The 57,169-nt window shown below is 64.0% G+C and carries 48 protein-coding genes and 1 pseudogene (1 of these 49 cut by a window edge); 11 read left to right on the top strand and 38 right to left on the bottom strand.

All coding sequences use genetic code 11. The features are described 5' to 3' along the window. Positions 1–1,018, bottom strand: a protein-coding gene (gene prfB, locus ACW5W4_RS12905) for a peptide chain release factor 2 (RefSeq protein WP_427261429.1) whose coding sequence is annotated in 2 segments (ribosomal slippage) — positions 1–942 and positions 944–1,018 — 1,098 coding nt in all (it extends 81 nt beyond the left edge of the window). Because the reading frame shifts where the segments join, the coding sequence is not laid out codon by codon here. 261 nt (positions 1,019–1,279) lie between these two features. Between prfB and ACW5W4_RS12900 the strand changes: the two genes are divergently transcribed. Continuing rightward, positions 1,280–3,151 (top strand): methyl-accepting chemotaxis protein, encoded by a 1,872-nt coding sequence (locus ACW5W4_RS12900; RefSeq protein WP_427261430.1) that lies wholly within the window; start codon positions 1,280–1,282, stop codon positions 3,149–3,151. Positions 3,152–3,734: 583 nt separating this feature from the next. Here the strand turns inward: ACW5W4_RS12900 and ACW5W4_RS12895 are convergent. Continuing rightward, positions 3,735–4,589 (bottom strand): Tim44 domain-containing protein, encoded by an 855-nt coding sequence (locus tag ACW5W4_RS12895; RefSeq protein ID WP_427261431.1) that lies wholly within the window; start codon positions 4,587–4,589, stop codon positions 3,735–3,737. 289 nt (positions 4,590–4,878) lie between these two features. On the opposite strand from ACW5W4_RS12895, the gene dnaB reads away from it, so the two are divergent. Together dnaB and alr are read left to right on the top strand one after the other, a co-directional pair. Then, a complete protein-coding gene (dnaB, locus tag ACW5W4_RS12890) occupies positions 4,879–6,273 on the top strand; it encodes a replicative DNA helicase (protein ID WP_427261432.1) in 1,395 nt (464 codons plus the stop codon). A 200-nt stretch (positions 6,274–6,473) separates the two neighbouring features. Then, positions 6,474–7,547, top strand: a complete 1,074-nt coding sequence (alr, locus tag ACW5W4_RS12885; protein ID WP_456689642.1) for an alanine racemase — start codon at positions 6,474–6,476, stop codon at positions 7,545–7,547. A gap of 184 nt (positions 7,548–7,731) precedes the next feature. Here alr and putA read toward each other — a convergent pair whose 3' ends face one another. After that, on the bottom strand, positions 7,732–11,700 hold the full coding sequence (putA, locus tag ACW5W4_RS12880; RefSeq protein ID WP_456689641.1) for a trifunctional transcriptional regulator/proline dehydrogenase/L-glutamate gamma-semialdehyde dehydrogenase: 3,969 nt from the start codon (positions 11,698–11,700) through the stop codon (positions 7,732–7,734). 400 nt (positions 11,701–12,100) lie between these two features. On the opposite strand from putA, the gene ACW5W4_RS12875 reads away from it, so the two are divergent. Then, positions 12,101–12,538 carry a VOC family protein gene (locus ACW5W4_RS12875; RefSeq protein WP_456689640.1) on the top strand — a complete coding sequence of 146 codons (438 nt, stop codon included), beginning with the start codon at positions 12,101–12,103 and terminating at the stop codon, positions 12,536–12,538. A 118-nt stretch (positions 12,539–12,656) separates the two neighbouring features. On the opposite strand, the gene fumC is transcribed toward ACW5W4_RS12875, so the two are convergent. Both fumC and ACW5W4_RS12865 read right to left on the bottom strand, forming a co-directional pair. Beyond that, entirely contained in the window at positions 12,657–14,048 is a 1,392-nt protein-coding gene (fumC, locus tag ACW5W4_RS12870; RefSeq protein ID WP_456689639.1) for a class II fumarate hydratase, read from the bottom strand. 33 nt (positions 14,049–14,081) lie between these two features. Beyond that, positions 14,082–15,413 carry an endonuclease/exonuclease/phosphatase family protein gene (locus tag ACW5W4_RS12865; RefSeq protein WP_456689638.1) on the bottom strand — a complete coding sequence of 444 codons (1,332 nt, stop codon included), beginning with the start codon at positions 15,411–15,413 and terminating at the stop codon, positions 14,082–14,084. 360 nt (positions 15,414–15,773) lie between these two features. Between ACW5W4_RS12865 and ACW5W4_RS12860 the strand changes: the two genes are divergently transcribed. After that, positions 15,774–16,712, top strand: coding sequence for a L,D-transpeptidase family protein (locus tag ACW5W4_RS12860; protein WP_456689637.1), 939 nt, complete (start codon positions 15,774–15,776; stop codon positions 16,710–16,712). Positions 16,713–16,781: 69 nt separating this feature from the next. Here the strand turns inward: ACW5W4_RS12860 and ACW5W4_RS12855 are convergent, their stop codons facing one another. The 4 genes from ACW5W4_RS12855 to fldB all read right to left on the bottom strand — a co-directional run bounded on the left by ACW5W4_RS12855 (position 16,782) and on the right by fldB (position 20,958). After that, complete coding sequence (locus ACW5W4_RS12855) at positions 16,782–17,156, bottom strand: VOC family protein (RefSeq protein ID WP_427261439.1); 375 nt, start codon at positions 17,154–17,156, stop codon at positions 16,782–16,784. Positions 17,157–17,305: 149 nt separating this feature from the next. Beyond that, positions 17,306–18,646 carry a TldD/PmbA family protein gene (locus ACW5W4_RS12850; protein WP_456689636.1) on the bottom strand — a complete coding sequence of 447 codons (1,341 nt, stop codon included), beginning with the start codon at positions 18,644–18,646 and terminating at the stop codon, positions 17,306–17,308. 58 nt (positions 18,647–18,704) lie between these two features. Next, the gene (locus ACW5W4_RS12845; RefSeq protein WP_456689635.1) at positions 18,705–20,105 is read right to left on the bottom strand and encodes a TldD/PmbA family protein; all 1,401 of its coding nucleotides are present in this window, start codon (positions 20,103–20,105) and stop codon (positions 18,705–18,707) included. Positions 20,106–20,439: 334 nt separating this feature from the next. Further along, positions 20,440–20,958 carry a flavodoxin FldB gene (gene fldB / locus ACW5W4_RS12840; protein ID WP_427261442.1) on the bottom strand — a complete coding sequence of 173 codons (519 nt, stop codon included), beginning with the start codon at positions 20,956–20,958 and terminating at the stop codon, positions 20,440–20,442. A 155-nt stretch (positions 20,959–21,113) separates the two neighbouring features. Between fldB and xerD the strand changes: the two genes are divergently transcribed. Continuing rightward, complete coding sequence (gene xerD / locus ACW5W4_RS12835; RefSeq protein WP_456689634.1) at positions 21,114–22,031, top strand: site-specific tyrosine recombinase XerD; 918 nt, start codon at positions 21,114–21,116, stop codon at positions 22,029–22,031. A 70-nt stretch (positions 22,032–22,101) separates the two neighbouring features. Here xerD and mscL read toward each other — a convergent pair whose 3' ends face one another. Beyond that, positions 22,102–22,512, bottom strand: coding sequence for a large-conductance mechanosensitive channel protein MscL (gene mscL, locus ACW5W4_RS12830; protein ID WP_427261444.1), 411 nt, complete (start codon positions 22,510–22,512; stop codon positions 22,102–22,104). Between the two features lie 308 nt (positions 22,513–22,820). Between mscL and recJ the strand changes: the two genes are divergently transcribed. Further along, a complete protein-coding gene (gene recJ / locus ACW5W4_RS12825) occupies positions 22,821–24,551 on the top strand; it encodes a single-stranded-DNA-specific exonuclease RecJ (protein ID WP_456689633.1) in 1,731 nt (576 codons plus the stop codon). Between the two features lie 126 nt (positions 24,552–24,677). Here recJ and ACW5W4_RS12820 read toward each other — a convergent pair whose 3' ends face one another. The 18 genes and pseudogenes from ACW5W4_RS12820 to leuS form a co-directional block, all read right to left on the bottom strand. Continuing rightward, a complete protein-coding gene (locus ACW5W4_RS12820) occupies positions 24,678–25,277 on the bottom strand; it encodes an RBBP9/YdeN family alpha/beta hydrolase (RefSeq protein WP_456689632.1) in 600 nt (199 codons plus the stop codon). Positions 25,278–25,557: 280 nt separating this feature from the next. Beyond that, complete coding sequence (lipA, locus tag ACW5W4_RS12815; protein WP_456689631.1) at positions 25,558–26,523, bottom strand: lipoyl synthase; 966 nt, start codon at positions 26,521–26,523, stop codon at positions 25,558–25,560. Positions 26,524–26,609: 86 nt separating this feature from the next. Continuing rightward, positions 26,610–27,269: pseudogene (gene lipB / locus ACW5W4_RS12810) on the bottom strand (lipoyl(octanoyl) transferase LipB); the annotation flags it as partial. 65 nt (positions 27,270–27,334) lie between these two features. After that, positions 27,335–27,598: a DUF493 family protein YbeD gene (gene ybeD / locus ACW5W4_RS12805; RefSeq protein WP_427261448.1), complete on the bottom strand. Its 264-nt coding sequence runs from the start codon at positions 27,596–27,598 to the stop codon at positions 27,335–27,337. A gap of 265 nt (positions 27,599–27,863) precedes the next feature. Next, positions 27,864–29,066 (bottom strand): serine hydrolase, encoded by a 1,203-nt coding sequence (locus tag ACW5W4_RS12800; protein WP_456689630.1) that lies wholly within the window; start codon positions 29,064–29,066, stop codon positions 27,864–27,866. 183 nt (positions 29,067–29,249) lie between these two features. Beyond that, positions 29,250–30,176 carry a septal ring lytic transglycosylase RlpA family protein gene (locus tag ACW5W4_RS12795; protein WP_456689629.1) on the bottom strand — a complete coding sequence of 309 codons (927 nt, stop codon included), beginning with the start codon at positions 30,174–30,176 and terminating at the stop codon, positions 29,250–29,252. Beyond that, positions 30,115–31,119, bottom strand: coding sequence for a lytic murein transglycosylase B (gene mltB, locus ACW5W4_RS12790; RefSeq protein ID WP_456689669.1), 1,005 nt, complete (start codon positions 31,117–31,119; stop codon positions 30,115–30,117). Before mltB ends, ACW5W4_RS12795 begins: the two co-directional genes overlap by 62 nt. A 2-nt stretch (positions 31,120–31,121) precedes the next feature. Beyond that, positions 31,122–31,256 (bottom strand): FtsW/RodA/SpoVE family cell cycle protein, encoded by a 135-nt coding sequence (locus ACW5W4_RS12785; RefSeq protein WP_456689628.1) that lies wholly within the window; start codon positions 31,254–31,256, stop codon positions 31,122–31,124. Next, the gene (rodA, locus tag ACW5W4_RS12780; RefSeq protein WP_041992913.1) at positions 31,256–32,359 is read right to left on the bottom strand and encodes a rod shape-determining protein RodA; all 1,104 of its coding nucleotides are present in this window, start codon (positions 32,357–32,359) and stop codon (positions 31,256–31,258) included. The genes ACW5W4_RS12785 and rodA overlap by 1 nt, the downstream gene beginning before the upstream one ends. Next, positions 32,352–34,259 (bottom strand): penicillin-binding protein 2, encoded by a 1,908-nt coding sequence (mrdA, locus tag ACW5W4_RS12775; RefSeq protein ID WP_456689627.1) that lies wholly within the window; start codon positions 34,257–34,259, stop codon positions 32,352–32,354. The genes rodA and mrdA overlap by 8 nt, the downstream gene beginning before the upstream one ends. Positions 34,260–34,300: 41 nt before the next feature. Continuing rightward, entirely contained in the window at positions 34,301–34,768 is a 468-nt protein-coding gene (rlmH, locus tag ACW5W4_RS12770) for a 23S rRNA (pseudouridine(1915)-N(3))-methyltransferase RlmH (protein ID WP_456689626.1), read from the bottom strand. A 6-nt stretch (positions 34,769–34,774) separates the two neighbouring features. Continuing rightward, complete coding sequence (gene rsfS / locus ACW5W4_RS12765; protein WP_041992921.1) at positions 34,775–35,110, bottom strand: ribosome silencing factor; 336 nt, start codon at positions 35,108–35,110, stop codon at positions 34,775–34,777. 57 nt (positions 35,111–35,167) lie between these two features. Continuing rightward, on the bottom strand, positions 35,168–35,866 hold the full coding sequence (gene nadD, locus ACW5W4_RS12760; protein WP_456689668.1) for a nicotinate-nucleotide adenylyltransferase: 699 nt from the start codon (positions 35,864–35,866) through the stop codon (positions 35,168–35,170). Continuing rightward, positions 35,866–35,952: a hypothetical protein gene (locus tag ACW5W4_RS12755; RefSeq protein WP_456689667.1), complete on the bottom strand. Its 87-nt coding sequence runs from the start codon at positions 35,950–35,952 to the stop codon at positions 35,866–35,868. The genes nadD and ACW5W4_RS12755 overlap by 1 nt, the downstream gene beginning before the upstream one ends. Before the next feature lie 79 nt (positions 35,953–36,031). After that, the gene (gene holA, locus ACW5W4_RS12750; RefSeq protein ID WP_456689625.1) at positions 36,032–37,066 is read right to left on the bottom strand and encodes a DNA polymerase III subunit delta; all 1,035 of its coding nucleotides are present in this window, start codon (positions 37,064–37,066) and stop codon (positions 36,032–36,034) included. Then, a complete protein-coding gene (locus ACW5W4_RS12745; protein ID WP_456689624.1) occupies positions 37,066–37,209 on the bottom strand; it encodes a DNA polymerase III subunit delta in 144 nt (47 codons plus the stop codon). Before ACW5W4_RS12745 ends, holA begins: the two co-directional genes overlap by 1 nt. A 13-nt stretch (positions 37,210–37,222) precedes the next feature. Then, the gene (locus tag ACW5W4_RS12740; RefSeq protein ID WP_427261455.1) at positions 37,223–37,705 is read right to left on the bottom strand and encodes an LPS-assembly lipoprotein LptE; all 483 of its coding nucleotides are present in this window, start codon (positions 37,703–37,705) and stop codon (positions 37,223–37,225) included. Between the two features lie 121 nt (positions 37,706–37,826). Next, the gene (gene leuS / locus ACW5W4_RS12735; protein ID WP_456689623.1) at positions 37,827–40,403 is read right to left on the bottom strand and encodes a leucine--tRNA ligase; all 2,577 of its coding nucleotides are present in this window, start codon (positions 40,401–40,403) and stop codon (positions 37,827–37,829) included. A 147-nt stretch (positions 40,404–40,550) separates the two neighbouring features. On the opposite strand from leuS, the gene ACW5W4_RS12730 reads away from it, so the two are divergent. Next, positions 40,551–41,033: a zinc ribbon-containing protein gene (locus ACW5W4_RS12730; RefSeq protein ID WP_408792768.1), complete on the top strand. Its 483-nt coding sequence runs from the start codon at positions 40,551–40,553 to the stop codon at positions 41,031–41,033. Positions 41,034–41,261: 228 nt separating this feature from the next. Here the strand turns inward: ACW5W4_RS12730 and lnt are convergent, their stop codons facing one another. The 5 genes from lnt to miaB form a co-directional block, all read right to left on the bottom strand. After that, on the bottom strand, positions 41,262–42,791 hold the full coding sequence (lnt, locus tag ACW5W4_RS12725; protein ID WP_456689622.1) for an apolipoprotein N-acyltransferase: 1,530 nt from the start codon (positions 42,789–42,791) through the stop codon (positions 41,262–41,264). A 163-nt stretch (positions 42,792–42,954) separates the two neighbouring features. Next, positions 42,955–43,839 (bottom strand): CNNM family magnesium/cobalt transport protein CorC, encoded by an 885-nt coding sequence (gene corC / locus ACW5W4_RS12720; RefSeq protein ID WP_408792762.1) that lies wholly within the window; start codon positions 43,837–43,839, stop codon positions 42,955–42,957. A gap of 101 nt (positions 43,840–43,940) precedes the next feature. Beyond that, entirely contained in the window at positions 43,941–44,405 is a 465-nt protein-coding gene (ybeY, locus tag ACW5W4_RS12715) for an rRNA maturation RNase YbeY (protein ID WP_456689621.1), read from the bottom strand. Beyond that, complete coding sequence (locus ACW5W4_RS12710) at positions 44,402–45,439, bottom strand: PhoH family protein (protein ID WP_408792756.1); 1,038 nt, start codon at positions 45,437–45,439, stop codon at positions 44,402–44,404. Before ACW5W4_RS12710 ends, ybeY begins: the two co-directional genes overlap by 4 nt. A 50-nt stretch (positions 45,440–45,489) precedes the next feature. Continuing rightward, positions 45,490–46,923, bottom strand: a complete 1,434-nt coding sequence (gene miaB, locus ACW5W4_RS12705) for a tRNA (N6-isopentenyl adenosine(37)-C2)-methylthiotransferase MiaB (protein ID WP_392443993.1) — start codon at positions 46,921–46,923, stop codon at positions 45,490–45,492. 274 nt (positions 46,924–47,197) lie between these two features. Here miaB and ACW5W4_RS12700 point away from each other — a divergent pair, with 274 nt between their 5' ends. Beyond that, a complete protein-coding gene (locus ACW5W4_RS12700; protein ID WP_456689666.1) occupies positions 47,198–48,385 on the top strand; it encodes an FAD-dependent oxidoreductase in 1,188 nt (395 codons plus the stop codon). Positions 48,386–48,468: 83 nt separating this feature from the next. Here ACW5W4_RS12700 and ACW5W4_RS12695 read toward each other — a convergent pair whose 3' ends face one another. Then, positions 48,469–48,690, bottom strand: coding sequence for a putative hemolysin (locus ACW5W4_RS12695; RefSeq protein WP_456689620.1), 222 nt, complete (start codon positions 48,688–48,690; stop codon positions 48,469–48,471). Positions 48,691–49,128: 438 nt separating this feature from the next. Then, positions 49,129–49,731: a nitroreductase family protein gene (locus tag ACW5W4_RS12690; protein ID WP_456689619.1), complete on the bottom strand. Its 603-nt coding sequence runs from the start codon at positions 49,729–49,731 to the stop codon at positions 49,129–49,131. A 239-nt stretch (positions 49,732–49,970) separates the two neighbouring features. Between ACW5W4_RS12690 and ACW5W4_RS12685 the strand changes: the two genes are divergently transcribed. Further along, complete coding sequence (locus ACW5W4_RS12685; protein ID WP_456689618.1) at positions 49,971–51,512, top strand: diguanylate cyclase domain-containing protein; 1,542 nt, start codon at positions 49,971–49,973, stop codon at positions 51,510–51,512. A 252-nt stretch (positions 51,513–51,764) separates the two neighbouring features. Next, positions 51,765–52,280, top strand: a complete 516-nt coding sequence (locus ACW5W4_RS12680; protein ID WP_427261463.1) for a hypothetical protein — start codon at positions 51,765–51,767, stop codon at positions 52,278–52,280. Between the two features lie 206 nt (positions 52,281–52,486). Here the strand turns inward: ACW5W4_RS12680 and ACW5W4_RS12675 are convergent, their stop codons facing one another. The 3 genes from ACW5W4_RS12675 to ACW5W4_RS12665 all read right to left on the bottom strand — a co-directional run bounded on the left by ACW5W4_RS12675 (position 52,487) and on the right by ACW5W4_RS12665 (position 57,145). Further along, complete coding sequence (locus ACW5W4_RS12675; RefSeq protein ID WP_456689617.1) at positions 52,487–53,443, bottom strand: D-2-hydroxyacid dehydrogenase; 957 nt, start codon at positions 53,441–53,443, stop codon at positions 52,487–52,489. A gap of 97 nt (positions 53,444–53,540) precedes the next feature. After that, the gene (locus tag ACW5W4_RS12670; RefSeq protein WP_456689616.1) at positions 53,541–54,299 is read right to left on the bottom strand and encodes a DUF3530 family protein; all 759 of its coding nucleotides are present in this window, start codon (positions 54,297–54,299) and stop codon (positions 53,541–53,543) included. A 392-nt stretch (positions 54,300–54,691) separates the two neighbouring features. After that, positions 54,692–57,145: a type I secretion C-terminal target domain-containing protein gene (locus ACW5W4_RS12665; protein WP_456689615.1), complete on the bottom strand. Its 2,454-nt coding sequence runs from the start codon at positions 57,143–57,145 to the stop codon at positions 54,692–54,694. Positions 57,146–57,169: the final 24 nt, after the last annotated feature.

Below are 57,169 nucleotides of genomic sequence, written 5' to 3'. Positions count from 1 at the left end.
GCCGGTGCGCAGATCCTTGATACGGGCGTCATCGAGCACGTAGGAGCGGATCTGGCTGCCCCAGCCGATGTCGGACTTGGTCTCTTCCAGGGCTTGTTTCTCGGCATTCTGCTTCTGAATTTCCAGCTCGTAGAGCTTGGCCTTCAGCTGCTTCATACACTGATCTTTGTTCTTGTGCTGGGAACGGTCGTTCTGGCACTGCACCACCACCCCGGTCGGGATGTGGGTGATACGCACAGCGGACTCGGTCCGGTTGACGTGCTGACCACCGGCACCGGAGGCGCGGTAGACGTCGATGCGCAGATCCGCCGGGTTGATCTCGATGTCGATGTCGTCATCGATCTCGGGATAGACGAACACGGAGCAGAACGAGGTGTGACGACGGCCACCGGAATCGAACGGCGATTTCCGTACCAGACGGTGTACGCCGGTCTCGGTGCGCAGCCAGCCGAACGCATACTCGCCGGTGAACTTGATGGTGGCGGACTTGATGCCGGCCACGTCCCCTTCGGAGCATTCGATGAGCTCGGGCTTGTAGCCGTGGGCATCGCCCCAGCGCAGGTACATGCGCAGCACCATGTTGGCCCAGTCCTGGGCCTCGGTGCCGCCGGAGCCTGACTGGATGTCGATGTAGCAGTCGGAGGCGTCGTGCTGACCGGAGAACATGCGGCGGAACTCGAGATCCACCAGCTTGGCCTCCAGCCCGTCGGCTTCGGCCACGGCTTCGTTGAAGGTGTCCTCGTCCTCGCCCTCCACGGCCAGCTCAACCAGCATGGCCACGTCGTCGGCGCCCTGGGTCAAGACGTCTATGGTGCCGACCACGTTCTCCAGCGCGACGCGCTCCTTGCCCAGGGCCTGGGCGCGCTCGGGTTCATTCCAGACGTCCGGCTGTTCCAGCTCGGCGTTGACCTCTTCTAGACGCTCTTTCTTGGCGTCATAGTCAAAGGTACCCCCTAAGCAGCTCGGTCCTCTCAGACAGCTCCTTAAGCTTGTTTAATACAGGATTGACTTCAAACATCGTGAAAACTCTCGGGGTCGATGTGATTTAAAAACGGGATATTCTAGCCAATTGCGGAAGGAATAAACAGGGTTGCCCCGCCCTTGTCGTCTTCGACGGGGCAATTAGTGGCGCATTCTTGGCCATGGCGGCGAAAATTTTGCCGGTTCGGCCAGATTGGGGTTCAGGTTTTCTGCCACCGGCCGTTATTCATTGCTGCAAGACTAAGATGCCGATGGCATCGGTGGGCACACCCTCTTCCTGACATAAGAAGCACACATGATGAAAAACCTCTCACTCAAGCAGAAGATACTGATGTCTGTGGTGATCGCGCTCTCGCTGGTGATCCTGCTGCTCTCCTGGCAGAGCTACTCCAGCCAGAAAAACCAGCTGTTGCAAGGCAGTCAGGAACAGGTGCTGCGTCTGGGCGGCCAACAGGCACAGAGTGTCAGTGACTGGCTGAGCGCCCGCCGGGACGTGATCCAGGCCCTGGGCAACAAGGCCAGTGCCCAGCCCCTCGATGCTTTGCAACAGGCTCAGGTCTCCGGTCGCTTCCAGCTCACCTACTTCGGTGAGGGCAGTGGCAAGATGCATGACTCGGACCCCTCCATCAACCGCGATGGCTATGATCCCCGCACCCGTGGCTGGTATCAGGAGGCCATGGCCAAGGGGGGCATGATAGTGACCAAGCCCTATCTGGACGTGGCCTACAACGTCATGGTGGTCACCCTGGCCCAGCCGGCCCAGGGCGGTGTGGTCGGCGGCGATCTCTCCATCGCCTCTCTGGTGGAAGACATCACCAAGATGAAGCTGCCCGCCGACGGCTTCGCCATCATGATGCACAAGGACGGCACCGTCATCGCCTACAAGGATGCCGCCAAGGCGATGAAGCCGGCCACCGAGATCGACAGCGATCTCACCAATGCCCTGATCGAGCAGAGCAAGGCGAGCCAGAGCCTGGTGCCAGCCTATTTTGACGGCGAGGGTCGCGACAAGCTGCTGCTGGCGGTCGATGTGCCGGGCACCGACTGGGAGCTGGTGCTGGTACTGGACAAGGCGACCCTGGAGGCGCCGCTTTCCTCCCTGCTGATGACCCAGCTCGCCATGGCCCTGGTGGTGCTGGTGGGCAGCATACTCGCCATCTCCTGGCTGGTCAGCCTGCTGCTCGGCCCCCTGGTCAAGGTCTCCCAGGCCCTGGCCCGCATCGCCGACGGTAACGGCGATCTGACCCAGCGCATCAAGATAGATGCCAACGACGAGGTGGGTCAGCTGGCGGACAGCTTCAACCGCTTCGTCGGCAGCCAGCATCAGCTGATTGGTCACATTCGCAACCTGGCCAATGAGCTGGATGCGGACGCGGAGCGCAGCCTGGTGACCAACCAGGCCGCGGTGGAAGAGCTGCAGCGCCAGCAGCAGGAAGTGACCATGGTCGCCACCGCCGTCACCGAGATGGCCAGCGCCACCATGGAGATCGCAGGCAACGCCGAGAACACGGCGGCGGCGGCCCAGCAGTCGACCCAGAGCAGCGAGCAGGGCAAGCAGCTGGTGAACCAGACCCGGCAATCCATCAACAGCCTGGCCAACGAAGTGGGGCAGGCGACCGAGGTGATCGGCGAGCTGAGCCGCCACGCCCAGGCCATCTCCGGCATCCTCTCCACCATCCAGGGGATCGCCGAGCAGACCAACCTGCTGGCGCTCAACGCCGCCATCGAGGCGGCCCGGGCCGGCGAACAGGGCCGCGGGTTCGCCGTGGTGGCCGACGAGGTGCGGGTGCTGTCGCGCCGCACCCAGGACTCCACCCAGGAGATCCAGTCCACCATAGAGACGCTGCAACAGACCACGGCCCGTGCGGTCAGCCTGATGCAGACCAGCCAGGGGTTGGCGGACAACAGCGTGCAGGATGCCGATGCCGCCGCCGCCGCCCTCGAAGAGATCACCCAGGCGGTCTCCCTTATCTCCGACATGGCGGGTCAGATAGCGACCGCCGCCGAGGAGCAGACCCAGGTGACCGGCGAGATCACCCAGAACACCACGGCGATCAAGGACGTGACCGACGAGATCACCGCCTCCGCCATGCGCGATCTGGATCAGGCCCACAGCCTCAAGGGCCGGGCCACGGATCTGAGCAAGCAGGTGTCGACCTTTATCCTCTAAGGCACCGGATCCGCGTCATGAGAAAGAGCCCGGGAGGGCTCTTTTTTTATGGCCGGGACCGAGGGAGAGGGGAGGCCCGACGACGCCGGCTGGCCTCGATGCCGCCCTGGGAGCAGGGAGCGGCACAGTGTCGCCTTGCCCAGGCGCCGACATCTGGTTATTTCCAAGGAGCCATGGGGAGAGGGCCAGTGTCCGTTTAGTGGCTTGGCGCGTGGCCCCTGGTAGCGGAGCCGACGGTGTCGCCATGGGAGAGCCGCTGGGGTGGCTCAGGGAATGAGTCAGGGAATGGGTCAGGGAGTGAGCCAGCCTTGCCGGCATCTGCCTTGGTATCGGGGCGGCCGAGCGTGAGCGCCGCCGATGGTGTACCGGGTTGCATGGCATGGGCGGAGGAGGCGAGGCGCGCCAGCTAAGGTGGGCACGGCTGCGGACACAGGCTTGATTCGCAAGGCCCAGGGAGGGGGGATGCAGGTGGGCGGGGTGCATGCCCGGACAGGAGAGGAGGAGAGGGGCTGGCTGAGCCCCGGGCCCGCCAATGACAAAGGCGACCGCAAGGTCGCCTTTTTTCATCCTGCAGAGCGCGGGATCAGAGCTGCTCGATACCCACGATATGCCAGGGAGCGCCGGCCTTGGCCAGGTTGCGCTCCAGGTGCCACACCTCTTTGATATCTTCCTCGACCTGCTCCTGGCGGTCCATGTAGCGGCCACTGAAGCGCACGCTCACCTGGGCCCAGTCGCTGCCGTGGTCGGCGCGAACCAGCTGGGTGTCCACGTACATGACTTCGGTATGCTGCTCGCCGGAGAGCTCGGCGCGCTCGGCCTTGAGCTGCTCGAACAGCTCGGGGCTCACGTACTCGCGCACCTTCTCCAGGTCGTTCTGGTTCCAGGCTTCTTGCAGGGTGCGGTAGTGATCCCGGGCACCGGACAGGAAACCATTCATGTCAAAGCCCGGCGGCAGGCGGAAGGGCACGTCGCTGTCGGCGAAACCGGTCGCCTGCGGCGCGCTGGTGCTCTGCTCGAACTGCTGGGGTGCCTGAGGCTGGTAGCCGGCATAGGCCGTTCGCTGCTGGGGTGACATCTGGGCCGCCTTGCTGCGGCGCAGGGTGCGGATCAGGAAGAAGACACCGAGGGCCAGGGCGGCGATCAGCAGCATGTCCATGCCCTGCAGGCCTTCGAAGGCGCCGCTGCCCAGCAGGTAGGCGAACAGACCACCGGCCAGCAGGCCACCCAGCAGACCGCCCATCATGCCGCTCTTCTTGGGCGCCCCTTGGGCACCCACAGTCGGGTTCTTGGTGTCGACAGGCTTGGCCGCCGGTTGGGCCGGCGCCGTCTTGTAGCTCTTGCCAAAGGATTTGCCGCCGCCAAATTTCTTGGCTTCGGCGATGGGGGCCCCCAGGCCAATGGCCAGGATCAGGGCAAACAGGGTCAGCATTTTTTTCATTTTGACGCGTTTCACTCTCAGCTATGGGTGGGGCATGTCCCGCTAGTGGCAAGGCGCATGGCAGGCTGCCAGTCCCGCTATGTGGCGCAGCTTGGCGCTAGGAGTAACACCCCAGGCATGAATTATTCATGAACGAAGTAAGGAGGCGACAGCCTGCCCGAGTGGCGACCCCCTGGCAAGGGCGGCGCGGGCGCGCGGGGCGATCCGGCCTCTGGCCAGATTAGCGCTCGCGGTGGCGGGCTTTCTTTTGTAAAATTCCCGTCCCCTTCCCGCTGCGGTTTTTAGGTGTATGGCAGAGCAAGTGACGGCGAAAAAAGACGCCAAGACACAACAGCTGAAAGTTCCCCCCCACTCCTTCGAGGCAGAGCAGTCCGTACTGGGCGGCCTGATGCTGGACAACGAGGCTTGGGATCGGGTGGCCGAGCGGGTGATCGACAAGGACTTCTACAGCCGGCCTCACAGGCTCATCTTCCAGGCCATGGACAGGCTCTCCAACGCCGGCAACCCCATCGACCTCATCACCCTGCAGGAGGAGCTGGAGCGCTCCGAGCAGCTGGAGGAGGCCGGTGGCTTCGCCTATCTGGTGGAGATCGCCAAGAACACCCCAAGTGCCGCCAACATCAGTGCCTACGCCGAAATCGTGCGCGAGCGCGCCGTGGTGCGGGAGATGATCTCGGTCGCCAACGAGATAGTCGAGGCGGGCTACGAGCCTCAGGGGCGTACCTCCGGCGATCTGCTGGATCTCGCCGAGAGCAAGGTGTTCAAGATCGCCGAGCAGCGCACCAGCGCCAACGAGGGCCCCCAGCCCCTCAAGCTCATCCTCGAGCAGACGGTCGACAAGATTGAGGAGCTGTTCAAGACCCCCCACAACGGGGTGACAGGGGTTTCAAGCGGTTATGGCGATCTCGACAAGATGACCGCCGGCCTGCAGCGCTCGGATCTGGTCATCGTCGCCGCCCGTCCTTCCATGGGCAAGACCACCTTCGCCATGAACCTGTGCGAGCACGCGGCCCTCACCGCCGACAAGCCGGTGCTCATCTTCTCTCTCGAGATGCCCTCGGAGCAGATCATCATGCGTATGCTCGCCTCGGTGGGACGCATCGACCAGACCAAGGTGCGGACCGGTCAGCTCGACGACGAGGATTGGGCCCGCCTCTCCTCCACCATGGGGCTCTTGCTGGAGAAGGGCAAGATGTACATCGACGACGCCTCCGGCCTGACCCCGACCGACGTACGCTCCCGCGCGCGGCGTATCGCCCGCGAGCATGGCGGTCTGTCCATGATCATGATCGACTACCTGCAGCTGATGCGGGTACCGGCGCTGTCTGACAACCGTACCCTGGAGATCGGTGAAATCTCCCGCTCCCTCAAGGCGCTGGCGAAAGAGCTGCAATGCCCTGTGGTGGCGCTCTCCCAGCTCAACCGAAGCCTGGAGCAGCGGGCCGACAAACGCCCGGTCAACTCGGATCTGCGGGAATCGGGCTCCATCGAGCAGGACGCGGACTTGATCATGTTCATCTACCGCGACGAGGTCTATCACGACGACAGCCCCGACAAGGGGATCGCCGAGATCATCATCGGCAAGCAGCGTAACGGCCCCATAGGCCGGGTGCGCCTCACCTTCCAGGGCCAGTTCTCCCGGTTCGACAACTACGCGGGCCCGGCATTTGATGATGACTATTGATGTAAACCCAAGGTGAGGGCTGCGTAGCCATCACTACAACTACCCTGACCGATAGCCAACTCAGATAGTGGCCGACCGTCAGGGCTTGTTTTCCCGGTTCGACAATTCTGCCGGTCCGGCCTTAGACGATGACTATCAAGGGATGACACCACTCGGTGCCTGGCGCAGGTGCGCCATCATGCCCTCGTAAGGGAAAACAGATGAAAGCGGCTATTGCCCAAATCGATACCTCGGCCCTGCGCCACAACCTCGCCGTGGTCAAGCGCCACGCGCCTTCCTGCAAGATCATCGCCGTGGTCAAGGCCAACGCCTACGGCCATGGCCTGCTGCCGGTCGCCCGCACCCTGGTGGATGCGGACGCCTATGCGGTGGCCCGCATCGAGGAGGCGCTGATGCTGCGCTCCTGCGCCGTGGTCAAACCCATAGTGCTGCTGGAGGGCTTCTTCTCGAGCGCGGATCTGCCGGTGCTGGCGGCCAACAACCTGCAGACCGCGGTGCACACCTGGGAGCAGCTCGAAGCCCTGGAGCAGGCCGAGCTGCCTGCCCCCGTGGTGGCCTGGCTCAAGCTCGATACCGGCATGCACCGGCTCGGCGTGCGCAGCGACGAGATGCCCGCCTTTATCGAGCGCCTCGGCAAGTGCAAGAACGTGGTGCAGCCGTTCAACGTCATGACCCACTTCAGCCGCTCCGATGAGCTGGACCAATCCACCACCCGCGAGCAGATCGACTTGTTCAGCCAGCTGACTGCGCCGCTTGCGGGCGAGCGGGCCATGGCCAACTCGGCGGGCATCCTGGCCTGGCCGGATTCCCACTGCGACTGGATCCGCCCCGGCGTGATCCTCTACGGCGTCTCCCCCTTCCCCAATACGGTGGCGGCGGATTACGACCTCAAGCCCGTGATGACCCTCAAGACCCAGCTCATCGCGGTGCGGGATCACAAGGCGGGCGAGCCTGTGGGTTATGGCGCCAACTGGGTGTCGACCCGCGATACCCGGCTCGGGGTGATCGCCATTGGCTATGGCGACGGTTATCCCCGCATGGCCCCCAATGGCACGCCGGTGCTGGTCAACGGTCGCATCGTACCCCTGGTGGGACGGGTCTCCATGGACATGACCACAGTGGATCTCGGCCCGGGTGCCATCGACAAGGCCGGTGACGAGGCGGTGCTCTGGGGCGAGGGCTTGCCGGTGGAGCGGGTCGCCGACGAGATAGGCACCATTCCCTATGAGCTGATCACCAAGCTCACTTCCCGCGTCTTCATGGAATATGTGTAGGTTCGAATAGCGAATCGTATTCGGACATTCGAGTGACGCGGCGTCATCAGACGGCAAGCCTCACCGAATCAACAGAAAGGCCGTTCGTGCGATGTCACGAACGGCCTTTCTGCTTCTGTGCGCAAGGCTCTGCAAAAACAAGCCCCGCGTCTGCGGGGCCTGGGTCTCTGTCACTGCGCGACGTTTAGCCTATGGTCATCAGGCTGGCGTTGCCACCGGCGGCGGCGGTGTTGACCGAGAGGGCGTGCTCGATCAGCAGGCGCTCCAGGGGGATGTCGGTCTCGCCACGGTGCAGGCCGTGCACGCCGACGATGGCGCCAGCACGGGCGGCGGCCAGCTTGGCCACTTCCCGCAGCTGATCCGAGTCACCGTGGTGCAGCAGAGCATCGAAGCCAACCTCGCTGTTGGCCCAGTCCGCCACCAGCTGGATACGCCCTTGTACCTCGCTGGGCAGGCTGGCCAGCAGGGTGCGGTTCTGGGCATTGTCCTGCCACAGCACTTGCGTCCCGACCGCCAGACAGGCCGCCAGTTGGGCCAGCAGATCCGCCCTGGCTTCTTGATCGTCGGCGGCCAGACAGAGCACCCGCTCCCTGGGCAGCAGGCTGTAGCTGTTGCGCTCGCCGGTGGGGCCGACCAGCAGCTGGGTCAGGCCGCTCAGCGCCAGCTCGCCGTAGCGATCGCACAGGGCCACCAGTGCCGGGGCCTGCTTGGCTGCCCAGCCACGCAAGGCCAGCAGTGCCGGTTTGGCGGCCTCGGCTTGCGGGGTTGCCCCCTGCTCCTGGCGAAGCTGGCTGGTCACCGCCTCCTGCGGGCGCGCCCCGAGCAGACGGTACATGTAGAGCGGGCCGCCCGCCTTGGGACCTGTCCCGGAGAGCCCTTCGCCGCCGAACGGCTGCACCCCGACCACGGCGCCCACAATGTTGCGGTTGACGTAGAGGTTGCCGACCTTGGCGGTGTTGACCACCTGGGCTATGGTCTCGTCGATCCGGGTATGGACCCCCAGGGTCAGGCCGTAGCCGCTGTCGTTGATCTGCGCGAGCAGCTCACCGAGCTTGGCGCGGGGGTAGCGCACCAGATGCAGCACCGGGCCGAACACCTCCGGGCCCAGCTCATCCAGGCTGTCGAGTTCGATCAGCGTCGGCAGCACGAAGGTGCCGCGGTTGCAGGCGCCCTCTTGGGTGCGGGCAATCTGGTGCACCCGGCGACCCTTGTCTCCCATGGCCTTGATGTGGCGCTCTATGTTGGCCTTGGCCTCGGCGTCGATGACAGGGCCTATGTCGGTGGAGAGGTGCTCGGGGCTGCCGACCTTGTACTCGGCCATGGCGCCCTTGAGCATGCGGATCACTCGCTCGGCCACATCGTCCTGCACGCACAGCACCCGCAGGGCGGAGCAGCGCTGACCGGCGCTGTCGAACGCCGAGGAGATGACGTCCATCACCACCTGTTCGGTCAGGGCGGAGGAGTCGACGATCATGGCGTTCTGCCCGCCGGTCTCGGCGATGAGCGGTATGGTGCGGCCCTGGGCGTCGAGGCGACCGGCCAGGTTGCGGGAGATGATGCCCGCTACCTCGGTGGAGCCGGTGAACATGACGCCACGGACCCGCTCGTCCGCGATAAGCGCCGCACCCACGGTTTCACCGCGGCCAGGCAGCAGTTGCACCGCTCCGGCGGGGACGCCGGCTTCCAGCAGGATGCGCACCGCCTGGGCGGCGATGAGGGGGGTCTGCTCCGCCGGTTTCGCCAGCACCGTATTGCCGGCCGCCAGGGCCGCGCAGACCTGGCCGCTGAAGATGGCCAGCGGGAAGTTCCAGGGGCTGATGCAGACCACGGGGCCGAGCGGCCTGTGGCTCTCGTTGGCGAAGTGATCGCGCGCCTGGGCGGCGTAGTAGCGCAGGAAGTCCACCGCCTCGCGCACCTCGGCGATGGCGTTGGCGAAGGTCTTGCCGGATTCGCGCACCAGCAGGCCCATCAGGGGTTGCAGCTCGGATTCCATCAGATCGGCGGCGCGCTCCAGCACGGCGGCCCGCTCGGCGGGTTGTGTGGCCTGCCAGATCTGGCCGCTGGAGAGAGCACAGGCCAGCGCGCTGTCCACCAGCTCTACCGTGGCTTCGCTCACCTGACCGACCAGATCGCGGTGATCCGCCGGGTTGACCACGTGCTGGAACTGGGTCGGTGCGTCGATGTCGCAGCCCGGCTGTTCATTACCCAAGATGGGCAGGGCCTGATAGACGGTGTTGGTGCTGGCGAGCAGGGCGGCGGACAGCGACCCGAGTCTGTGCTCGTTCGCGAGATCCAGACCGGCGGAGTTCGGGCGGGCTTCACCGTACAGCTCACGGGGCAGGGGAATGCGCGGGTGGGGCATACCCAGGCTGCCTTCACGGGCGGCCATCTGCTCGATCTGCTGTACCGGATCCTGCACCAGATCCTGCAGGGAGATGCTGTTGTCCGCGATGCGGTTGACGAAGGAGGTGTTGGCCCCGTTCTCCAGCAGGCGGCGCACCAGGTAGGCGAGCAGGGTCTCGTGGCTGCCGACCGGCGCATAGATGCGGCAGGGGCGACCGAGCTTGCCGTCGGCGACCTTGCCGACCACCTGTTCGTAGAGCGGCTCACCCATGCCGTGCAGGCACTGGAACTCGTACTGGCCCGGGTAGTAGTTCTGCCCCGCCAGCTGGTAGATGGCAGACAGGGAATGGGCGTTGTGGGTGGCGAACTGGGGATAGATGGACTCGGGCACCGCCAGCAGCTTGCGGGCGCAGGCGAGATAGGAGACATCGGTGTAGGGCTTGCGGGTATAGACGGGGTAACCCTCCAGGCCATCCTGCTGGGCGCGCTTGATCTCGCTGTCCCAGTAGGCGCCCTTCACCAGCCGGATCATCAGGCGGTGACGGCTGCGCTTGGCGAGATCGATGACATAGTCGATCACATAGGGGCAGCGTTTCTGGTAGGCCTGGATGACGAAGCCGATGCCGTTCCAGTCCGCGAGAGACGGGTCGAAGCAGAGTTTCTCCAGCAGGTCGAGGGAGATCTCCAGCCGATCGGCCTCCTCGGCGTCTATGTTGATGCCGATGTCATACTGCCTGGCGAGCTGGGTCAGGCCCAGCAGGGTGGGGTAGAGCTCCTCCATGACGCGATCGTACTGGGCACGGCTGTAGCGCGGATGCAGGGCGGAGAGCTTGATGGAGATGCCCGGCCCCTCGTAGATGCCGCGACCGTGGGAGGCCTTGCCGATGGCGTGGATGGCCTGCTCGTAGGAGGCCAGATAGCGCTTGGCATCCTCCTCGGTGAGGGCCGCTTCCCCCAGCATGTCGTAGGAGTAGCGGAAGCCCCTGTTTTCCATGTTGCCCGCGTTCGCCAGCGCCTCGGCTATGGTCTCGCCGGTGACGAACTGCTCCCCCATCAGGCGCATCGCCATGTCCACACCCTTGCGGATCAGCGGCTCGCCGCCCTTGCCGATCAGCCCCTTGAGGGAGCTGTTGAGGCCAGCTTCGTTGTGGGTGGCCACCAGCTTGCCGGTGATGAGCAGGCCCCAGGAGGCGGCGTTGACGAACAATGAGGCGCTCTGGCCCAGATGCTGGCTCCAGTTGCCGCCGCTTATCTTGTCGCGGATCAGGGCATCCCGGGTCGCCTTGTCGGGGATGCGCAGCAGCGCCTCCGCCAGGCACATCAGGGCAACCCCTTCCTGGGAAGAGAGGGAGAACTCCTGCAGCAGCCCCTGCACCAGGCCCTGACGGCCGCTGGCGCTCTTCTGGTTGCGCAGCTTCTCGGCGATGCCGAGGGCCAGCTTCTGGGTGGCCTCGGCCTTCTCCTTGGGCAGGCGGGCCTGCTCCAGCAGCATGGGCACGGCCTCGGTCTCGGGGCGGCGATAGGCGGAGGTGATGGCGGCACGCAGCACGGACTGCGGCAAGATGCTCTCGGCAAACTCGAGGAAGACCTGGATGCCCTGCTCGGTGAGGGTCTCGATGGCCTCTTCCCCGGCGGCAACGGCCAGCCCGGAGTGCTCGGGCGGAGTCAGGCCGCGATCCAGCTGCTCCAGATAGGTGAAGATCGCCTGCTTGATCAGCCAGTGGGGGGTGCGATCCAGGGTCTGCGCCGCCTGTTTGAGGCGGTCGCGGGTCGCTTCATCGAGTTTGACGCCGAGGGTGGTAGTGGCCATGGGACTTCCTGTGTCTATAAGGTAATAATATTACCGGACGGTTAAATTTTGCCGATGATGGTGCAACCAGGTGCAACCTTCAAGAAAGAAATTTTAATGTTTTGGTTACATTGTTGAATTTCTCCATGAGGTCAGTCTTCATCGGACTCTCTTCAAACGCGCCGCTCGTGCCCTTTTCACAGCATTATTAATGGGTTGGCAATGCACCTTATGAATGCCTATAAGAGGTGCAACCCATCTGTGGGTAGGGTTGCACTTTTTGCAGGTGTGGCCCGGACGGAGCCAGCGAGCCCGGCTCCCCATGCGGGGAGGGGGGCCGGATCGCCACCCGACAGCGCCCCGTGCTCTTCTAAGCTGTTAGCTGGCCACAGTGGTCAGCATAGGTGACAAGGAGAAACCCATGGCGCGTGTCAGTACCTATCTCAATTTTGCCCGGGAGGCGGAGGCGGCCTTCCTCTTCTACCGCGAGGTGTTCGGCGGCGAGTTCAACGGCCCCATCCACAGATTCAAGGAGTCCCCCGGCTGCCCGGGTCAGCCGCCCCTGTCACAGGAAGATGGCGATCTGGTGATGCATGTGGAGTTGGCGATCCTGGGCGGCCACGTGCTGATGGGCACGGACGCCCCCGCCAGCATGGGGTTCACCCTGGTGCAGGGCAACAACAGCTACCTCAACCTGGAGCCGGACAGCCGGGCCGAGACCGACCGCCTGTTTGCGGCCCTGGCCGAGGGAGGCCAGGTGGAGATGCCGCTGCAGGAGATGTTCTGGGGCGACTATTTCGGATCCCTGGTGGACAAGTTCGGCACCCGCTGGATGTTCAACTGTCAGAGCAAAAGCTGAGACGGCTTTGCTAATGAAAAGGGCGCCATGGCGCCCTTTCTGTTTTTAACCGCCTCCATGTACCTGGTCCCACCATCTGGGCAGGCACCGGCATCTGACTCCCGGTGGCTGAGTTGGCCTATGGCTGCCGTCCCACCATGTCGGCGGGCACCACCCAGGCATCGAACTGCTGGGCCGTGAGGTGGCCGGAGGCGATGGCCGCCTCCCGCAAAGTCAGCCCCTGGTGGTGGGCCCGTTTGGCGATCTCGGCGGCCTTGTCATAGCCGATATGGGGGTTGAGGGCCGTCACCAGCATCAGGGAGCGGGCCAGCAGATCGTCGATCCTGGGCTGGTTCGGGGTGATGCCCACGGCGCAGTGGTCGTGGAAGTTCTGCATGCCGTCCGCCAAGAGCCGCACGCTCTGCAGGAAGTTATGGGCGATCATGGGCCTGAACACGTTGAGCTCGAAGTTGCCGCTGGCGCCGCCGATGTTGATGGCCACATCGTTGCCCATCACTTGGGCGCACAGCATGGTGAGCGCCTCGCTCTGGGTCGGGTTGACCTTGCCGGGCATGATGGAGGAGCCGGGCTCGTTCTCGGGGATGCAAAGCTCCCCCAGCCCGCTGCGGGGGCCGCTCGCCAGCCAGCGCACGTCGTTGGCGATCTTCATGAGGGAAGCCGCCAGCGTCTTGAGGGCGCCGTGGCCGTGCACCTGGGCATCGCTCGCCGCCAGGGCCTCGAACTTGTTGGGGGCGCTCACCAGGGGCAGGCCGGTCTGCTCGGCCAGAGCCCTGGCCACCGCCTCGGCAAAGCCGGGGGGGCAGTTCAGACCGGTGCCCACGGCGGTGCCGCCGAGGGCCAGCTCGCACAGATGGGGCAGGGCGGCCCGGAGATGGCGCTCCCCCTGTTCGAGCTGGGCGACCCAGCCGGAGATCTCCTGGCCCAGGGTGAGGGGGGTGGCATCCTGCAAGTGGGTGCGGCCTATCTTGACGATGTGGTCGAAGGCGGCGGCCTTGTCTGCCAGGGTCTGTTTCAGGGTGGAGAGGGCCGGCAGCAACCGCTGTGTGATGGCGGTGACCGCCGCCAGGTTCATGGCGCTGGGGAAGACATCGTTGCTGGACTGGCTCTTGTTTACCTCGTCGTTGGGGTGCACCTGCCGCGCCTCTCCCCGCGGGCCGCCGAGCAGTTCGCTGGCCCGGTTCGCCAGCACCTCGTTGAGGTTCATGTTGGTCTGGGTGCCTGAGCCGGTCTGCCACACCATCAGGGGAAACTCGGCGTCGTGCAGGCCGCACAGCACCTCGTCGGCGGCGGCCATGATGGCCTGGGCCTTGCGGGCGGGCAGCAGTCCCAGGGCGTGGTTCACCCTGGCGCAGGCGGACTTGATACGGGCCAGGGCATGGATGATCTCCATGGGCTGGCGCTCCCCCGAGATGTTGAAGTGGTGCAGGGAGCGCTGGGTCTGGGCCCCCCAGAGTCTGTCTGCCGGGACGGCTATCTCTCCCAGGCTGTCTCTTTCCATCCGGGTCTTCATGGTTCTCTCCTGACGTTTGCTGGTTCGGTGCTCTTAAGCATGGGAAGAAGCGGGCTCGGGGGCCAGCTCGAGATCCACCCACACCAGGCGGTGATCCGAGCTGACCCCCTTGGCGATGCCGAGCTGTGGGTCATGCACCAGGTGATGGCCCGGCTCGACGCTGGCGGGCCAGAACACGCCCGAGGCGACCGCGTTCAGGTTGGCGGAGGGGATCAGGTGATCGAGCTGCAGGCCGCTGCTGCTGGTGATGCGCTCCGGATGTGGGCGAGTGTGGTGGCGCTTGCAGTCGCTTCCCTTGGCCAGACTCTCGGGGCCGCCCTGGCTGACCGGGATCAGGGCGCCGTGGGTGACGGCCTGGTTGACCTTGTCATGCCGCAGCAGGGCCTGGATGGCGCCCCTGTCCCCGTCCCCTGCCAGGGGGTCTGCGTTGAGATCGCCGGCGATGACGAACCTGGCGCCTGCGGGCAGCCCACCGGCCTTGCCGGCATCATCTACCATGTAGCCAGCCCCTGCCACATAGTCCTGCCAGAAGGCTATCTCCGCCCGATTGCGCTTGACGTTGTGGCGCGCCGCGTTGGCGAAGATGGGGGGAGTGGGGTGGGAGACGAGAAAGTGGACCACCTCCTCCCTGTCGCCCTGCCTGATGCGCACCGGCACGTCGGCGTGGTTCTTGGACGAGAGCGGGAAGGTTTGCCAGGCGGCCTCGTCATACCAGGGCTCGCCGCACTGGCGGCCGGCCGGGATCGGCGCCCTGGGGTGGTGGCAGTCGTCGATGACGGGGTTCGATTCGCCCGGCATGTCCTTCCACTTGAATGTCTGGAAGGTGCGGATCCCCTGAGTGTCGATGGGGAACTTTGACATGACGGCTAAGGCATATTGGCCGTGGTAGCTGCCAAAGCCCCAGGCGTCGTCCGGCCCGCTCACCCTGCCATCCAGATTGAGGTCATGGCCGCTCATCAGGCCGGTGTTGGTGGCGAAGTTTTGCAGCACCGGGTAGCGGATGGCGGTCACCTCGTCGTGCTGGGGGTGGGCCAGGTAGTGGTCGTTGAAGGCCTGGAGATCGGTTGTGTGCTCGCCCTGGCCGTCGTTGTCGAATTCGCTCAGCAGCAGCACGTCCGGCCGGGTGCGCTGGATGATCTCGGCGACGTTGCGGATCTGTCGCACGTTGCTGGCTTTGGTCTGCTCTGCACCGCTCAGGCGCCCATCGGCGAGACGGGCCAGCAGGGCGTCCTGGGCGGCGCGGGTCAGGGCGAGTTCGCCGGAGAGCATGCTGGGGGCGGTGCGATCGAAGGCGAGGTTGAAGGTGGCGAAGCGAACCATGGGATCTGTGGTCTCGGAGTCGTGGTTGTCGTGACAGCCTGCCATCAATCCGAGGGAAATGGCAGCGGTGGGGTCTGTTTCATGCTGTTTTCCGTCGTGACGATGAGTCTTGCCCTTTTGCGACGCGAGCCTACCATTTGGTTTCAAGTGACTTCGACTGTGAACCATCTGGCGGCGCGCAGGCGGGGGCTTGCCATGCTGTTCATGGAATAATCAGGCGGAGCGCGATAAGGTAAATCACACCAAGGGTGGTAAAAGCGGCGTCATGGGTGAGAAATCCCCCGTCTGGACGTTGAAATTTGCGCCTCGGCAGGGAAGAATGCGCACCAGCCGTGCCGCCGTGTTCATCAAGGGATGAACGGGCACCACCCTGACCTGGTTGCCAGGAACACTCATAGGAATTGTATGAACGCCTTTAGTACCGCGGTTAGCACCGCCACCTCGGCCCTGCTGTGCAGTCTGATGCTGGTCAGCCAGCAGGCCGCCGCCGTTGAATATGCTCTGCCCGCGGCCAACAGCCGCCTGATCGGCGAGAACCAGGAGTACGTGGTGCCCGCCGACAATCGCGCCCTCGAGCAGATCGCCGCCGATTTCCAGCTGGGGCTGACCAACATCATGGAAGCGAACCCTGGGGTGGATCCCTTCCTGCCGACGCCGGGCAGCACCCTGGTGATCCCTCACCAGCTGATCCTGCCGGACGCACCGCGTCAAGGCATAGTGGTCAACGTGGCCGAGATGCGCCTCTACTACTACCCCAAGGGCAAGAAGGTGGTGCATGTGCTGCCCATCGGCATCGGCCAGCTGGGGGTGAATACCCCGGAAAACTGGGTCACCAAGGTGGAACGCAAGCGCGCCAACCCGACCTGGACTCCGACCGAGAACATCCGTCGCCGCTACGCCGCCCAGGGCAAGACACTGCCTGCGGTCTGGCCGGCCGGCCCGGACAACCCCATGGGGCTGCATGCCCTCTATATCGGCAACCTCTACGCCATTCATGGTACCAATGCCACCTTCGGCATCGGCCTGCGGGTGAGCAGCGGCTGCGTGCGCCTGCGCGCCGACGACATCAAGTACCTGTTTGACAACGTGCCGGTCGGTACTCGCGTCCAGTTCGTCAACCAGCCGGTCAAGGCCACGGTGGAGCCGGACGGCAGCCGCTACCTGGAGGTCCATGAGCCGCTGTCGCGCAGCGAGGCTGAGTTCAACTCCAATACCCCCGTGCCCCTCAAGCTGACCGCTCCCATCAGCCGCTTCATCGCCAACGCCGAGAGCGACTCCAACCTGGTCAAGCAGGTGCTGGAAGAGCGTTCCGGTATGCCGACCCGTCTCAATCCCGAGGCGTGATCGTCTCCTCGCGATACGCATAACCACAACGGCGACCCCAGGGTCGCCGTTGTGGTTTCTGGTGGTCGCTCAGGGGTGGGGAGGGGCATAGAGGGCCAGCCGGTTGCCTTCGGTATCCTCTATGATGACCCGGGAGCCATGGCCGCTGCCAATGCTGTGCAGCGGTGCCAGCACCCGCCCGCCGAGGCCGGGCACCAGCCGCTGCGCCTCTTCCAGCCTGTCCCCGAGGGAAAGGTAGATGAGGGGGCCGGCGCCGCCGGGCTGGTGGTATTCATCCATGGGGCCGAGGCAGGCCGCCGCGTTGCTGCCATCGTAACGTAGCATGGCGAAGCGTATCTCCTCCTGTACCGGCGTGACCTCCACGTCGAGCAGGGCCGCATAGAAGGCCATGGCGCGATCCAGATCCCGTGTCGGAATGTCGGCCCAGACCAGGGTATTGTCCATCGTCGTATTCTCCAGCAATATCCGGCCGATGCGACCGGCGGCACCTTGAGGTTAGGAGTGGCCGAACAGGGGCGCCATCAATGAAAAAACGGCGCCATCAGGCGCCGTTTTGGGGTGGGGAAGAGCAGCCATTTCCGCTCTGTATACAGTTACTTGCCGGCGATGCTCAGCCCGCCGAAGCGAATGAGGGGGGCGTAGAAGCCCTTGCCATCGTCGTGGTGCAGCACATCGCCGACCGCCTCCAGCTCGCCGAGCAGGCGATAGAAGTTGCCCGCCACCGTGATGCCGCGCACCGGCGCCACGCGCTCGCCATCCCGGTACAGGAAGCCGGAGGCGCCAAACGAGAAGTCGCCGCTCACCGCATCGGCCCCGGAATGCAGGCCGTCGAGCTTGACCAGCTCCAGGTACTCGCCGCCCTGCACCTCGCTCTCGCTGTGGGGGCCGAGCCCGAACACCAGATGGCGCGGACTCACGTCCAGGGCGCTGCGGGCACTGCGGGCCGCCGCGCCGTTGCTCATCACGCCGAAGTGGCGGGCGGTGGCGCTGTTGTGGAGCAGGGTTTTCAGCTCCCCCTCGCCGATGAGCAGCAGATCCGAGGTGGCGGCCCCTTCGCCGTCGAAGGCCTTGATCTTCATCCCCCCCGGTATATGGACCCGGCTCTCCAGGGTGAGCCAGGGGGAGGCCACGCTCTGCCCCACCTTGCTGCGCCAGGGGTTGATCCCCTGCTGGGCCCACTTGCCCGACAGCGCCCCCTGGAAGCAGCCAAACAGGCTGGCGAAGCAGTTGGTGCTGAAGAGGACGCTGTAGCGGCCGCTCGGTACCGCTTCCCCTGCCAGCAGCCCATCCGTGATGGCATGGATCTGGCGGATGAGGGCCTGGCTCTCCAACTCGTCGAAGCGGCGGCCATATTGCCCCTGATAGTGCATGGACTGGCGACCGTCCCGCTCGATCAGCGCCGAGCTGTGGCAACCGACGCTGAACTCCTGATGCTGGCAGAGGCTGCCCCGGCTGTTGGCGAGCCAGAGGCGGCTCTCCCCTTCGAAGAAGCCGTTGTAGGGGGCACCGGTGACACCCGGCAGGGCCAGCATGTCCGACTCGAGGCGCAGGGCCAGGGCGATCTTCTCCTCCACCGCCGTGGTGTCGGCCTGGTGTATCTCGGCGCACGCCGTGGTGATATGGCTGCCCGTCACCGAGATGCGCTGATCCGCATCCACCTTGGCGAAGCGGCTGGCATCGAGGGCGTCCTGCACCATGGCGTCCAGTGCGGCCTCGTCGAGGGATTCCGAGTAGGCGATGCCGACCCGGCCCTCCTTGATCAGGCGAATGCCGATCTGCTGGCTGCTGGTGACCTTGTACTCGCTGAGCTCGCCCTTGTCGGCCTTGAGGGAGAAGGCCTTGTCCTGGTTGGCGATGATGTCCGCCTCGGCATTGATATCGGCGACCTTCTCCAGCAGGCGGGTGAGCAGTTGATTCATGTCGAGTGTGCTCATCAGGCGTTCCCTCCGATCAGAATAAGGTCCACTTTCAGGAGCTTAATGGCGTCATTCATCAGGCATTACCCCCCACCAGAATATTGTCCACCTTCAAGGCGGGCTGACCGACCGAGGTGGGCACTGAGCCGGAAACCGAACCGCACATGCCGGCGGCCAGGGCCAGATTGCGCCCCACCATGGAGATCTCCTTGAGCACCTGGGGGCCAGTGCCGATCAGGGTTGCCGACTTGAGGGGTCGGGTTATCTTGCCGTGCTCGATGAGGTAGGCCTCCTGCACGTTGAAGTTGAACTCGCCGGTGCCCGGCTGCACCGAGCCGCCCCCCATCTTCTTGGCGTAGATGCCGTGCTCGACGGTGGCCAGCATCTCGTCCAGGCTGTGGTGGCCCGGTTCGATATAGGTGTTGCGCATGCGGGAGGTGGGGGCAAACTTGTAGGATTCCCGCCGCCCGGAGCCGGTGCGGGCATGGCCGGTCTTGAGGGCCCCCATTCTGTCCACCAGGAAGCCGGTGAGCACGCCCTCCTTGATGAGCTGGGTGTGCTGGGTCGCCATGCCTTCGTCATCGACGTTGATGGAGCCCCAGGCGTTGCTCTGCAAGCCTTCATCCACGGCGCTGACCGCCGGATTGGCGATAAGCTGGCCCATCTTGTCGTGGAACACCGAGGCCTTCTTGGCCACCGAGGTGGTCTCCAGCAGGTGGCCGCACGCCTCGTGGAAGATGACGCCACCAAAGCCGCTCTCCATGATGACCGGCAGGGTGCCGCTCGGGCAGGGGGCGGCCCCCAGCTTGACCAGGGCCTGGCGGGTGGCGGTGAGGGCCAGCTCCCGCGGGTCTATGCGCTCGGCGTGTTCCCAGCCCATCAGGGCGCCTGGGGCCTCGTAGCCCATGGTCTGCTCGCTGCCAAGGGCGGCGATGGTCTGGGCCATGATGCGGTTGTAGTGGCGGCGATCGCTCACCTGGAGCCCTTCGCTGTTGAAGATCTCCACCTCCTGCTCCCAGCCCAGCACATTGCCGGAGAACTGGCTCACCCGATCGCTCTCGGCGCGGGCCGCGGCGTCCATGGCGTGCAGGTAGGCGATCTTCTGCTCCAGCAGCTTGTCGGCCGAGAGGGGCAGGGTGACCGGGTTGCGATCGGTGAAACGGGTGAAATCAAAGGCGGTGGCGGTGACCACGGGGTCACGCCTGTCCTTGGCCGCCAGCAGGGTGACGATGCGCAAGAGCTCGTCGCGGTCGGCCAGGTTGGTGTAGCCGTAGAGCACCTTGTGGCCGTAGCACAGGCGCACGCCTATGCCGAAATCGAGGCCTCCGCTGATGTTCTCTATCTGGCTGGAGAGCAGGCCGAGCTGGCTGCGGCGCTTGCGCTCCACAAACAGCTCGGCAAAGTCGGCCCCGAGTCGCAGCGCGTGATCGAGCACGTCGCGGGCAATGCTGGGGGCCAGGAGGGAGATCTGATTCATAGAATGTCCTTTTCTGGTCTATTCCTGTTTGCTTCCAGCGCCCTGATTTTTAGGGTTATGTTGGGCGCTGGTTAACATTGTTACAGACCAGGGTGCAAAAGTCGCTAGGCCTAACCCGATGACGACAATAGAAAATACGCAGGGAGGGGAGGCTTGGCGCCGTGCCGGGCTCTCGCCGAGGGGCTGCCGGGCCCACTGCGTTGGTCGACTTGTCAGAGCAATGCCTGGTGTGATCTCGCCGAGGGGTTGCCGGGCCCACTGCGTTGGTCGACTTGTCAGCGCAATGCCAGGCTCTCGCCGAGGGGCTGCCGGGCCCACTGCGTGGGTTGGCTTGTCAGAGCAGTGCCTGGATCTCGCCGAGGATCTGTTCGACCCATTGTTCGAGCCGCTCGTCGGTCTGCTCGTACTGGTTGGCGTCATCGAGGGCCAGGCCGACGAAGTGGCGGCCATCGTCGATCAGTGCCTTGGAGGCTTCGAATTCGTAGCCCTCATTGGGCCAGTAGCCCACCAGCTTGACCCCCTTGGGTACCAGTTGATCGTGCAACAGGCCGAGGGCATCCTGATACCACTCGCCATAGCCCAGCTGATCCCCCATGCCGAACAGGGCGATGATGCGCCCCTCCAGGTCGATATCGGCGATGTCTTCCCAGCGGGATTCCCAATCCTCCTGCAGCTCGCCAAAATCCCAGGTGGAGATGCCGAGGATCAGGATCTCGTACTCCGTCATGCGCGCCAGGGGGACATCCTTGATGTTGTGAATGTCGACCAGCTCCGGGCCCAGCAGGGTGCGGATCTTCTCGGCGGCCATCTCGGTGTAACAGGTGGTGGAACCGTAAAACAGACCAATCTTCATCGCTCTTCCCGCCAGCTCAAGTAAAGGGGCGAGTTTACCAGAGAGTGGCGCCCCCTTCCCAGCCTGCTCATTCTGCTTCGGGCCGGCGTGGTACTTGCCGCCTCGCCCCGCCTTGGCGTTAGAATGGAGGCCCGTTCGCCAACCCGACTCGCGCCATGACCCGCAAAGCCGCCTCGTCCGCCACGCCGCCTCATCCCTTGATCGAGCAGTTCCTCGATGCCCTCTGGCTGGAGCGGGGTCTGTCAGACAACACCATCGCCTCCTACCGGGTCGATCTGGGCAAGTTCGCCCTCTGGCTCGACGGCCAGGGCGGCGCCCTGTTGCTGGCGGAAATGGATGACATCCAGCACTACCTGGCCTGGCGGGTGGATCAGGGCTTTGCCGCCAGCAGCACGGCCCGCTTCCTCTCCGCCCTGCGCCGCTTCTACCAGTACCTCAACCGGGAGAAGTTGCGGGGGGACGATCCCACGGTGCTGCTGGAGGGGCCCAAGCTGCCCAAGAAGCTCCCCTCCGACTTGAGCGAGGGGCAGGTGGGCACCCTGCTCGACGAGCCGAACGTGGAAGATCCCCTGGAGCTGAGGGACAAGGCGATGCTCGAATTGCTCTACGCCACCGGGCTGCGGGTCTCCGAGCTGGTGGGACTCACCGCCGAGCATGTCAGCCTGCGCCAGGGGTTGGTGCGGGTGCTGGGCAAGGGCAACAAGGAGCGGCTGGTCCCCATGGGGGAGGAGGCGGTTTACTGGCTGGAGCGTTACTACCGGCAGGGGCGTCCCCTCTTGCTGGGGGGAGTGAGCTCGGACGTGGTCTTCCCCTCCAAGCGGGCCCAGATGATGACGCGCCAGACCTTCTGGCATCGCATCAAGCTCTATGCCCTGCGGGCCGGCATCCAGGGGGAGCTCTCCCCCCATACCCTGCGCCACGCCTTTGCCACCCACCTGCTCAACCATGGCGCCGATCTGCGGGTGGTGCAGATGCTGCTGGGTCATGCGGATCTCTCCACCACCCAGATCTACACCCATGTGGCCAACGAGCGGCTCAAGGCGCTCCATGGCGAGCACCATCCCCGTGCCTGAGTCACCCTGCTTCGGGCAAAAAAAAACCGCGTTCACGCGGTTTTTTTGCGATGCACCAGCAGGGGGGGGGTTATTTGCCCTGCTGGGATTTCAGCAAGTCGCGGATCTCGCTCAGCAGCTCCTGATCCTTGGTCGGCCCGGCCGGGGCGGCCGCTTCCTCTTCCTGCTTCTTCTTCAGGGTATTGATGGCTTTGAGCCCCATGAAGATGGCGAAGGCGATGATCAGGAAGTCGATGATGGTCTGGATGAACTTGCCATAGGCGATGACCACGGCCGGGGTGTCCCCCTCCGCCGCCTGGAGCACCACGGCCAGATCGCTGAAGTCTACCCCGCCGAGGATGATGCCGATGGGGGGCATGATGATGTCGCCGACGAACGAGGAGACTATCTTGCCAAAGGCGGCACCTATGATGATACCGACGGCCATGTCGATCACGTTGCCACGGGCAGCAAAGGCCTTGAATTCCTGGATAAGGCTCATTGAATTCCCTCCAAAATGGGTAAAGTTGAGCAAAATAAGGGGGTCATGACGCTAGGCCCTGGGGCGGGATAATCCCAGCCCCCTGGCCATCCCTGATAGCTTGCGGTGGCAGAGTCCAATTGGCAACCTGAGTGGGCTAAATTTCTGTTATCTCCCGGTTATTAACGGGATTGGCAATAAGAGGCCCTGGCCAGCTCGCGCAGGGGCGGACGTTTTCTCAGCGCCGGCATTTGCCTAAGGGGAAGAGGAGTGCGATCCTTGCTGCCTGTTTCGGCCTCTGCCCCCGTTTGAACCCACTGGATATCGCCATGTCTTTGCAAATCCGTCGTCGCCCCCGGGTGGATGATTCTCATCTGCCCGATACCCTGCACCCCCTGCTTCGCCAGATCTTCGCCAGTCGCGGCGTGGAGGATCCCGCCCTGCTCGAGCGCAGCGCCAGCTCGCTGCTGCCGCCCCAGCGTCTGTTTGGCATGGAGCAGGCGGTGCCCCTGCTGGCAGCGGCGCTGACTGCCCAGCAACGCATCCTCATCGTCGGCGACTTCGACTGCGACGGCGCCACCAGCTCGGCCCTGTGCGTGCTGGCCCTGCGCGCCATGGGGGGCCACCACATCGATTTTCTGGTGCCCAACCGTTTCGAGTTTGGCTACGGCCTCACCCCGGAGATTGTCGAGCTGGCGGTGGCCCGGGGCGCCGAGTTCCTCATCACAGTGGACAACGGCATCTCCAGCATCGCCGGGGTGGCGGCGGCCAAGGCGGCCGGCATGCGGGTACTGGTTACCGATCACCACCTGCCGGGACAGGCGCTGCCTGACGCCGATGCGATAGTGAACCCCAACCAGCGTGGCTGCGACTTCCCCTCCAAGTCCCTGGCCGGGGTGGGGGTGGCCTTCTATCTGATGGCGGCCCTCAACACCCATCTGCGCCAGAGCGGCTGGTATGAGCGCCAGGGGCTGCGCGCCCCCAATGTGGCGGACTATCTGGATCTGGTGGCGCTCGGCACCGTCGCCGACGTGGTGGCGCTCGATGGCAACAACCGCATCCTGGTCCACCAGGGTCTGCAGCGGATCCGGGCCGGACGCTGTCGCCCCGGTATCCAGGCGCTGGTGGACGTATCGGGTCGCGACGGTCGCCGCCTGTGCGCCGCCGATCTCGGCTTCGCCCTGGGGCCCCGCCTCAACGCCGTGGGCCGGCTCGATGACATGTCTCTCGGGGTCGCCTGTCTGCTGTGCGACGACATCAACCTGGCGCGCCAGCTCGCGTCCGAGATGGACAGCCTCAACCAGGAGCGCAAGGAGATAGAGCAGGGGATGCAGCAGGAGGCGCTCGCCACCCTGGAGCAGATCCGTTTTCGTGACGGCGAGGTGCCCTCCGGCATAGTGCTGCACAGGGACGAGTGGCATCAGGGGGTGGTGGGGCTGGTGGCCTCCAAGGTGAAGGAGAAGTACTACCGCCCTGTCATCGCGTTTGCCGAGAGTAGCGACACCGAGCTCAAGGGCTCGGGCCGCTCCATCCCCGGGGTGCACCTGCGCGATGCCCTGGAGTTGCTCGATACTCGCCATCCGGGCCTGATGGGCAAGTTTGGCGGCCATGCCATGGCGGCGGGGCTGACCCTGCCCAAGGCCAATATAGAGGCGTTCGGCCGGGCATTTGAAGTCGTCATCGCCGAGCTGGTGACCCCGGAGCTCTTGACCGGGGTGCTGCTCACCGATGGCGAACTGCTGCCGGACGAGCTGAGCCTGGAGCTGGCGGAGCTTATCCGCGCCTCCGGCCCCTGGGGCCAGGCCTTCCCCGAGCCGCTGTTTGACGGCGAATTCGTGCTGGTGCAGCAGCGGCTGGTGGGGGAGAAGCACCTCAAGATGATGTTGACCACGGATTCGGGTCATGCGGTGGACGCCATCGCCTTCGGGGTGGATCTCAAGCGCTGGCCCGATGCCTCGGTGAAACGGGTGCGGCTGGTCTACCGGCTCGACGTCAACGAGTGGCGCGGCAACCGCAGCGTCCAGCTGCTGGTGGAGCATCTGGAGGCGGCCGGCCTCTGAGCCGGTTGCGATGCTGCCCCGTCGATGACCACGGCCACCCCAGGGTGGCCGTGTTTGTTTGCAGGCATGGCGATAGCGTCATCCCCATGGACATCTGACTTGGCCCCTCGCCGGCGGCCTCGCGGGTCAGCTTGCCTGCGGGATCGTCGCCGCCGCCCTGATGGCGCCGGCCATCTGCATCAGCAGTTCATAGGCGAGGGGCAGCTCGGTGAATCCCTCCCGGTCAAGAAAATGGCCCCCCTGTGCGATCTGGTGCAGGGGGGCCTGCAACCGCTGGGCCAGGGCATGGGAGCTGGGCGGGGGGACGATGGCGTCATCGGTGGAGGCGATCAGGGCGCAGCGCGGTAGCCTGGCCCTGATATGGGCGAGGGGCAGGGGCTGGGCGACGAAGGGAGTGAGCTCGGGCAGGGTATCGAGGGGCTCGTCGAAGCCGGAGACCAGCAGCAGACCACCCAGGTTGTTCAGGGGGGGATGCTGATGCAGGTAGCGCAGGGCCGAGATGCAGCTCAGGCTATGGCCAACCAGCAGGGTGTGGCCATCCGCCTCGCCTATGCTGGCCGCCAGGTGGGCATCCCAGGCGGCAGGATCTGGAGTATGGGGATCCGGCATGGCGAGCACCCGGGTCTGGATACCCTGCTCCTCGAGCCGGGCGGCGAGCCAGGGAAACCAGTTGGCCTGGGGCGAGGCGGTGTAGCCATGGATGATAAAGGCCTTGATGGGGGACATGTGACACTCCTGAATGGGGCGGGGAGTGCGCATGATAGCCGCTGCCCGCAGGAACAGGAATGCTCGAACGGGGCCTTGCCGTTGTCTTCGGGTGTGGATGAGGCGCCCTGTGCCGCGTCAGGCGCTGGCGATTCATTGCCCTGACCCGGCGCCGCCTGGCGGAGGTGCGGGCCTTGCTTGCGCTGCATCAGCAGTGGCGGGGCCCCCATTGAGATCGTGATGGACGGTCATAAAAAAGAGCGCCCTTTGGCGCTCTTTTTTTCAGTGCAGGGGGAAGGGGTTATTTGACCTCTTCGCCCTTGGCCTGCAGATCCGCGTGATAGGAGGAGCGCACGAAGGGGCCGCAGGCGGCATGGGAGAAGCCCAGCTCCATGGCGACATCCTTCAGCTCGTCGAACTCTGCGGGCGGCACATAGCGTTTCACCGGCAGGTGGTGACGGCTCGGCTGCAGGTACTGGCCCAGGGTCAGCATGTTGACGCCGTGCTCGCGCAAGTCCTTGAGCACCTGCACTATCTCTTCGTTGGTCTCGCCCAGACCCATCATGACGCCGGACTTGGTCGGCACATGGGGGTGCATCTCCTTGATGCGGCGCAGCAGTTCCAGGGACCACTTGTAGTCGGCACCCGGGCGGGCGACCCGGTACATGCGCGGGGCGGTTTCCAGGTTGTGGTTGAACACGTCCGGCGGCGTCTCGCGGAACACCTCCAGCGCCTGCTCCATCCGGCCGCGGAAATCCGGGGTCAGGATCTCGATGCGGGTCTGGGGGCTGTGTTCGCGGATCTGCTTGATGCAGTCGGCGAAGTGCTGGGCACCGCCGTCCCGCAGATCGTCGCGGTCCACCGAGGTGATGACCACGTATTTCAGCCCCATCTCCTTGATGGTGAGGGCCAGCTTCTTCGGCTCTTCCGGATCCAGCGCCAGCGGGCGGCCGTGGGCCACGTCGCAGAAGGGGCAGCGGCGGGTGCAGATGGCGCCCATGATCATGAAGGTGGCGGTGCCGTGGTTGAAGCACTCCGCCAGGTTGGGACAGGAGGCCTCCTCACACACAGAGTGCAGCTTGTTCTTGCGCAGCGTGCTCTTGATGTGCTCGATCTTCTGGCTAGAGGGGGGCAGTTTGATCCGCATCCAATCCGGTTTACGCAGCACTTCTTCGGTGGGATCCGGCATGAATTTCACCGGGATCAGGGCCATCTTGTCGCCATCGCGCAGCTTGACGCCCGGCTCCATACGAACGGGTTTGCTCATGATTCACTCTCGGTGTTTGTTACTGTCTGATTGATGTCCGCAGAGGGCATCTTGAGATTCGCATCGCGCCATGGCATGGCGGCTTGCTCGATATGGGTGATGGTCTGGTAACCGATGAGGCTGGCCAGCTCGGCCATCAGGGGCCGGGCCGCCTCGGGAACGCTCAAGGGGCCCCCCAGGGCACTGGTCTGGGTCATGGCCATGCCCGCATAGCCGCAGGGATTGATGCGCAGGAAGGGGCTCATGTCCATGTTGACGTTGAGGGCCAGCCCATGGAAGGAGCAGCCACGGCGAATGCGCAGGCCCAGGGAGGCGATCTTGGCTTCGACGCCGAGCGCGTTTCGCACGTAGACGCCGGGGGCGTCCGCCTTGGCATAGGCCTGGATGTCGCTCCTGGCGAGCACCTGGATGATGGCGGTTTCCAGGCAGGTGACCAGCTCGCGCACCGACAGCTTGCTGCGGCGCACGTCCACCAGCACATAGAGCACCAGCTGGCCGGGGCCGTGATAGGTCACCTGACCGCCGCGATCGCTTTGCACCACAGGGATGTCGCCGGGGGCGAGCAGGTGCTCGGCCTTGCCGGCCTGACCCTGGGTGTAGACGGGATCGTGCTCCACCAGCCAGAACTCGTCCGGGGTCTCCTCGTCGCGGGCGTCGGTAAACGCCTTCATGGCGTCCCACACCGCCTGATAGGGGCGGCGACCCAGGTCTCTTGTCAGCAGATGGCGTTGTGCTGGGGTGGACATGGTTTCCTCATGGGCTGGGCGGACAAACAGGCCGTCGCCCCTTGGACGGGGCGACGCGGGTGTGATCACAGAACGTAGCGAACCAGGGATATGTTGCCGAGGGCGGTATACATGGTTTCGATATGTTCCTTGCTCTGGGCGGTGACCGTCACTCGCACCGAGTGGTAGTTGCCCTTTGAGCTGGGTTGTACCGTGGGGCTGTAGGTGCCGGGGGCGTGCTGCTGCAACACCTCGACCACCAGATCCGGCAGGGCGGGATCGGCCACACCCAGTACCTTGAAGGGGAACTTGCAGGGGAACTCCAGCAGTTCATCAAACTTGGTATTCATTGACTCACCTTTTCGTCATCGGGGATGACTCTCTCATGTGGCTCGTTGCCATTGGCCCAAAGGGCCGCCAGTACAAGTCTATATGGGCATGGCCCACACCGGGATCAAGACCCGGTATCGTGCGACAAGACGTGGAAGTGCTGCTTTTTACCACAAATCCCGGGTCGGCGGAACCTGCAGATTGCAGGGTTATTCGCTGCCAGGCTCCATCAAGACGGCAACGGCGCCCGATGGCGCCGTTGCTTGACAAGATTTTACCCTGAGATCACTTGAACCAGCTGGTGACCAGCAGCACCACATAGTCCCACAGACGGCTCATCAGGCCACCCTCTTGCACCTCTTCCAGGGCAACCAGGGGAACCTGCTTGATCTCCTTGTCCCCCTGCTTGAGGAAGACGGTGCCGACACGCTGCCCCTTGGCCAGCGGTGCCTTCAGCTCGCTGTCGAGCTGGAAGTCCGCCTTGAGGTTGCTGGCCTGGCCACGGGTCACCAGCACGGAGACATCCTGATCCACCCCGAGTTTCACCTCGGGCTTGTCACCCATCCAGATCTTCTGGCTCACCAGTTCGGTGCCCGCCTTGTAGGGGGTGGCGCTCTGGAAGAAGCGGAAGCCGTAGGTGAGCAGCTTCTTGCTCTCGGCGGCGCGGGAAGCCTCGCTGTTGGCACCGAACACCACGGCGATCAGACGCATCCCTTCGTTGTTGGTGGCGGAGGAGACCAGGTTGTAGCCGACCTGGCTGACATGGCCGGTCTTGATGCCATCCACTTGCAGGGATTGATCCCACAGCAGGCGGTTGCGGTTGTGCTGGGTGATGCCGTTGAAGACGAAGGACTTCTGGGCGTAGATCTTGTACTCCTCCGGCAGGTCGCGGATCAGGGCCTGGCCCAGGCGCGCCATGTCGTGGGCGGTACTATAGTGACCCTCGGCATCCAGGCCATGGGGGTTCATGAAGTGGCTGTCATTCATGCCCAGCTTGGCGGCCCAGGTGTTCATCAGGCTGGCGAAGGAGTCGGTGCTGCCCGCCAGGAATTCGGCCATGGCGACGCAGGCGTCGTTGCCGGACTGGATGATGATGCCCTTGTTGAGATCATCGACCGAGACCTGCTTGCCCACCTCGATGAACATCTTGGAGGAGTCGGAGTAGTTCTTGGACCAGGCGTTCTGGCTGATGGTCACCATGTCGGTGCGCTTGATGTTCCCCTTGGCCAGCTCCTGGCCGATGATGTAGGAGGTCATCATCTTGGTCAGGCTGGCGGGGGGCAGCCGCTCTTCGGCGTTCTCCTCGGCCAGCACCTGGCCGCTGGCGTAGTCGATCAGAATATGGGCCTTGGCCGAGATGGTCGGCGCCGCAGGGACGACGGCCGGCATGCTGTTGGGGGTGGGCAGCGGATCCGGCGTCGGAGTATTGGCCTGGGCGGTCGCGCTGATCAGGGCGGCGAGGATGACTGAATGGGCAAATTTGGACATCGTGAAAATTCCTGCGAGCCTGGTTGGGGGTGACCCCTGGTAAATGAAAATGCGGGGCTCACTATACCAGAAGCGGGCTCTGGTCATAGCCCGGCATGGCGATCGATGGGTATTTTTTAACACTCACCGACAGGTGGCGCGTCGTAATCAGGCGCGCCACCGGCCGTGGTGAAAAGCAGGGGCTCAGGGGAGGAAGAAGGCCTGCTCGAAACCTTCACTGCGCACCTGTTGCAGCAGCGCCCCCTGCTTTGCCGCCGGGATGGGGCCGAGCAGCACCCGGTAGATCTGGCCGACGGCCTGGATCTCATGGGGCACGCCGTACTGGCTGCCGAGCTGCGCGGCCAGGGCCTGGGCCCGCTCCCTGGATCCGCTGGCGAGCACCTGCATCCGTTTGCCGCCGCCAGCCTGGGAAGAGGCAGCCGGGGCTGCATCTGCCTGGGGAGAGGGGGCGGTGGCCGGTATGGCCTCGATCAGGGGGGCCGCCTTGGCGGGGGCGGCAGGGGCTGTCTCCTGGCCGGGGCGGGTGTCCGTCATGGGGATATCCGCCACCCGTTCAATCTGCTGATCCGGGGTGTCGGTGATGAGATCCAGCCTGACCCGCGCCTCTCCCTGCTCGACCATGCCAAGCTGATGGGCCGCGGCATGGGAGAGATCGATGAGCCGGGATGGGGTGAAGGGCCCCCGATCGTTGACTCGCACTATGGTCTCACTGCCGTTGTCGAGGTTGGTGACCCGCACATAGCTCGGCAGCGGCAGGTTGCGATGGGCGCCCGTGAACAGGGTGCTGTCCATGGTGTCGCCGTTGGCGGTCTTGTTGCCATCGAGCCCCTTGTCGAGCCAGCTGGCGCTGCCTTCCTCGCTGTAGTGCCTGATGTCGCGCCACACCTGGTACTTCTGCTTGCCAATCCAGTAGTCCCGGTTGCCGCTCGCGCTCAGGGGTTCGGGACGGGGAATGGCCCCCGTGGCCTGGGGAAACTCGATGACGGGGGCCTTCTCCACTTCCACCGGTACGGGGAGAGGAGCGGGCGCCGGGGTATCCGGCTGGCTGCTACAAGCGGCCAGCAACAAGGCCAGGCTGAGGGGGAGGAGTCTGTTGTGCTGCATAGGCATCCTGGATGGCTTGACTGAGTTGGTATACCGCCATGCCGTACAAGGGGCTGCGGTTGTAGCGATTGATCACGTAAAAGTTGTGGCGGGCGACCCAGTAGCGGGGGCCGTCGACCTCCTCGAGGGCCAGCAGCCGCACCAGGGTATGGTCCGCGGGGGGATTGGCCAGACGCAGCCCGGCCTCGGACAGGGTCTGCCAGCGAAGGCCGGGTTCGGGGGCCTGGCCAATCAGGGCGTCGGCCACCGGCGCCGTGGCCTTGGCCGGCTCGACCACGGGTTCGCGCCAGCGCCAGCCATGCTCGGCGAAGTAGTTGGCCACGCTGCCGATGGCATCGGCCCGGCTGGCAAACAAGTCTCGCCTGCCGTCGCCGTCGAAATCCACGGCGTAGTGGCGATAGCTGGAGGGCATGAACTGGCCCATGCCCATGGCGCCGGCGTAGGAGCCCTTGAGCCCGGTAAGGGGCAGCTGCTCCTCCCGGGCGAGCAGCACCAGCTGGGCAAACTCCTTGGCAAAGAAATCGCTGCGCTCCGGGTAGTGAAAGCCCAGGGTGTAGAGGCTGCCGAGCACGTCGTGGCGTCCCATCTGCTTGCCGTAGGCGGTCTCCACCCCCAGGATGGCGGTGATGAGGGCGGCTGGCACCCGATAGGTCTGCTCCGCCCGGGTCAGCAGTTCGCTGCTTTCCTGCCAGAAGCGCACCCCGGCCTGAATGCGTTGCGCCGTGACGAACAGGGGCCGGTACTGGTGCCAGGGCTTGGCCTCCCAGGGGCGGCGCATCAGGGCCAGCACCTCGGGATTGAGCCGGGCCGCCCGGACGGCGGCCTCCAGCTCGGCCAGGGGCACGCCGTGGCGCTCGGCGAGACTGGCCAGGGCCTGCTCATCGGGCCCGGTGGCGGCCCCTGCGACCGGCAGCCAAATGGCCAGCAGCAGGGCGGGAGCGAGGCGCATCATCAGGCCAGCAGCCTTCTGTGAGTCTGAATGGACATCAGGATGCCGAAGCCCGCCATCAGGGTCACCATGGAGGTGCCGCCGTAGCTCACCAGGGGCAGGGGCCTCCCACCACCGGCAGAATGTATCCACCTCATCAGGCCAGCAGCCTTCTGTGGGTCTGAATGGACATCAGGATGCCAAAGCCCGCCATCAGGGTCACCATGGAGGTGCCGCCGTAGCTCACCAGGGGCAGGGGGACGCCCACCACAGGGAGTATGCCGCTCACCATGCCCATGTTGACGAACACATAGACGAAGAAGGTGAGGGTCAGGGCGCCGCCGAGCAGGCGCTCGAAGCTGCTCTGGGCCTGCATCGAGATGTAGAGACAGCGGCTGATGATGTAGAGGTAGAGGGCGAGCAGCAGGGCCACGCCCACCAGGCCGAACTCCTCGCTGAACACGGCGAAGATGAAGTCGGTGTGGCGCTCTGGCAAAAACTCCAGCTGGGACTGGGTCCCCTGCAGCCAGCCCTTGCCGAACACGCCGCCTGAGCCGATCGCTATCTTGGACTGGATGATGTGGTAGCCGCGGCCGAGGGGATCCTTCTCCGGATCGATCAGCATCAGCACCCGCTGGCGCTGATAGTCGTGCATCAGGAAGAACCAGAGCAGGGGCAGGAAGGCGGCGAGCAGCATCACCGCCAGGCCGATCAGCCACCAGCTGATCCCCGCCAGGAAGATGACGAAGAAGCCGGAGGCCGCCACCAGGATGGAGGTGCCCAGATCGGGCTGGGCCGCGATCAGCAGGGTGGGCAAGAGCACCATGACGAGGGCGATCACCACATGGCTGAGCTTGGGGGGCAGGGAGTGCCGACTGAGCCAGGTGGCCACCATGATGGGCATGGAGACCTTCATCACCTCGGAGGGCTGGAACTTCATAAAGCCAAGGTCCAGCCAGCGCTGGGCCCCCTTGCCGATATGGCCGAACACGTCCACCGCGATCAGCATCAAGACCACCACCACGAACACGGGAATGGCCCAGCGGGCATAGAGGGTCGGGGGCAGCTGGGCCAGGGCCAGCATCAGCACGAAGGCGAGGCCGCCGCGCACCAGCTGGCGCACGATGGATTCCAGATCCTGGCCCGAGGCGGAGTAGAGCACCACCATGGAGAGCGCCATCAGGCAGAGCAGACCGATGAGCAGGGGCAGGTCGATGTGCAGCCGGTACCAGATGCTTTGCTGGCGGGCAGAGTTACTCATGGTGGGTTACCTCTGTCGGGGTGACGGGAGCCGGAGGCAGCTGGGGCTCCGGCGGCAGCAGATAGGCATCCAGCATATGGCGGGCGACGGGGGCGGCCATGGCGCTGCCGCCACCTGCGTTCTCCAGCACCAGGGCCACCACGGCCTTGGGGGCGTCGAACGGCGCGAAGGCGACGAACAGGGCGTTGTCCCTGTGCTCCACCTTGGTGGTGGCCGCGTTGTAGACCTGATTCTCCTTGAGACCGACCACCTGGGCCGTGCCCGACTTGCCCGCCGCCACATAGGGGGTGTTGGCGAAGGCGCGCCGCCCCGTGCCCTCGTGGCCGTTGATGACGCGCCACATGCCATCCCGTCCCACCTGCCAGTAGCTGTCGTGCTTGACCTTGAGCGCCACGTTCGGGTTAATGGGGGCAGGCACGGTGCCGTCGAGGGAGACGGTGCTCTTGAGCAGGTGGGGCGTCACGTCATGGCCATTCTGGGTGAGAATGCTGATGGCCTTGGCGAGCTGGATCGGGGTGGAGCTCCAGTAGCCCTGGCCGATGCCGACCGAGATGGTGTCCCCCTGATACCAGGGTTGGCGCCAGCGGGCCATCTTCCAGTCCCGGGAGGGCATGACCCCCTTGGTCTCTTCATACAAGTCGACCCCGCTGTAGCGGCCAAAGCCGAACTGGGTCATGTATTCGTGGATCTTGTCGATGCCGACCCGATAGGCGAGATCGTAGAAATAGGTATCCGCCGACACCTCGATGGCGCGATAGACATCGAGCCAGCCATGGCCCCAGCGCCGCCAGTCCCGGAACTTCTTGGTGGTGCCCGGGATCGAGAAGCTGGGCCCGCCGAAGTAGCGGTACTGGGGGGTGATGGCCCCCTCGTTGAGCCCCATCACGGAGAGCAGGGGCTTGACGGTGGAGGCGGGGGCATAGATGCCCTGGGTGGTGCGGTTCACCAATGGGCGGGCCGGATCGTTGAGCAGGCCGGAATAGTTGGCGGTGGAGATGCCGGTCACGAACAGGTTGGGGTCGTAGCTCGGGCTCGACTCCATGGCCAGGATGGCGCCCGTCTTGGGATCTATCATGACGATGGCGCCCCGGCGACCGTCCAGCAGCTGCTGCGCCTTCAGTTGCAGGCGGATGTCGATGTTGAGGTAGATGTCCTTGCCGGGCTGGGGCGGCTGGAACTTGAGGGTGCGCACCACCCGGCCACGGTTGTTGACCTCGACCTCCTGGTAGCCGGCCACGCCGTGCAGCTCATCCTCGTAGAACTTCTCCACCCCCTGCTTGCCGATGTCCTTGGTGGCGGCATAGTTGGCGAGCTTCTCCTCCTTGTCCAGGCGCTCCACGTCCCGGGTGTTGATCTTGGCCACATAACCCAGGGCGTGGGTGAGGGTGTCGCCAAACGGGTAATAGCGCTTGAGATAGGCCTCTATGCTGGCCCCCGGGTAGTTGTGCTGGTCGACGGAGAAGAGCGCCACCTGTTTCTCGGTCAGCTTCTCGTAGAGGGAGACCGGCTTGAAGCGGCGCTGGCGTTTGACCTCGGCCAGGAACTTCTCCTTGGTCCCCTCCGGCAGGCCCAGCAGGGCGATCAGATCGTCGGCCATCTTGTCGATGTCCCCCGCCTCTTCCGGCACGATCTCCAGGCTGTAGACCGGACGGTTTTCCGCCAGCAGCACCCCGTTGGCGTCATAGATGAGGCCCCGGGGAGGGGCGACAGGCACGACCCGGATCCGGTTGTCGTTGGATCGGGTCTGATAGGTGTCGAACGATTCAACCTGCAGATAGTAGAGGTTGCCGAGCAGCACCAGCATCAGGGCAAGCATGCCCAGATAGGCGACCAGGGTGCGACGAAAGAAGAGGTTGCCCTCTGCGCTGTGATCGCGCATCTCGATGCGCTGTTTCAGCATGGGGAGGCCTCAGGGGTCGGGGCGAGCGAAGGCATAAGGCGCTATTCCCTGTGATAGGGGTGGTTGGTGGTGATGCTCCAGGCCCGGTAGAGACTCTCGGCCACCAGCACCCGCACCAGGGGGTGGGGCAGGGTGAGGGGCGAGAGGGACCAGCTCTGTTCGGCGGCGACCTTGCACTCGGGAGACAGGCCCTCAGGCCCGCCCACCAGCAGGGCCACGTCGCGGCCATCCAGCTTCCAGGCCTCCAGCTGGCCAGCCAGCTGCTCCGTGGTCCAGGGCTTGCCCGGGATATCCAGGGTCACGATGCGCGAGCGACCGGCGGCCGCCAGCATGGCTTCCCCTTCCTTTTGCAGGATGCGGGGGATATCGGCGTTTTTACCGCGTTTTCCGGCGCCTATCTCCACCAGTTCGAACGGCATGTCTTTGGGAAAGCGGCGACGGTACTCCTGGAAGCCGTGCTCGACCCAGGCGGGCATCTTGGTGCCCACGGCAATCAACTGAATCTTCATGGGGGATCAGGCTTGCACCGGAGCATTGCCCCAGAGTTTTTCCAGTTGATAGAAGTCGCGAAACTCGTCTTGCATCACATGCACGATGACGGAGCCCAGATCCACCAGCACCCACTCGCCGGTCTGCTGCCCTTCGACGCTGAGCAGGTCGAGCTTGGCATGACGGGCCTCGCTCGCCAGGTTGTGGGCGATGGCGCAGACATGGCGGCTGGAGTTGCCGGAGCAGATGATCAGGGTGTCCGTGATGCTGGATTGACCGCGCACATCCAGGGTGACGATGTCGCGGCCCTTCATGTCATCGATCTTGTCGATGATGAAAGCGTGCAGTTCTTGGCCTTGCAATAGTGTTTCTCCTCTGGATCCGCCGTGGCTCGCGCAGGCGTGGGGCGGCGGATTATATCATGGGTGGCCTGGTTTCCCACCCGGCTGGGCGGGGGAAGCCTGGGGGTCGTCCGCCACAGCGCGGTAGAGCCCCTCTTGATCAATATAGTGCGCGACACAGGCTGGCAACAGGTAGCGGGTATCCTGGCCCCGGGCCAGCAGATCCCGCAGCCGGGTCGCGGAGAGCGCGATGGGCAGGTTGTCCGCCAGCCAGATGTGGCCACTCACCTTGCGGTGCAGATCCTCTGGCCGGCGGGTGCCGTGGCGCGCCAGCAGCTCGGCTATGTCGGCCGGGTAGTCCGGTTGCCAGCCCGGGCGCAGGCTCACCACCAGGTGGGCGTAATCGAGCAGCTCCTGCCAGCGATGCCAGCTCGGCAGGCCGAGCAGGGAGTCCATGCCCATCAGGAAGCACAGAGGGGTATCGGGCAGTGCCTGCCTCAGTTCGATGAGGGTGTCTATGGTCCAGGAGGGTTTGTCCCGCTTCAATTCCCGCTCGTCCACCACGAAGCCCGGGTTCTCCGCCGCCGCCAGCCTGACCATGGCCAGGCGCTGCTCGCTCGAGCAGAACGGATTGGCGCGATGGGGGGGGATGTGGTTCGGGATCAGTCTGATCTCGGCCAGACCCAGGGCGTCGCGCGCCTCGATGGCGGGTCTCAGGTGACCGATGTGGATAGGATCGAAGGTTCCTCCCAGGATACCGATGGGCGGCTTCAGCATCATGCTCCTGCCCCTGTCAGATCAATATGACCGATATGGATAGGATCAAAGGTTCCTCCCAGGATACCGATGGGCGGCTTCAGCATCATGTTCCTGCCCCTGTCAGATCAATATGACCTGTGTGGATAGGATCGAAGGTGCCGCCAAGGATGCCGATAGGGGCCTTCAGCATGATGCCACCTCCGGCAGGGGTAGGGGCGTGCCATCGCGAAACGCCAGCGCTATGGTCTGCAGCATCAGCCAGGCCTGCTCGGTGTCGAAGCGGCGCTGGGCGTCATCCAGTCGGGCCATCAGTTGCCACAGCTGCTGCAACTTGGCGAACGGCAAGCGGGTCAGGGCCTGCTGGATCAGCTGCTGGCGGCTCTGCCAGATGCGCAGCCGACTGAAGTGCTCCCCCAGGGGTTGACCACTGCGCATGGCCAGCGACAGCTCGGTGAGCTGCTCCAGCTCCCGGCACAGGGTCCAGGCCAGCATGCCGGGCTCGGTGCCCTCGGCCCGCAGCGCCAGCAGGATGCGCTGGGCCCGGTTCACCTTGCCCTCCAGCAGGGTATCGACGAGCTGGAAGGGGGTGAAGTGGGCGTGGCGTATGATGGTCTCTTGCAGATAGCCGACGCTGATGGGCTGGGGCGGCGAGAGCAGGGTCAGCTTCTCTATCTCCTGACTCGCCGCCAGCAGGTTGCCCTCATAGGCATGGCACATGAAGTTGACCGCATCGGGCAGCGCCTTGAGGCCAAAACGCTGGAACCTGGCCCCCATCCAGCGCGGGAAGAAGCGCGGCTCGGGATGATTGACCGGCACATGGGTGCCAATCTGGTAGAGCTTGTCGAACCAGGCGCTCTTCATCTGGGTCTGGTTGAGGCGACCCCCCGAGAGCACCAGCAGCAGGTCGGGATGAAGCTGCTTGCCGATCTCTGTGATGCGGGCGGCCAAGTCCTTGTCAACCTTGGCCGGCAGCTCCAGCTCGATGAGCTGGCGCGTCGAGAACAGGCTCAGGGCCTGACAGGCGTCGTAGACCTGATTCCAGTCCAGACCCGGCTCGACCACGAAACTGTGGCGCTCATCGAAACCCAGCTTGCGCGAATGGAGACGGATGGCGTCGATGGCTTCCTGCTTGAGCAGCGGCTCGTCACCAAAAATGAGATAGCAGGGTCTGAGCCCTCCCTTGAGGTGGTCGGCGAGTTGTTCAGGGTAGATCCGCATCAGAGCATGGCCTGGTTGAGGGAGGAGAACGCAAGGTCGATGGCCTGCTCTTTCTCGAGCAGCGGCTCGTCGCCAAAGACGAGATAGCAGGGCCTGAGCCCTGCTTTTAAGTGGTTGGCAAGCGGCGGGGGAGAGACGCTCATCAAGCGGCACCCATCAGAACTTGACCTGGCTCAGCTGACGGATGATGAGGCTCGCGGCCTGCTCCTGCATCTCCTTGCCCAGCTGCTCCTGCTCGCGGGAGGAGGCCAGGGCCGCATCCGGCTTGTTCAGGAAGCTGCGGTTGAAGGTGATGGGGAAGATCTGGGTCGGCTGACCCGGCATGGAGACGGTGAAGCTGGTGCTGTAGCCGAGCACGTACTCCTTGTCCTGGCCGAGGGCGTCGACGGAGGCGACCTGGCTGCTGTTGCTGACCCCGCCCAGGGTCAGCACAGGGATGCCCTCCTTGTCAGTCAGGTTCACCCCCGAGGCCTTGAGGCGGGTGGTGACTTGGCGATAGAGATCGCTCTTGGTGTCGCCGACCACCTTCATGGTCATCAGCTCGGGGGGGATGGCCTGATCACGCAGCTGGAAACCGCAGGCCGAAAGCAGCAGGGCGGTCACCAGAATGGTGACCCGGCGAATGAGGGGCGAACCCATGGCATGTCCTCTCTGATTCAAGAAGGAGGCGGCGCGCATCGGCGCCCCGCCTCCTTCGATTATATGAAGGTGCACGGCCAGAGGCCGGGCACCAGGGTGGCGGGTATCAAACCGGCCCGGATCAGTTGGCAACGATGTTGAGCAATTTCCCCGGCACATAGATCACCTTGCGCACGGTCAGGCCGTCGGTGAACTTCTGCACCGAGGCATCGTTCATGGCCAGCTGCTCGACATCGGCCTGGCTGATGTCGGCCGGCACCGTCAGTTTGCCGCGCATCTTGCCGTTGATCTGCACCACCACCAGCTTCTCGGTCTCGACCATGGCCGCCTCGTCGGCCACAGGCCAACCGGTCACGTCAATGTCCCCTTCCTTGCCCAGCATCTTCCACAGCTCGAAGCCGATGTGCGGGGTGATGGGGTAGAGCATGACCACGACGGCTTCCAGCGCTTCCTGCATCAGGGCGCGATCCTGGGCGTCTGAGCCCAGCTTGGCCAGGTTGTTCATCAGCTCCATGATGGCGGCGATGGCGGTGTTGAAGGTCTGGCGGCGACCCACGTCATCGCTCACCTTGGCGATGGTCTTGTGCAGCTCGCGGCGAACGGCCTTCTGCTCGTTGGAGAGCGCAGCCAGATCCAGCGCGGCGACGGCGCCACCGGCAACGTGCTCGAAGGTGATGCGCCACAGGCGACGCAGGAAGCGCTGGGCGCCCTCTACGCCGGAGTCGGACCACTCCAGGGTCATGTCGGCCGGGGAGGCGAACATCATGAACAGGCGGACGGTGTCGGCGCCGTAACGCTCCACCATCAGCTGGGGATCGATGCCGTTGTTCTTGGACTTGGACATCTTGGTCATGCCGGAGTGGATCACCTCGCGGCCCTCAAGATCCACCGCCTTGGTGATGCGGCCCTTGTCGTCACGCTCCACCTTGACCTCGGTCGGGCTGACCCAGACGTTGCCGCCCTTCTCGTCCTTGTAGTAGAAGGCGTCGGCCAGCACCATGCCCTGGCAGAGCAGGCGCTTGAACGGCTCGTCGCTGTTCACCAGACCCGCGTCACGCAGCAGCTTGTGGAAGAAGCGGGCGTAGAGCAGGTGCATGCAGGCGTGCTCGATGCCGCCGATGTACTGATCCACCGGCAGCCAGTGGTTGGCGGCCGCCGGATCCAGCATGCCCTTGTCGTAGTCCGGGGAGCAGTAGCGGGCGTAGTACCAGGAGGACTCCATAAAGGTGTCGAAGGTATCGGTCTCGCGGAACGCTTCCTGGCCGTTGTAGGTGGTCTTGGCCCACTCGGGGTCGGCCTTGATGGGGCTCTGGATGCCGTCCATCACCACGTCTTCGGGCAGCAGCACCGGCAGCTGGTCTTCCGGGGTCGGCACCACGGAGCCGTCAGCCAGGGTCAGCATGGGAATGGGGGCACCCCAGTAACGCTGACGGGAGACCCCCCAGTCGCGCAGGCGGAAGTTGACGGTACGCTTGCCATGGCCGAGGCCTTCCAGCTTGTTGGCGATGGCGTCAAACGCCCCCTGGAAGTCGAGACCGTCAAACTCGCCCGAGTTGAACAGCACGCCCTTGTCGGTGTAAGCGGCGGTGCTCACGTCCACCTCGCCATCGGCCGGCTTGATCACCGCCTTGATCTCGAGGCCATATTTGGTGGCGAATTCGAAGTCACGCTGGTCGTGACCGGGGACGGCCATCACGGCGCCGGTGCCGTAGTTCATCAGCACGAAGTTGGCGACCCAGACCGGGACCTTGCGGCCATCCAGCGGGTGAATGGCATAGAGGCCGGTGGCCATGCCCTTTTTGTCCATGGTCGCCATGTCAGCCTCGGCCACCTTGGTGTGCTTGCACTCTTCGATGAAGGCAGCAAGCTCCGGATTGCTTTCGGCAGCCTGGGCGGCCAGCGGGTGACCGGCGGCGATACCCACATAGGTCACGCCCATGAAGGTATCAGGACGGGTGGTGTAGACCTCCAGTTGCTCATCCTGCCCCTCGATATTGAAGCTGATGTTGACCCCTTCGGAGCGGCCAATCCAGTTGCGCTGCATGGTCTTGACCATCTCGGGCCAACCTTCCAGGTTGTCGATGTCATTGAGCAGCTCTTCGGCATAGTCGGTGATCTTGATGAACCACTGAGGGATCTCTTTTTGCTCCACCGGGGTGTCACAGCGCCAGCAGCAGTTGTCCACCACCTGTTCGTTGGCCAGCACCGTCATGTCGTTCGGGCACCAGTTGACCGAGGAGGTCTTCTTGTAGACCAGACCCTTCTCGTAGAGCTTGGTGAAGAACCACTGCTCCCAGCGGTAGTAATCCGGCTTGCAGGTGGCCAGCTCCCTGTCCCAGTCATAACCCAGACCCAGCATCTTGAGCTGCTTCTTCATGTATTCGATGTTTTCATAGGTCCAGGGAGCCGGCGCCGTCTTGTTCTTGACCGCGGCGTTCTCGGCGGGCAGACCGAACGCATCCCAGCCTATGGGTTGCAGCACGTTCTTGCCATTGAGCCGTTGATAACGGGAGATCACATCACCTATGGTGTAGTTACGCACGTGCCCCATGTGTAGACGACCAGACGGGTAGGGGAACATGGAGAGGCAGTAGAATTTCTCTTTATCTACTTTCTCCACTGCCTTGAAGGTTTTCTTGGCGTCCCAGTGCTGTTGCACTGCTGGTTCAATGGATTGGGGAACGTATTGCTCTTGCATTTGGTGACATCCGGATCTGTGAAATGGATAGATAAATCGGCTGGGAAATCGCAATAGAATACCCATATCCTGCGGCGGCAACAACCGTCAGCGTCCCGGGTCGCCCGAGGCAGAGCACCCATCCGTCATTGAGAGAGGAGTTACGCCATGGACAAGCGCCGAAAAGGTTATGAGGCCTTCATCGCCCAGCTCAGAAAGCAGTGGGAGGAGACGGAGGCCTTTCAGGAAGAGCGTCTCAACAAGATGATCGCCAAGGTGCAGGCCTATCTGGAGGCGGCCGGGGATCTGACCCAGGATGAGCTGGCCCTCATCGCCGAGTATGTGAAACGGGATCTGGGCAACTATGACGAGGGGCGGGCCGAGGCGCCCGAGTCCGCCTTCATGCTGGCGCTCAAAGACACCGTCTGGTCCTGGTTGGCGGATGTGACCGACCGCTCCCAGGTGGAGTGGCAGGAGCTGGCGGACGAGTTGGAGCACAAGGGGCTCTACCAGGCCGGTGACTGGGTGGGGTTGGGGGTCATGGTGTGCGACCAGTGCGGCTGGCGTCATACGGTATTGAGACCGGAGCAGCTGGGCACCTGCCCGGAGTGCGGTGCCAGCGAATACCACAGGGAGCCGCTCTCTCCCTGATGGCTTCCGTGCCCGCGCTGCCATGGCCTGGTCAGCCCGAGCGGCTGGCGTCATACGGTATTGAGATCTGAGCCGCTGGGGATTTGCCGGAATGCGGCGCCAGCGAGTATCACAGGGAGCCGCTCTCTCCCTGAGCCTGCCCCCATATCATCGGCTGGCTGAATAGCAAGAGGCGCCCCATGGGGCGCCTCTTTTCATTGAGCGTCAGCCTTGGCCGAACCAAGCCGCTTACAGCTCGCGGGCCCAGGGGTGGGCGCGGGGACGCAGCACCAGCGCCAGCAGCAGCCCCAGGGCGCAGAAGCCGTAGAGCGGCCAGCTGCCAAAGCGCAGGTAGGGGGTCTGGCCGTGGGCCGGGCGCACCTCGGTGCGCAGCACTCCTGCCTCGAACTGGGGGATCTGACCCGTGATGCTGCCATCTATCTCCGTGGTGATGGTGATGCCGTTGTTGGTGGCGCGCAGCAGCGGGCGAGCCAGCTCGAGGGCGCGCATCCGGGCGATCTCCATGTGCTGCCAGGGACCGATGCTGCTGCCAAACCAGGCGTCATTGGAGACGGTCAGCAAGAAGTCGGTGTCCGGCTGGACGGTGCGGCGCAGCTCCTCGGGGAAGATGATCTCGTAGCAGATGGCGGCCGCCAGCTTGAGCCCCTTGGCGATTAGGTTCGGCTGCACCGCCTCCCCCGGGCTGAACGAGGACATGGGCAGGTTGAAGAAGGGGGCGATGGGGCGCAGCCAATCCTCGAACGGCACATATTCGCCGATGGGCAGCAGGTGGTACTTGTTGAAGCGGTTCTCATGCTCATAGTGGTAGCTCTGCTTGCCGTCCGCATCCTGTACCCCCATGCCGAGCACCACGTTATAGAAACGCTGCTGCTTGGTGTCGTAGTTGATGATGCCGGCCAGGAGGGCGGTATCGTTCACCTTCATCGCCTTGTCCAGGCTCTCCAGATAGTTGCCCATCTCCTTCTCGAGTGCCGGAATGGCGGATTCCGGCCAGACGATGATGTCGGCATCCTGGTTGTCGCGGCTGAGATCCTGATAGGTGCGAATGGTGGGCACCAGGGCGTCCGGGTTCCATTTGACGGACTGGGCGATATTGCCCTGCACCAGAGCCACCTTGACCGGCTCGCCCCGGGTCACCCAGTTGAGCTGCATCAATCCATGGGCGCTGGCGACCAGGGCGACCGGCAGCAGCAGCCAGACCGGCTTGCGGCTCTGCCAGGTCAGCCAGAGGGCGGAGGCGGTGAGCAGCAGGGCGAGGGTGATGCCCTGCACCCCGAGAACGGGGGCGAATCCCTTGAGGGGGCCGTCTATCTGGCTATAACCAAACCAGAGCCAGGGGTAGCCGGTCATGATAGCGCCCCGCAGCCAGTCGGCGATGAGCCAGAGCGCCGGGAAGGCGAGCAGCCAGCGGCTCCAGTGACGGGCGGTGAAGTAGCGGGCGAAGACCCAGCAGGCCAGGGTCGGGTAGAGGGAGAGGTAGGCCGCCAGCACAGCCAGCAGCAGGAAGGCGGCCGGCAGCGGTATGCCACCAAACTCCGTCATGCTGACGTGGATCCACCACTGACCCGGCAGGAAGAGGCCCATGGCATAGCCGAAGCCGCGCCAGGCGGCCTGGCGCGGACTCGCCTTGTCCAGCAGGGCGTAGAGGCCGAGCAGGGAGGGGATCACCAGGGGCCAGTAGCCGAAGGGGGAGAAGGCCAGGACGGCGAGGGCACCACAGGCCAGGGCGCACAGGCTGGTCAGGAGTTTCGATTTCACGGGTGATGGGGCTCAAATTGGGCTGTAACGGGATTGGTGGATATCTTAACCCGTAATGGCGGGCAACGGCGAGTCCGGGGCGCCACCCCCGCCTTATCTCCAGCCATCCAACGACAAGGCCCCGCATTGCGGGGCCTGATGTCGAGGGGGAGACGATGGCGGATCACTGGGTCTCAGACTGAGCCGCGACATGGTTCTCCGGGATCTTGACCTGCAACTGCTGCAGGCGGCGCCGGTCCGCGTGCATCACCTTGAACAGGTAGCCGCCCAGCTCGATCTCCTCGCCCTTTTTCGGCAGGTGGCTGAAGGCGTGCATCACCAGGCCACCCACGGTATCCACCTCTTCATCGCTGAACTGGGTGCCGAAGAAGTCGTTGAAGTCCTCTATCTCGGTCAGGGCGCTGACCGAGAAGACCCGCTTGCTGATGCGGCGGATCTCGTCCGGCTCGTTGTCATCGTCATCGAACTCGTCATCTATCTCGCCGACGATGAGCTCCAGTATGTCTTCAATGGTCACCAGACCCGAGACGCCGCCAAACTCGTCCACCACTATGGCCATGTGGTAGCGCTCCTCGCGAAACTCCTTGAGCAGGCGGTCGACCCGTTTGCTCTCGGGCACGATCACGGTGGGGCGCAGGATGTTTTCGAGGGCGAGGGGCTCGCTGGCATGGTGGGAACCAAAACCGAACGGCAGCAGATCCTTGGCGAGCAGTATGCCCTCCACATGATCCTTGTCTTCGTTGATCACCGGGAAACGGGAGTGACCCGACTCTATGATGACCGGCAGGAGCTCATCCACGGACTGGGATTTCTCTATGGTCACCATCTGGGAGCGGGGGATCATGATGTCGCGTACACGCAGATCGGCGATCTCGAGCACACCCTCAATCATGTCCTTGGTGTCCTGATCGATGAGATCGCGCTCCTCGGCGTCGGCAATCACATCCACCAAATCGTTGCGGTCTTTTGGCTCGCCCTGGAAGAGTTGGCTGAGTTTGTCGAGCCAGGTTTTCTTCGGCGAGCCGGTACTAGGGTGATCGTCGGTCATTTTTTCTCTTGGTTACTCATCTAAACATACGGGGATAGTGTGTTTGCTACATGAGGATGACAGCGGCCTGTTTCAATGCCGTGACACGCCTCGGTCAGGGATCAGGCGTCATCGTCGAGATAGGGATCCGCAAAGCCGAGCTCGGCCATGATCTCGCGCTCGAGCCCCTCCATCTCCTCGGCCTCCTCATCCTCGATATGGTCATAACCTAGCAGATGCAGACTGCCATGCACAACCATGTGGGCCCAGTGGGCCTCGAGGGGCTTGTTCTGCTCGATGGCCTCCCGCTCCACCACCTGGCGGCAGATGACGAGATCGCCGAGCAGGGGCAGCTCCATGCCGGGCGGCGCCTCGAACGGGAAGGAGAGCACATTGGTGGGGCTGTCCTTGCCACGATAGCCGTGGTTGAGCTCGCGGCTCTCCGCCTCGTCCACCAGGCGTACCGTCACCTCGGCTTCCTGCTGAAAGCCGAGAATGGTGCCGTCGAGCCAGGCTTGCAGCCGGGCTTCGCTCGGCAGATAGTCCCCTGGCTCACAGGCCAGTTGCAGATCCAGGATCACGCTCATTTCGCGCCCTCCTTGCCGGCGGCAGAGTTCGACTGGGCGGCCTGCTCGGCGTCGAACGCCTCGTAGGCCTGGACGATGCGGGCCACCACGGGGTGGCGCACCACGTCCCTGGATTCGAAGAAGTTGAAGGAGAGGCCATCGACCCCCTGCAGCACCTCGATGGCGTGGCGCAGGCCGGAGCGCATGTTGCGCGGCAGATCCACCTGAGTGATGTCACCGGTCACCACCGCCTTGGAGTTGAAGCCGATGCGGGTCAGGAACATCTTCATCTGCTCGGTGGTGGTGTTCTGGGCCTCGTCCAGGATGATAAAGGCGTCATTCAAGGTTCTGCCTCGCATGTAGGCGAGCGGTGCCACCTCGATGATGTTGCGCTCCATCAGCTTCTCCACGCGCTCGAAGCCGAGCATCTCGAACAGGGCGTCGTAGAGGGGGCGCAGGTAAGGATCCACCTTCTGGGAGAGATCCCCTGGCAGGAAGCCGAGCTTCTCACCGGCTTCCACCGCCGGGCGGGTCAGCAGGATGCGGCGTATCTCCTGGCGCTCCAGGGCATCGACCGCGGCGGCGACCGCCAGATAGGTCTTGCCGGTCCCGGCAGGGCCTATGCCGAAGCTGATGTCATGGCGCACTATGTTGCTGATGTACTGCGCCTGGTTCGGGCTGCGGGGCTTGATGAGACCACGCTTGGTCTTGACCGTCACCGCCTTGCCGACCCCCTGGGCGGGGGCCTCGTCATCCTGCTCCAGCACCCGGGACTCCTGCACCGCCAGGTGCACCATCTCGGGCTGGATGTCGCTCACCTTGCCCCCCTTGAGGGCCTGGGTCTCCACATAGAGGTGCTTGAGGATGGCGGCGGCCGCATCCACCTGGGCCTGTTTGCCCAGCAGCTGGAAGTGGTTGTTGCGATAGCTGATCTCGACGCCGAGCCGGCGTTCGAGCTGCTTGAGGTTGTCGTCGAAGGGGCCGCACAGGCTGGCGAGCCGCAGGTTGTCCGCGGGCTCCAGATGCAGGTTCAGGGTCGAGATGTGTCGGGTCAAGGGATCCTCGTCTCATGAGCGAGATCGGCGGGGGGCCGCCGATCCGGCGTTTAATGGGGGGTAAAACCGGCGACGCCGAGGGCATCGGGCACGTTGTCCGGGCGACGGGCCAGGATCTCCCGGGGCGCGACGGCAACCCGCAAATCCATCTCGGCCTCACCGCGCAGCAGGGTGGCGCGCAACGAGTGGGGCAGCACCTCGGTGATCTCCACGTCGGCGAAGCCGCCGATGAGGGAGCGGGGCCCCACGAAGTTGACCACACGGTTGTTCTCGGTGCGACCGCGCAGCTGCATGGGATCCTGCTTGGAGGGGCCCTCCACCAGGATGCGCTGGCTGGTGCCCAGCATGGCACGGCTGATCTGCATCGCCTGGTTGTTGATGACGTGCTGCAACCTGGCCAGGCGCGCCTTCTTCACCTCCATGTCGACATCGTCGGGCATGTCGGCGGCCGGGGTGCCGGGGCGCGGGCTGTAGATGAAGCTGAAGCTCATGTCGAAGTTCACCTCTTCGATGAGCTTCATGGTGGCCTCGAAGTCCTCGTCCGTCTCGTTGGGGAAGCCGACGATGAAGTCGGAACTGATGGTGATGTCGGGACGGGCGGCGCGCAGGCGGCGGATCTTGGACTTGTACTCCAGCGCCGTGTGGGGACGCTTCATCATGGTCAGGATGCGATCCGATCCGCTCTGCACCGGCAGATGCAGGAAGCTGACCACCTCTGGGGTGTCCTTGTAGACCTCGATGATGTCATCGGTGAACTCGATGGGGTGGCTGGTGGTGTAGCGAATGCGGTCGATGCCATCGATGGCGGCCACCAGGCGCAGCAGATCCGCGAAGGAGCAGATGCCGTCGTCATGGGTCGGGCCCCGGTAGGCGTTGACGTTCTGGCCGAGCAGGTTGACCTCGCGCACCCCCTGTTCGGCGAGCTGGGCGATCTCGTAGAGCACGTCGTCCAGGGGGCGGCTCACCTCCTCGCCACGGGTGTAGGGCACCACGCAGAAGGAGCAATATTTGGAGCAGCCTTCCATGATGGAGACGAAGGCGGTGGCCCCTTCGGCGCGGGGTTCCGGCAGGCTGTCGAACTTCTCTATCTCGGGGAAGGCGACGTCCACCTGGGCACCGCGTCCCTCCTGCACCTGCTTGATCATGGCGGGCAGGCGATGCAGGGTCTGGGGACCGAAGACGATGTCCACATAGGGGGCGCGGCTGCGAATGCTCTCCCCCTCCTGGGAGGCGACGCAGCCCCCCACCCCGATGACCAGACCGGGTTTGTCAGCCTTGAGCTTCTTCCAGCGACCGAGCTGGTGGAACACCTTCTCCTGGGCCTTCTCGCGAATGGAACAGGTGTTAAGCAGCAAGACGTCTGCTTCTTCCGGCTCGTCGGTGAGTTGATAGCCGTTGCTGGCATCCAGGAGGTCGGCCATCTTGGACGAGTCGTACTCGTTCATCTGGCAGCCCCAGGTTTTAATATGAAGTTTCTTGCTCATTGCTACTCTTGACTGTTTTTGAAAGCGACATGGTCAAAGGACCGGGCATTTTACCCCGCAATCTGGATACTGCCTAGCTAATATCCAGCTGGCACCTGGCCCCGCGCGCCCACCCGGCCGGGATCTTGGCGAGCCGGGTCACTGCTTGCCAGGGCATCTTGGGGTATCATGGCCCGCAGGTGCCGGGCCGTCCGCGCCACCTTGTGTCACCCGTCCGCCCCCGGCGGGCCTTGCGCCTCGCGGCGCCCGTTTTCAGGAAGCAGCCATGTCCGCAATGCAAGATGCCCAAACCGCCGCCCCCCAAGAGTGCGATGTGATCATCGTCGGCGCCGGCATGGTGGGCGCCACCACCGCCTGCCTGCTGGCAGGCCAGGGCCGTTCGGTGCGCCTCGTCGAGAGCCGCTTGCCCGCCCCCTTCTCCCCGGAGCAGCCACGGGATCTGCGGGTCTCCGCCATCAGTCAGGCCTCGGTCGCCCTGCTGGACCGCGCCTGCGCCTGGGAGCCGCTCAGGCAGATGCGATTGTGCCCCTATCGCCGGCTGGAAACCTGGGAGCTGGATGGCTGCTCGACCAGCTTCGATGCCGCCGCCCTGGGCTTGCCCCAGTTGGGATACATCATAGAGAACCGCCTGATCCAGCTCGCCTTGCTGCGCCGTATCGAGGCGCTTGCCCAGATCCGGCTCCACAGCCCGGCGGCGGTGAGCGGCCTCGCGCAGGACGGCGACGGGGTGACCCTGACCCTGGCGGATGGCAGCGCGCTGCGGGGGCGCTGGTTGCTGGCCTGTGACGGCGCCGAGTCGCAAATTCGCCGGCTGGCGGGGATCGGCGTGTCCCGTTTCGAGTATCGCCAGCACTGCCTGCTGATCAATATCGACACCGAGTTTGCCCAGGAAGACATCACCTGGCAGCAGTTCACCCCGAGCGGCCCGCGCGCCTTCCTGCCCCTGTCCGGGCGGCACGGCTCCCTGGTCTGGTATGACAGCCCGGCCCGGATCCGGGCCCTGGCCGCCATGGACAACGCGGCGCTGGCCGCCGAGGTGCGTCGTCACTTCCCGGCCCGGCTCGGCGGCTTCACCGTCACGGCCAAGGGGAGCTTTCCCCTGGTGCGCCGCCACGCCAACGCCTACCACGCCGACCGGGTGGTGCTGCTGGGGGACGCCGCCCACACCATCAATCCGCTGGCGGGGCAGGGCGTCAATCTGGGCTTCAAGGACGTGGCCTGCTGGGTGGAGCTGCTGGCGAAGGCCGGTGCCGACTGGCACGACATCGCCCTGGCCGAGCGCTATGAACGGCGCCGTCGCCCGGACAACCTGCTGATGCAGTCGGGGATGGATCTCTTCTACGGGGTGTTCAGCAACGAGATAGGGCCGCTCAAGCTGGCCCGCAACCTGGCCCTCAATCTGGCGGACAGGGCGGGCCCGCTCAAGGAGATGGCCCTGCGCTATGCCCTGGGGCTGGTGTAACCGCCCGCCTTGTCCGCCCCTGGCAAGCCAGGGGGCCAGGCCTCTCCCCGAGGGGGCCGCCTCTTACCCGGGCCAGCCCATCGTCAGCGGGCGCGATAGAGCTCCCACTCCTCCGTCACAGTACCATCCGGCAGGTGGCAGTAGCCGACCGTGCCGCCCGGCTCTTGCTCCAGCATGACTCGGCCCCCCAGCTCGACGCAGTGGACGGAGGCCGGGTTGGCCAGGCCGACCCGAGCCGGCGCCTCGTGGCTCGTACAGGCTCCCAGCAGCAAGGCGCAGAGCAGGGGGAGTAGGGGTTTCAACATGATGATCTTCCTTCAGACGGCCGCAGGAGCCAGGGTTCGCTGGCTTCACCTTAATGCCGGTCCCCTCCGGAGGGCAAGCCGTCGTGGCGTTCTTCAGGGTTCAGACCGGGATGGCATCGCCTCCCGATCGCCCGTCGATGACTTGCGCCGTGTCGATGAACATCTGCAGACAATGATCCCGGATGGGATCGGTAACGGCTGGATTCCACACCAGACTGATTTCCCACTCGGACCAGGGGGCCGAGAGGGGGGAGAGGGGGGAGAGGGGGGGAGAGGGTGACGTCGGGGCCGGCGGCGATCCAGGATTGGCGCCAGGTGACGGTGCGGCTCGATGAGGGGGAGGGCTGCAGCTGACCCTGCTGATCTGAGCCGGCTTGGCGGGGAGCGGGCAACAAAAAGCCCCCGACGAGCGGGGGCCTGGGACGGGCGGAGCCTGGGTTACTTGAAGACCCGGAAGCGTTCGGCGTCATCCATGAAGGTCTTGTCGCCGGCGGGCTGCTCTATGCTGCCAAAGGGCATCTGGGCGCGCAGCAGCCAGCTGGCTGGCAGTTCCCAGCGCTGGCGAACCTCGTCATCGATGAGGGGGTTGTAGTGTTGCAGGGAGGCGCCAATCCCCTCCTGGGCCAGGGCAGTCCAGACCGCAAACTGGGCGATGCCGGTGCCATGTTCCGACCAGATGGGGAAGTTGTCGGCGTAGAGGGCAAACTTCTGCTGCAGATCCTTGATCACCGCCGTGTCTTCGAAGAAGAGCACGGTGCCAAACCCGGCGCGGAAGCTGCCGTTGATCTTGCTTTCGGTCTGGGGGAAGGCCTCGGCCGGTACTATCTTGCGCAGGGTCTCCTTGGTGAGATCCCACAGGGCATGATGCTGCTCACCGAACAGGATGACGGCGCGGGAGCTCTGGGAGTTGAAGGAGGAGGGGCTGTGCTTGATGGCCTCCTGGATCAGGGTCGTCAGCTGCTCCGGGGTGTGAGACACCTTGTCACCGAGTGCATAGATGGTGCGGCGTATCTTCATCTGTTCGATAAATGAATGACTCATAACCTCTCCTTTGTGTGACATGACTACGTATTTGCGGCATGGAAAAGGCCGTTTGGCTCCTGTCCATCGAGCCATTGACTATAACACCCGCGCTCGGCTCGCCGTCAACGGCCGAGGTCACGGTTTTGCCTTTTTGTGTTTTCTGTCAATTGCGGTGGGTTCCACTGATTTCAGTCAAGGATCAAGCGGATGCTTTCGCTATAAAATTCGCTTTCATCAGCGGATTAAATGGATGAGTGATGTTCAAGTGGGTGTTTAATCGGCGTTACTATGTGTTGACTTCCTGTACCTGCCTGCTGGGGATCCTGGTGCTCATCGCCACCCTGGCCCTGGCCGCGGCCAGTTACCTGCGCAGCATCGACAAGACGATCGCCGGTTATGGTCACATGGTCTCCTCCATTGAGGCGGCGCTCATCCACGAGCAGGTGCTGGCCAACCTGCGTCAGCTGGCGGTGCTGGAGGCCTCCCTGGACAAGGCCGCCATCGCCCGTGGCGAACCGGCCGACAATCCCATCTGGGCCATCGCTCATCAGATCAAGCGCGACAGCCACTACATCTATTTCTACAACGCCCGCTTCGATCGGCTCAGCAGTTACCCCCTCTGGGTGCAGACGGCCGAATATGATCCCACCCTGCGCCCCTGGTATCCGGCCCTGTCGATGGCGGGGGAGTCACCGGTCTGGCTCGGCCCCTACGAGGAGTACCACTCCAGCAGGCAGATCCTGACCCTGAGCAAGCGGGTCATGGATGATGAAGGCGAACTGCTTGGCCTGCTGATGGTGGACATGTCGTTCCATACCCTGCAGCAGGCGCTGCAACGGGCCATGGCGGACAACCAGGCCGCCATCTACATCAGCCAGCGGGGCAGCAATCGACTGGTGGTGGGCTGCAACATGGCGCTCTATGACGGGGACAGGGTCACGGTCGAGACTCATCGGCGGGGATGGGACGTGATCTGGCACGGCAGCCACTTGCGGCGCGAGCTGGCGGACATCGACTGGGATCTCAATATATATCTCCCCCCCGAGCTGTTTCGTGACAGCCTGCTTGAGGCCCTGCTGATGGTGGTGGTGCCCCTGCTCTCCCTCTTTGCCATCTGGTTTTTCAGCATCAAGTTTCTGGTGCGGGTGTTTCGCCAGGAGCAGGCGCTGGTGGCCGGCTCCCTGACCGGCATAGTGCAGGATCCCAGCCTCCCCAAGGCCTCTCGCCAGCTGAAGACCTGGTTTGTGCGCAATAGCCTCAGCGAAATTGACCAGGTCCGCGCCAGTTTCTTGCAGGGGCAGGATGCCCTGCTGCACGACCCCCTCACCGGCATCATGAACCGGCGCGCCTTCAGCCAGCGCAGGGAGGCGCTGGAAGAGAGTCTGACCCCCCATTGGCTGGTGCTGTTCGACGTGGATAATTTCAAGCGCATCAATGACAGCTGGGGCCACAGCACGGGGGATGCGGTGCTCAGCCGGGTGGCGGGGCTGATGGTGGCCGAGTTGGGGGAGGAGGTCGTCTATCGCATCGGGGGGGACGAGTTTGCCGCCCTGCTCCCCTGGGATCGCCCCGAGCTGGAGGAGCGATTGCATGGTTTGCTGGCTCGGGTGCGTCAGCAGCAGTGGCGTGAATTCAAGGCGTCCATCACCCTGAGCGCGGGGGGCGCCCACTACCCGGATGATGCCCCCCTGCTGTTCGAGCGGGCCGATGAGTGCCTCTATCAGAGCAAGCGGCTGGGGCGGGATCGCTGGCATCTCTTCCAGCCCCGGGGGGAGGGCGTGCGTCCGACCCCCCTGTGATGACAGTATCTGTCTGAGGGACACCCTTCCCGGGCTGGCTACGACAGGCTTGCCCGGGGGGAAATCCTGTGTTCACTATGGGAAATGGTGTTTTTTTATCTTGTTTTTCATGCTGTTAGCTTTTTTTGTTTCATGCCTGACTCCGCCACGGGATTCTTTTGGAGTAAGTGTCGGCTTGTTGCGACAACTAGCGCCCAGAATGGCCATTCGTATAGTGCAGGGGAAATTAATCAGGTTTGACAGGAGTACCCCATGAAGATGAGAAGACATGGCATGAGCGCTCTGGCCCTGTTGGGCTCCCTGCTGCTGATGAGCGGTGCGGTTCAGGCCTCGGAGACACTCAATACCGTGCTCGGTGGCGGCTTGGGGGGCGTGGCAGGCACCATGCTGGGCAAACAGCTCGGCGGTGATACGGGCGCCCTGGTCGGCGCAGCCGTGGGGGGAGCCGCCGGTGGCGCGGCGACCGCCAATCGGGGCAACAAGAACGAGGCGGCCATCGGTGGTGCCGTGGGTGCCCTGGGAGGGGCCGCCATCGGCAAGAGTGTGGCTGGCGACACGGGTCAGCTGATCGGCGCCGGTATCGGCGGCGCTGGCGGCTCCGCCATAGGGGCTCGCACCGGTGACGGACACGAGGCCCGTGGCGGCGATCGGGGCGGGCGACGTTATGATGGGCGCAACTATCATGGTGATCGCCATTATCACCATCACCCCAAGCACAAGAAGAAATATTACAAGAAGCACCGCAAACACAGATGGCATGACGACTGACGTCAGCCGGGAAATGCAGCAAGGGGCCAGGGGCCCCTTTTTCGTGCCCCTCGTTCAGACCAAGCGGCCCGGCCGAGCGGGGCTTGATATTGTCTGCCAGCTGCTCCGTGAGGGGCTGCCCGTGTCAGACCAGGCGGTGCTGGTGCCGCCTGGACGAGCGGGGCTTGATATTGTCTGCCAGCTGCTCCGTGAGGGAATACTCCGTGTCAGACCAGGCGGTGCTGGCGCCTGCCGGCGGCGAAGGCGTTGATGTTGTCGATCAGCTGATCGGCGAGGCGCTGCATCGACTCTTCGCTGGCCCAGGCCACGTGGGGAGTCAGGATGAAGTTGGGGTATTGCAGGGCCTGCATCAGGGGGTGATCCGGGGGCGGCGGCTCTATGCTTGCCACGTCAAACCCGGCGCCGCCGAGGCGACCGTTGGCCAAGGCTTCCAGCAAGGCCTGCTCGTCCACCAGGCCGCCGCGACCCACGTTGATCAGCAGGGCCCCGGGTTTCATCAGGGCCAGCTCCCGCGGGCCTATGAGGTGGCGGGTGTAGGGGGTGAGCGGACAGTGCAGGCTCACCACATCGGAGCTCTGCAGCAGGGCGTCCAGGGGCAGGCGGTCATCCTCGGCGGCGCCACCCACCTGGCTCTGGGCGTAGCGCACCTCCATGCCGATCCCCCTGGCCCGCTCGCCCAGCGCCTGGCCCAGGGTGCCCTTGCCTATGATGCCGAGGCGCTTGCCCTGCAAGTCCATGATGGGGTGATCGAAGAAGCAGAACTGGCCGCTCTGCTGCCAGCGTCCCTCCAGCAGGGACTGGCGCCAGGCGAACAGGTTGCGCGACAGGGCCAGCATCAGCGCCATGGCGTGTTCGGGCACCGAGGGGCCCGAGTAGTTGCGGATGTTGCACACGGCGACATTGGCGGCGCGGCACGCCTCCAGATCCAGGTTGTCGCTGCCGGTGGCGGCCAGGGCGATCAGCCGCAACTCGGGCAGTTGATCCAGCTCGGCTTTGCCGATGCGCACCTTGTTGATGATGGCGATGCTGGCCTCCCTGAGCCGCGCCACCACCTGTTCGGGGGCCGTGCTCGGGTAGCTCTGCCAGTGGTGGGGAAAATCGGGACGGTGCAGATGCACGTTCGCATCCAGGGTGTCGCTGTCGAGAAACACGATTTGCTGCATGAAGCCTCCTGCCAATGATGGGGCCATGATGCCAAAGAGTGGCGCCCAGTAGCCAGCCCCAATGCCGCCAATCGTGGGAGAGGCAATAGTGGCGGGATCAGAGCCAACCGAGGTGGGCGAGCCAGCCCTGAATGCGGGTGGGGGTCTCGTCCAGGGTCATCAGGGCGTAGGGACGGTAGTTGAGCTTGTGGCTGCGCCGGCTCTCGCTCTGGCGGGCCTCGGCGGCCAGTTGCGGCCAGCGCCCCTGCTCGTCTTGATAGAGATCCAGGGTCGGCACCCTGGTCTGAGCCACCTGCTTGGCCAGGGCCTGGTTGCTCTGGGGCAGGGGGAAGAAGCCGTCCAGCAGCACCAGGGCGTCCGGGGCCGGCAGCTTGTCGCTGGCGATGAGGTTGGCGGCCCAGGCGGCGCTGGTGCCCTGGGCCAGCAGCAGCCTGAAGCCCCCCTCCTTCCACTTGGCATCCCCCAACTTGGTGATGCGCTCGGCGAACTGGTCGCGAAAGCGCTCCATGGCGGGTTGCCGCTTCTCGGCGGCAGGATCCAGCTCGCTCTGCCGAGGGGAGGGGAGCAGCAGCAGGGTGTCGAAGCCCAGGCGTCCCAGATCCCGGGTCAGTTGCCACAGCTGGCCGCTGCGCTGCCAGTCCGGCAGCAAGATGGCCAGGCCCAGGTAGCTGTCACCGTCGTGCCTGGCATAGAGCACCGTCTGCTGCTCTATCTGGGTGCTGTCCGGCAGCCCCTGCCAGTCCGCGTTCTGCCAGTAGTCGGCGGGCGGAGGCGGGGCGAGCTCGCTGGCACGGGTCGCCCCGCCGCTCAGGCAGCACAGACTCAGCAAACACAACGGTAGTGACACTCTGGCCATGGGCCCCTCTCGACTCGCCCCGGGACTGGGTCTCCTCCTGTTAGCGGCGGCTCGCGCCATTTCTGAAGGGGATGTGTGAGGAGGGGTCTGTGACCATGGATGCACTCTTCCCCATGACCCTGCCGGGTCTGGGGCGGCTGTCATCCTGGCTTCATTCATCGAATGCATGGATTGGGCAAGAAATGAGTCCTGCCATCGGCATGTGTGGCCAGTGGATGGCCTGGTTGTGGTCGGCGGCGCCCCATGGCGCGTGCATGAGGTCCTGTGCCGGGCATCTTGTTCCCCGTCGAATGTCTGGGCGGCAGGATAAAAAAATCCGAAACCGGATCCACCGGCTTCGGATTATTGCCCCTGGGAGGGGCGATCCATGACCCCTGGTCGTCGCACCTGGGTTAGATCATGCCGTCGACCTTGATGAGGCCGTCCATCAACATGTTATTGAGCAGCTCGCTGGCGCTGCCGCCCCCCAGATCGTCGAAGCTGAGCCCTTCCAGCACTATCTCCTGGGTCACGGGCCCGCTGCCCGTCGTCTTCACCTCGATGACGGTGCTGCCATCGCGTTCCACCAGGGAGAGGTACTGATCCAGGGTCGTCCCCGTCTCCCCTTGCAACAGGTCGCGCAGGTCGAGACTGTCCCCTTCGTGGCGACTGAAGTCGAGTACCCTATCCTGGGCAGGGCGCCCCCCCGAGCCTTCATCGCCGGCCTGCCAGACGAAGGTATCGGCACCACTGCCTCCGATCAGGATGTCGTTGCCGGCGCCGCCAACCAGCGTGTCATCACCGGCGCCGCCGATGAGAAGGTCATCGCCATCTCCGCCGATCAGGATGTCATCGGCCCCGACGGTGAGGGGTATATCACCTTGCCCCCCTGGCTGCCGCGGGTGGGTCGTCTCCGGGACGGGCATCAGCGCCAGTTCGCGAGCCCATTCACTCAGCGTGCCGCCATCCATGCCCTGGATAGCCTGCAACAGCAGTCCGGGATCGGTGCTGGCGGCGCCGGTGAGGCTCTGCAACTGGCCGAGGAGGGCCGCCGTCTCGGCGCCGGCGTTCACAGCCCCATCCGTCACATCGGCATCGACCGGCAGGGGCTCCCCTGGCGCCGCATCCTGCGTCAACCATCCTTCTGCTGCCAGCGCCTCGGGTGCCTTAAAGCCCAGCTCATCCCCGTGCTGCTGGATGTAACTCAGCATCATGGTCAGGGTCAGCGCCTCCACCCCCACGCCTAGCCGGCCAGCGATCAGCGCTTGCAGATGGCTAAAGGCCCCCGCTGGTTCTGGCTCTGGCGCGGCGAAGCGGGAGGTGCCCATCACACTACCGCACTCACCCTCCTCTTCGGCCTGAATAGCCGCCTCTTTCAGGGTGACGGTCACATTAGCCGTCGACGTCTCTCCATCAGCGTCAACGATGGTGTATGTAAACTCGAACCCATCGCCATAATTACCATTATCATCTTTGACAGGCATAAACTGCACGCCGATCAGATTACCGCTCGTATCCCTGAGCTCTTTTTTTATAAAGCCGGGAGTATTTGTTGATATAGAGTCAAAGATGGACTGGTATAACTCTTCCCCAATAGGTAATACGCCATCAGGGTCGTGGTCATTATTCAGAAGTTCATCAAATTCAATCTTGATGGGCTCCACATCCCCCTCAATGACACTGATGCTACCATCACCAGAGCCATTGACATGAATTGACGAGCCTAAATTAACATCCCCCTCAATGACCAGACAACCATCGACAGTGACATTACCTTTCCCGCTATAATTACCTTTCACATACAAAAAACCATTGATGGTTAAATTATTCGCAGATGACGATACGTGACCGTCAACAATAATGGGCATGCCATTAGCAGAAAGATCAACCTTCCCTGACAGATTCAATGTTCCATCATCTGGGCGAAGCACAATAATTCTTGGGTCATCGATGTCAATCTCGCGCAACGCAGAGAGGATATCGTTATCACTCCCTGTAATAACATGCAACACCCCGGCGGACTCTAACTCATCGAAACAAACACCTTCTCCATTTGAAGAGAAAAACATTGAGAAAAAATCTTCATTTGTCATATCAATAAGATCAGAGTCTACATTGATATTTTTACCGCCCGCATCATTGTTACCAACGGTCATACTGCCTTTGTTTGGTCCAGTGAGACTGCCATCGATAACCGAGCCTTTCACCCAAATATCGCTACCACTACCGGCGATCACCACCTCTTTAGGAATGAAATCATCTTTATTTAATTCATACTTATCTTCACCTGCAACCGGGCCGATGTTGATAATATTGAAAGAAATCTCCTTCAACTCTTCATCACCGTCACCATCCCGGATAGTGACACCAAATGTATACCTCCCGACATCGGCACTCGCATTGGCTTCGAAAATATACCCGAACTCACCACCACCGAGGTCTGTCAATGTCAACTCACCATTTGCAACAGAGAGTGAGCATGAGGAATTGGTAAATATCACCTCATATTCTTCTCCATCGTAGCTGATGGTCATACCTCCCTTTTGGGCTACCCCATCCGCGCCGTGGTTAACCGTCAGCGTACCGCTCGCGACGACTCTATCCTCACCCTCCACGCGGTTCGCAACAGAAGATGTGACCTCGGTGACATCAATCGTCGGTACGTCGTCCACTATGGTGATCACCAAGTCTCCCGACGCCGAGTCGCCAGTCTGATCCGCCACCGTGATGGTGATCGACTCTGTCAGCGTGTTATTACCCTCACCCTCCGCATGCGTCTGTGCCCCGCTGAGCGTGTAGGTATAGTTGATGTCGCCACCCTGGATCCCGGTGATCTGCAGCGTCCCCCGCTCGGTGTCGATGCTCACCCCCCCCTCCGGTAGCGTGGCGTT

The sequence above is a fragment of the Aeromonas crassostreae genome (genome assembly GCF_054052445.1).
Note: the sequence above shows the minus strand (reverse complement) of the source record. Positions and strands in the feature narration are given on the sequence as shown.

Bases quoted from the DNA above. Each gene is read 5' to 3' on its own strand.
- ACW5W4_RS12900 (WP_427261430.1), top strand. From the start codon at position 1,280: ATGAAAAACCTCTCACTCAAGCAGAAGATACTGATGTCTGTGGTGATC.
- ACW5W4_RS12895 (WP_427261431.1), bottom strand. From the start codon at position 4,589: ATGAAAAAAATGCTGACCCTGTTTGCCCTGATCCTGGCCATTGGCCTG.
- dnaB (WP_427261432.1), top strand. From the start codon at position 4,879: ATGGCAGAGCAAGTGACGGCGAAAAAAGACGCCAAGACACAACAGCTG.
- alr (WP_456689642.1), top strand. From the start codon at position 6,474: ATGAAAGCGGCTATTGCCCAAATCGATACCTCGGCCCTGCGCCACAAC.
- putA (WP_456689641.1), bottom strand. From the start codon at position 11,700: ATGGCCACTACCACCCTCGGCGTCAAACTCGATGAAGCGACCCGCGAC.
- ACW5W4_RS12875 (WP_456689640.1), top strand. From the start codon at position 12,101: ATGGCGCGTGTCAGTACCTATCTCAATTTTGCCCGGGAGGCGGAGGCG.
- fumC (WP_456689639.1), bottom strand. From the start codon at position 14,048: ATGAAGACCCGGATGGAAAGAGACAGCCTGGGAGAGATAGCCGTCCCG.
- ACW5W4_RS12865 (WP_456689638.1), bottom strand. From the start codon at position 15,413: ATGGCAGGCTGTCACGACAACCACGACTCCGAGACCACAGATCCCATG.
- ACW5W4_RS12860 (WP_456689637.1), top strand. From the start codon at position 15,774: ATGAACGCCTTTAGTACCGCGGTTAGCACCGCCACCTCGGCCCTGCTG.
- ACW5W4_RS12855 (WP_427261439.1), bottom strand. From the start codon at position 17,156: ATGGACAATACCCTGGTCTGGGCCGACATTCCGACACGGGATCTGGAT.
- ACW5W4_RS12850 (WP_456689636.1), bottom strand. From the start codon at position 18,646: ATGAGCACACTCGACATGAATCAACTGCTCACCCGCCTGCTGGAGAAG.
- ACW5W4_RS12845 (WP_456689635.1), bottom strand. From the start codon at position 20,105: ATGAATCAGATCTCCCTCCTGGCCCCCAGCATTGCCCGCGACGTGCTC.
- fldB (WP_427261442.1), bottom strand. From the start codon at position 20,958: ATGAAGATTGGTCTGTTTTACGGTTCCACCACCTGTTACACCGAGATG.
- xerD (WP_456689634.1), top strand. From the start codon at position 21,114: ATGACCCGCAAAGCCGCCTCGTCCGCCACGCCGCCTCATCCCTTGATC.
- mscL (WP_427261444.1), bottom strand. From the start codon at position 22,512: ATGAGCCTTATCCAGGAATTCAAGGCCTTTGCTGCCCGTGGCAACGTG.
- recJ (WP_456689633.1), top strand. From the start codon at position 22,821: ATGTCTTTGCAAATCCGTCGTCGCCCCCGGGTGGATGATTCTCATCTG.
- ACW5W4_RS12820 (WP_456689632.1), bottom strand. From the start codon at position 25,277: ATGTCCCCCATCAAGGCCTTTATCATCCATGGCTACACCGCCTCGCCC.
- lipA (WP_456689631.1), bottom strand. From the start codon at position 26,523: ATGAGCAAACCCGTTCGTATGGAGCCGGGCGTCAAGCTGCGCGATGGC.
- ybeD (WP_427261448.1), bottom strand. From the start codon at position 27,598: ATGAATACCAAGTTTGATGAACTGCTGGAGTTCCCCTGCAAGTTCCCC.
- ACW5W4_RS12800 (WP_456689630.1), bottom strand. From the start codon at position 29,066: ATGTCCAAATTTGCCCATTCAGTCATCCTCGCCGCCCTGATCAGCGCG.
- ACW5W4_RS12795 (WP_456689629.1), bottom strand. From the start codon at position 30,176: ATGCCTATGCAGCACAACAGACTCCTCCCCCTCAGCCTGGCCTTGTTG.
- mltB (WP_456689669.1), bottom strand. From the start codon at position 31,119: ATGCGCCTCGCTCCCGCCCTGCTGCTGGCCATTTGGCTGCCGGTCGCA.
- ACW5W4_RS12785 (WP_456689628.1), bottom strand. From the start codon at position 31,256: ATGAGGTGGATACATTCTGCCGGTGGTGGGAGGCCCCTGCCCCTGGTG.
- rodA (WP_041992913.1), bottom strand. From the start codon at position 32,359: ATGAGTAACTCTGCCCGCCAGCAAAGCATCTGGTACCGGCTGCACATC.
- mrdA (WP_456689627.1), bottom strand. From the start codon at position 34,259: ATGCTGAAACAGCGCATCGAGATGCGCGATCACAGCGCAGAGGGCAAC.
- rlmH (WP_456689626.1), bottom strand. From the start codon at position 34,768: ATGAAGATTCAGTTGATTGCCGTGGGCACCAAGATGCCCGCCTGGGTC.
- nadD (WP_456689668.1), bottom strand. From the start codon at position 35,866: ATGCTGAAGCCGCCCATCGGTATCCTGGGAGGAACCTTCGATCCTATC.
- ACW5W4_RS12755 (WP_456689667.1), bottom strand. From the start codon at position 35,952: ATGCTGAAGCCGCCCATCGGTATCCTGGGAGGAACCTTTGATCCTATC.
- holA (WP_456689625.1), bottom strand. From the start codon at position 37,066: ATGCGGATCTACCCTGAACAACTCGCCGACCACCTCAAGGGAGGGCTC.
- ACW5W4_RS12745 (WP_456689624.1), bottom strand. From the start codon at position 37,209: ATGAGCGTCTCTCCCCCGCCGCTTGCCAACCACTTAAAAGCAGGGCTC.
- ACW5W4_RS12740 (WP_427261455.1), bottom strand. From the start codon at position 37,705: ATGGGTTCGCCCCTCATTCGCCGGGTCACCATTCTGGTGACCGCCCTG.
- leuS (WP_456689623.1), bottom strand. From the start codon at position 40,403: ATGCAAGAGCAATACGTTCCCCAATCCATTGAACCAGCAGTGCAACAG.
- ACW5W4_RS12730 (WP_408792768.1), top strand. From the start codon at position 40,551: ATGGACAAGCGCCGAAAAGGTTATGAGGCCTTCATCGCCCAGCTCAGA.
- corC (WP_408792762.1), bottom strand. From the start codon at position 43,839: ATGACCGACGATCACCCTAGTACCGGCTCGCCGAAGAAAACCTGGCTC.
- ybeY (WP_456689621.1), bottom strand. From the start codon at position 44,405: ATGAGCGTGATCCTGGATCTGCAACTGGCCTGTGAGCCAGGGGACTAT.
- miaB (WP_392443993.1), bottom strand. From the start codon at position 46,923: ATGAGCAAGAAACTTCATATTAAAACCTGGGGCTGCCAGATGAACGAG.
- ACW5W4_RS12700 (WP_456689666.1), top strand. From the start codon at position 47,198: ATGCAAGATGCCCAAACCGCCGCCCCCCAAGAGTGCGATGTGATCATC.
- ACW5W4_RS12695 (WP_456689620.1), bottom strand. From the start codon at position 48,690: ATGTTGAAACCCCTACTCCCCCTGCTCTGCGCCTTGCTGCTGGGAGCC.
- ACW5W4_RS12690 (WP_456689619.1), bottom strand. From the start codon at position 49,731: ATGAGTCATTCATTTATCGAACAGATGAAGATACGCCGCACCATCTAT.
- ACW5W4_RS12685 (WP_456689618.1), top strand. From the start codon at position 49,971: ATGTTCAAGTGGGTGTTTAATCGGCGTTACTATGTGTTGACTTCCTGT.
- ACW5W4_RS12680 (WP_427261463.1), top strand. From the start codon at position 51,765: ATGAAGATGAGAAGACATGGCATGAGCGCTCTGGCCCTGTTGGGCTCC.
- ACW5W4_RS12675 (WP_456689617.1), bottom strand. From the start codon at position 53,443: ATGCAGCAAATCGTGTTTCTCGACAGCGACACCCTGGATGCGAACGTG.
- ACW5W4_RS12670 (WP_456689616.1), bottom strand. From the start codon at position 54,299: ATGGCCAGAGTGTCACTACCGTTGTGTTTGCTGAGTCTGTGCTGCCTG.